General features: G+C 34.6%; 45 protein-coding genes (2 of these 45 cut by a window edge). 4 read left to right on the top strand and 41 right to left on the bottom strand.

Going from position 1 to position 57,671, the window contains the following annotated elements; all coding sequences use genetic code 11:
- Both CW357_RS03515 and CW357_RS03510 read left to right on the top strand, forming a co-directional pair.
- Positions 1-52: the end of a Cof-type HAD-IIB family hydrolase gene (locus tag CW357_RS03515; RefSeq protein ID WP_124217354.1), read on the top strand. It extends 758 nt beyond the left edge of the window; only the last 52 of its 810 coding nucleotides appear in the window; its start codon lies beyond the left edge, outside the window; its stop codon occupies positions 50-52.
- A gap of 20 nt (positions 53-72) precedes the next feature.
- Positions 73-930 carry a DegV family protein gene (locus tag CW357_RS03510; protein WP_124217353.1) on the top strand — a complete coding sequence of 286 codons (858 nt, stop codon included), beginning with the start codon at positions 73-75 and terminating at the stop codon, positions 928-930.
- 337 nt (positions 931-1,267) lie between these two features.
- Here CW357_RS03510 and CW357_RS03505 read toward each other — a convergent pair whose 3' ends face one another.
- From CW357_RS03505 to uvrB, 19 genes are all read right to left on the bottom strand, one after another.
- A complete protein-coding gene (locus tag CW357_RS03505; RefSeq protein ID WP_119416499.1) occupies positions 1,268-2,734 on the bottom strand; it encodes an alpha-amylase family glycosyl hydrolase in 1,467 nt (488 codons plus the stop codon).
- A gap of 388 nt (positions 2,735-3,122) precedes the next feature.
- Positions 3,123-3,485 (bottom strand): YisL family protein, encoded by a 363-nt coding sequence (locus CW357_RS03500; protein ID WP_124217352.1) that lies wholly within the window; start codon positions 3,483-3,485, stop codon positions 3,123-3,125.
- A gap of 140 nt (positions 3,486-3,625) precedes the next feature.
- The gene (locus CW357_RS03495; RefSeq protein ID WP_124217351.1) at positions 3,626-4,528 is read right to left on the bottom strand and encodes a fumarylacetoacetate hydrolase family protein; all 903 of its coding nucleotides are present in this window, start codon (positions 4,526-4,528) and stop codon (positions 3,626-3,628) included.
- 41 nt (positions 4,529-4,569) lie between these two features.
- A complete protein-coding gene (locus CW357_RS03490) occupies positions 4,570-5,763 on the bottom strand; it encodes a DUF418 domain-containing protein (RefSeq protein WP_241155038.1) in 1,194 nt (397 codons plus the stop codon).
- Positions 5,764-5,775: 12 nt separating this feature from the next.
- Positions 5,776-9,438 (bottom strand): helicase-exonuclease AddAB subunit AddA, encoded by a 3,663-nt coding sequence (gene addA, locus CW357_RS03485; protein ID WP_124217350.1) that lies wholly within the window; start codon positions 9,436-9,438, stop codon positions 5,776-5,778.
- Positions 9,422-12,928: a helicase-exonuclease AddAB subunit AddB gene (gene addB, locus CW357_RS03480; RefSeq protein WP_124217349.1), complete on the bottom strand. Its 3,507-nt coding sequence runs from the start codon at positions 12,926-12,928 to the stop codon at positions 9,422-9,424. Before addB ends, addA begins: the two co-directional genes overlap by 17 nt.
- Positions 12,929-12,982: 54 nt before the next feature.
- A complete protein-coding gene (locus tag CW357_RS03475; RefSeq protein ID WP_164489534.1) occupies positions 12,983-13,612 on the bottom strand; it encodes a TVP38/TMEM64 family protein in 630 nt (209 codons plus the stop codon).
- 360 nt (positions 13,613-13,972) lie between these two features.
- Entirely contained in the window at positions 13,973-14,203 is a 231-nt protein-coding gene (locus tag CW357_RS03470; protein ID WP_119416493.1) for a CsbA family protein, read from the bottom strand.
- An 11-nt stretch (positions 14,204-14,214) separates the two neighbouring features.
- A complete protein-coding gene (locus CW357_RS03465; protein WP_124217347.1) occupies positions 14,215-15,384 on the bottom strand; it encodes a PDZ domain-containing protein in 1,170 nt (389 codons plus the stop codon).
- Between the two features lie 108 nt (positions 15,385-15,492).
- Positions 15,493-16,926, bottom strand: a complete 1,434-nt coding sequence (locus tag CW357_RS03460; protein WP_119416491.1) for a S41 family peptidase — start codon at positions 16,924-16,926, stop codon at positions 15,493-15,495.
- Positions 16,927-17,006: 80 nt separating this feature from the next.
- Positions 17,007-17,582, bottom strand: coding sequence for a TlpA disulfide reductase family protein (locus tag CW357_RS03455; RefSeq protein WP_241155037.1), 576 nt, complete (start codon positions 17,580-17,582; stop codon positions 17,007-17,009).
- On the bottom strand, positions 17,579-18,211 hold the full coding sequence (locus CW357_RS03450) for a hypothetical protein (RefSeq protein ID WP_119416490.1): 633 nt from the start codon (positions 18,209-18,211) through the stop codon (positions 17,579-17,581). The genes CW357_RS03455 and CW357_RS03450 overlap by 4 nt, the downstream gene beginning before the upstream one ends.
- 197 nt (positions 18,212-18,408) lie before the next feature.
- Entirely contained in the window at positions 18,409-19,701 is a 1,293-nt protein-coding gene (locus tag CW357_RS03445; protein WP_124217346.1) for a murein hydrolase activator EnvC family protein, read from the bottom strand.
- 97 nt (positions 19,702-19,798) lie between these two features.
- Positions 19,799-20,683, bottom strand: coding sequence for a permease-like cell division protein FtsX (ftsX, locus tag CW357_RS03440; protein WP_119416488.1), 885 nt, complete (start codon positions 20,681-20,683; stop codon positions 19,799-19,801).
- The gene (gene ftsE, locus CW357_RS03435) at positions 20,673-21,359 is read right to left on the bottom strand and encodes a cell division ATP-binding protein FtsE (protein WP_119416487.1); all 687 of its coding nucleotides are present in this window, start codon (positions 21,357-21,359) and stop codon (positions 20,673-20,675) included. The genes ftsX and ftsE overlap by 11 nt, the downstream gene beginning before the upstream one ends.
- 223 nt (positions 21,360-21,582) lie before the next feature.
- Positions 21,583-22,773, bottom strand: coding sequence for a DUF4097 family beta strand repeat-containing protein (locus tag CW357_RS03430; protein WP_124217345.1), 1,191 nt, complete (start codon positions 22,771-22,773; stop codon positions 21,583-21,585).
- Between the two features lie 39 nt (positions 22,774-22,812).
- Entirely contained in the window at positions 22,813-23,400 is a 588-nt protein-coding gene (locus CW357_RS03425; protein WP_124217344.1) for a P-loop nucleotide/nucleoside kinase family protein, read from the bottom strand.
- A 73-nt stretch (positions 23,401-23,473) separates the two neighbouring features.
- Positions 23,474-26,338 carry an excinuclease ABC subunit UvrA gene (uvrA, locus tag CW357_RS03420; RefSeq protein WP_119415637.1) on the bottom strand — a complete coding sequence of 955 codons (2,865 nt, stop codon included), beginning with the start codon at positions 26,336-26,338 and terminating at the stop codon, positions 23,474-23,476.
- Positions 26,339-26,343: 5 nt separating this feature from the next.
- Positions 26,344-28,326, bottom strand: coding sequence for an excinuclease ABC subunit UvrB (uvrB, locus tag CW357_RS03415; protein WP_119415636.1), 1,983 nt, complete (start codon positions 28,324-28,326; stop codon positions 26,344-26,346).
- Positions 28,327-28,749: 423 nt separating this feature from the next.
- Between uvrB and CW357_RS03410 the strand changes: the two genes are divergently transcribed.
- On the top strand, positions 28,750-29,322 hold the full coding sequence (locus tag CW357_RS03410; protein ID WP_124217343.1) for a competence protein ComK: 573 nt from the start codon (positions 28,750-28,752) through the stop codon (positions 29,320-29,322).
- Here CW357_RS03410 and CW357_RS03405 read toward each other — a convergent pair.
- The 3 genes from CW357_RS03405 to secA all read right to left on the bottom strand — a co-directional run bounded on the left by CW357_RS03405 (position 29,288) and on the right by secA (position 34,079).
- The gene (locus tag CW357_RS03405) at positions 29,288-29,665 is read right to left on the bottom strand and encodes a YhjD family protein (protein ID WP_124217342.1); all 378 of its coding nucleotides are present in this window, start codon (positions 29,663-29,665) and stop codon (positions 29,288-29,290) included. The genes CW357_RS03410 and CW357_RS03405 overlap by 35 nt on opposite strands.
- Before the next feature lie 219 nt (positions 29,666-29,884).
- A protein-coding gene (gene prfB / locus CW357_RS03400; RefSeq protein ID WP_124217368.1) for a peptide chain release factor 2 occupies positions 29,885-30,983 on the bottom strand; the annotation gives its coding sequence in 2 pieces (ribosomal slippage) (positions 29,885-30,910 and positions 30,912-30,983; 1,098 coding nt in all).
- Positions 30,984-31,565: 582 nt separating this feature from the next.
- Positions 31,566-34,079: a preprotein translocase subunit SecA gene (gene secA, locus CW357_RS03395; RefSeq protein ID WP_124217341.1), complete on the bottom strand. Its 2,514-nt coding sequence runs from the start codon at positions 34,077-34,079 to the stop codon at positions 31,566-31,568.
- 327 nt (positions 34,080-34,406) lie between these two features.
- On the opposite strand from secA, the gene CW357_RS03390 reads away from it, so the two are divergent.
- Positions 34,407-35,324, top strand: coding sequence for an LCP family glycopolymer transferase (locus tag CW357_RS03390; protein ID WP_119415632.1), 918 nt, complete (start codon positions 34,407-34,409; stop codon positions 35,322-35,324).
- 70 nt (positions 35,325-35,394) lie between these two features.
- Here CW357_RS03390 and hpf read toward each other — a convergent pair whose 3' ends face one another.
- From hpf to CW357_RS03295, 19 genes are all read right to left on the bottom strand, one after another.
- The gene (gene hpf, locus CW357_RS03385; RefSeq protein WP_119415631.1) at positions 35,395-35,958 is read right to left on the bottom strand and encodes a ribosome hibernation-promoting factor, HPF/YfiA family; all 564 of its coding nucleotides are present in this window, start codon (positions 35,956-35,958) and stop codon (positions 35,395-35,397) included.
- Positions 35,959-36,068: 110 nt separating this feature from the next.
- Complete coding sequence (locus CW357_RS03380) at positions 36,069-36,452, bottom strand: PilZ domain-containing protein (RefSeq protein WP_119415630.1); 384 nt, start codon at positions 36,450-36,452, stop codon at positions 36,069-36,071.
- A 370-nt stretch (positions 36,453-36,822) separates the two neighbouring features.
- Positions 36,823-41,589 (bottom strand): hypothetical protein, encoded by a 4,767-nt coding sequence (locus CW357_RS03375; RefSeq protein ID WP_124217340.1) that lies wholly within the window; start codon positions 41,587-41,589, stop codon positions 36,823-36,825.
- A 214-nt stretch (positions 41,590-41,803) separates the two neighbouring features.
- Positions 41,804-42,181 carry a PilZ domain-containing protein gene (locus tag CW357_RS03370; protein WP_164489533.1) on the bottom strand — a complete coding sequence of 126 codons (378 nt, stop codon included), beginning with the start codon at positions 42,179-42,181 and terminating at the stop codon, positions 41,804-41,806.
- A gap of 238 nt (positions 42,182-42,419) precedes the next feature.
- Positions 42,420-44,135 (bottom strand): phospho-sugar mutase, encoded by a 1,716-nt coding sequence (locus tag CW357_RS03365; RefSeq protein WP_124217338.1) that lies wholly within the window; start codon positions 44,133-44,135, stop codon positions 42,420-42,422.
- 216 nt (positions 44,136-44,351) lie between these two features.
- Complete coding sequence (locus tag CW357_RS03360) at positions 44,352-46,037, bottom strand: methyl-accepting chemotaxis protein (protein WP_124217337.1); 1,686 nt, start codon at positions 46,035-46,037, stop codon at positions 44,352-44,354.
- A gap of 580 nt (positions 46,038-46,617) precedes the next feature.
- A complete protein-coding gene (locus tag CW357_RS03355; protein WP_124217336.1) occupies positions 46,618-46,977 on the bottom strand; it encodes a flagellar protein FliT in 360 nt (119 codons plus the stop codon).
- On the bottom strand, positions 46,977-47,375 hold the full coding sequence (gene fliS, locus CW357_RS03350) for a flagellar export chaperone FliS (protein ID WP_119415624.1): 399 nt from the start codon (positions 47,373-47,375) through the stop codon (positions 46,977-46,979). Before fliS ends, CW357_RS03355 begins: the two co-directional genes overlap by 1 nt.
- Before the next feature lie 44 nt (positions 47,376-47,419).
- Positions 47,420-49,054 (bottom strand): flagellar filament capping protein FliD, encoded by a 1,635-nt coding sequence (gene fliD, locus CW357_RS03345; protein WP_124217335.1) that lies wholly within the window; start codon positions 49,052-49,054, stop codon positions 47,420-47,422.
- 12 nt (positions 49,055-49,066) lie between these two features.
- On the bottom strand, positions 49,067-49,444 hold the full coding sequence (locus CW357_RS03340; RefSeq protein ID WP_124217334.1) for a flagellar protein FlaG: 378 nt from the start codon (positions 49,442-49,444) through the stop codon (positions 49,067-49,069).
- Positions 49,445-49,747: 303 nt separating this feature from the next.
- Positions 49,748-50,572, bottom strand: a complete 825-nt coding sequence (locus CW357_RS03335; protein ID WP_124217333.1) for an SDR family oxidoreductase — start codon at positions 50,570-50,572, stop codon at positions 49,748-49,750.
- A complete protein-coding gene (locus tag CW357_RS03330) occupies positions 50,569-51,276 on the bottom strand; it encodes an acylneuraminate cytidylyltransferase family protein (protein ID WP_124217332.1) in 708 nt (235 codons plus the stop codon). The genes CW357_RS03335 and CW357_RS03330 overlap by 4 nt, the downstream gene beginning before the upstream one ends.
- The gene (locus CW357_RS03325; RefSeq protein WP_124217331.1) at positions 51,248-52,189 is read right to left on the bottom strand and encodes a Gfo/Idh/MocA family oxidoreductase; all 942 of its coding nucleotides are present in this window, start codon (positions 52,187-52,189) and stop codon (positions 51,248-51,250) included. Before CW357_RS03325 ends, CW357_RS03330 begins: the two co-directional genes overlap by 29 nt.
- Positions 52,186-53,250, bottom strand: coding sequence for a nucleotidyltransferase family protein (locus tag CW357_RS03320; protein WP_124217330.1), 1,065 nt, complete (start codon positions 53,248-53,250; stop codon positions 52,186-52,188). Before CW357_RS03320 ends, CW357_RS03325 begins: the two co-directional genes overlap by 4 nt.
- Positions 53,251-53,252: 2 nt before the next feature.
- Positions 53,253-53,876 (bottom strand): acetyltransferase, encoded by a 624-nt coding sequence (locus tag CW357_RS03315; protein ID WP_124217329.1) that lies wholly within the window; start codon positions 53,874-53,876, stop codon positions 53,253-53,255.
- Positions 53,869-54,945 carry an N-acetylneuraminate synthase gene (neuB, locus tag CW357_RS03310; protein ID WP_124217328.1) on the bottom strand — a complete coding sequence of 359 codons (1,077 nt, stop codon included), beginning with the start codon at positions 54,943-54,945 and terminating at the stop codon, positions 53,869-53,871. The genes CW357_RS03315 and neuB overlap by 8 nt, the downstream gene beginning before the upstream one ends.
- Complete coding sequence (neuC, locus tag CW357_RS03305) at positions 54,942-56,066, bottom strand: UDP-N-acetylglucosamine 2-epimerase (protein ID WP_124217327.1); 1,125 nt, start codon at positions 56,064-56,066, stop codon at positions 54,942-54,944. Before neuC ends, neuB begins: the two co-directional genes overlap by 4 nt.
- A 10-nt stretch (positions 56,067-56,076) precedes the next feature.
- A complete protein-coding gene (locus tag CW357_RS03300; RefSeq protein ID WP_124217326.1) occupies positions 56,077-57,225 on the bottom strand; it encodes a LegC family aminotransferase in 1,149 nt (382 codons plus the stop codon).
- A protein-coding gene (locus CW357_RS03295) for an NAD-dependent 4,6-dehydratase LegB (RefSeq protein WP_124217325.1) crosses the window boundary here: on the bottom strand, positions 57,225-57,671 show its final stretch. Its footprint extends 552 nt past the window's final position; 447 of the gene's 999 nt are visible here — the last part of the coding sequence; the start codon falls outside the window, past its right edge — the gene reads right to left on this strand; the stop codon is at positions 57,225-57,227. The genes CW357_RS03300 and CW357_RS03295 overlap by 1 nt, the downstream gene beginning before the upstream one ends.

Raw genomic sequence — 57,671 nt, 5'->3', positions numbered from 1 at the left:
AAATAATGAAGATGGAATTGCCGAAATATTAATCGATCGTCTTCGTTTATAAGAAATATAGGGGGTTGAAAAATGAAGATCTATGCAGATAGCGCTTCTGATTTACCGAAATCGTTTTACGAACAAAACAATGTCATCATATTACCACTACGAGTTCAAATGAAAGGACAAGAATATGATGACGTAATTGGTGTTGACATGCAAGATGTGTACGATACGATCCGTGCAGGGGAAATGTTAAAAACATCACAAGTCTCACCAGAACTATTCTTAAAAGAGTTCACTGCACTTGCACAATCCGGTGAAGAAGGACTTTATATTGCTTTTTCATCTCAACTTTCAGGAACATATAATACAGCAGTTATGATGGCGGAACAAGTAAAAGAAAAATATCCTGACCTTAAATTAGTTATCATAGATTCTAAATGCGCTTCAATGGGATGTGGCTTACTTGTTAAAGAAGCAGTACGCCTCCGCGAAGAAGGAGTATCCTTCGAACAAATCGTTGAAAAAATCCGTTTCAATGCTGAACATATGGAACACTTATTTACAGTAGGAGATCTAAACCACCTAGCAAAAGGCGGCCGTTTATCAAAAGCTAGTGCCTTTATCGGTAGCATATTAAGCATTAAACCCGTTCTTGATGTTGAAGACGGTAAATTAGTTCCTATTGAGAAATATCGTGGACGTAAGAAAGTTATAAACAGACTTATCGAGTTAATGGCTGAACGCGGTGATTCCCTTTCAGAACAAGTTATTGCTATTTCACATAGTGATGATTTAGAAGATGCCGAAGAGGTCAAATCACTAATCATTGAAAACTTCCATCCAAAAGCAGTTGAAATTCATTTAATAGGTTCAGTTATTGCTGCACATACTGGAACTGGAACATTCGGTATCTATTTCTTAAATAAACTACCAAAAGAATAATAGTTGTCTCAATTTAAACCCCCGATTTCAATTTTAATCGGGGGTTTTAGATTATATACTGCAATTTGTGGACAAACTTGGATAAATCTACCCTCTAAATATGACTTAAATTGCTGAGAGGGCGAATACAATTCCTTATGGAGCGAATAAAATCCATGTGGGAGCGAATATTCTCGGGTAAAGAGCGAATTATTCCTCACAGAGAGCGAATAAACCGTCCAAAATTTTATACCGCACAGCAAATTCTGATTCCAAAATATACACATCTCAAGTATTGCTATTTAAAAAAGGATATAAAAATCCCTTGATCTCTTCGATGAAATCAAGGGATTTTTCGTTATGCATTTTTACGGTTACGGCCTCTTCTTAATATAGCTACTATAAAAGCGATGAATAGGACGTAAACTAATCCTAACGCAATCATATATGGAATATTGATACCTTTTTTATCTGTTACTTGATAAAGTTCTACGAGTTCACGTTCTAATACTAAATTATATTTACCATTGTCACTTTGATGTACAATATCACTTTCGAAAAGACCACGGAGCTCTTTGTTTTGCCCAACAACAGATGAATCTAATTGATATCTTTTCGTTTTATCTGTATTGTTGACCATCACTATCCATTTTTCATCATTAGAATAACGTTCATAAACCATGAGGCCATTTTTATTTTCTAATAATTTAAATTTACCAGTACGAAGCGTTTGTGATTTATTTCGAACTGATTGGAGATCCTCAAGGTAATCCATGATGTCTTCTTTCGTTCTGAAATCCATTGCTGCATGAGTTTCTGTAGGTTTAACACCATTTTGAGCAATTTCCGTACCGTAAGTGACGATTGGTACACCAGGCATTGTCATTAAAGCCCCTAATGCTACTTTGATGCGTGTTGGTGGAAACATATTTTCTTCAGCAGCTGCATGTGTAAAACGCGCACTATTTAAATCATCTATCATTAATGCTGTCGGTTTGTTTGTTTCACCGTTTACAAATGACTTGTACGGTTCTTCTACTTTAGATGAGTCTTCATCGACATTTTTAAAAATTGATTGATACGTGCCAATCGTTTGTGGATTGTAATCTATATCAAAATCTGCATCACTTGGTTCGTTTGAAATTACATAAAGTTCTTTATCTTGTTGTTTTAAAGCTTTAATCATTTTATTGATAAATGCTGTATCTACATTTTCTAACTGTGTTAATCTGATCCCATCTACTTTATATTTTGCTATAAAGTTAGTCGCAGCATCTATTAATGCTTGTTGCACATCTGGGTTATTTGTATTCCAATTAATGCGATGATTATTAGCCACCGTATACCAATCATTATGATTTTCTTCTAGTGCCCAGGCATGGTCTTTACTTACATTATTAATCGGGAAATCGACCATTGATTTAATATCATTTTTGTGTAAATTTTTAATTAGTGATTTTAATTCTTTGCTTGTACCAAAATGTCTTTCTACTTTGCTATAATCTACTACTGCACTTCCATCATATGTAGTGGATGAAAAAACAGATCCTAAAGAAATCATGGTAAAGCCCATACTTTTAATATGTTCTATTTTTGTATCAATACCAGCAAAATCACCGCCATGAAAGGCTTTTGAATCTTTTGCATTAATATTATAATCGTTTTCCACGCTTTTATTGAAAAAACGATCGACTAGTACATCATAGATACTTTCGTTCTCAATTTGATGTGTGCTTTCTTCGGCATGTGCAATTGTCGTTGTTCCAATTGTAGACGCTAACAATGCTGATGCCACAGCCGTACTTATCCATTTTGCTACGTTCACTCTGAAGTCCTCCTCTGCAGAACTGTCCAAAGTAATTTTAACAAACCAATTCGAAACTCTCCATGCTTTCACTCAAAAAACACATAAAACAAAAACAAATTCGACAAAACTGTGAAAATCATCACCTTTTACCAAAAGTATAACCAGCCACCACTTTGTTTCAATCATATTTTGCAAATGGAAATTTCCTCAAAATAGAAAGCTCTAAAGGAAATAAAACATCCTAAAATAGAAATAAACTCATCAAAATTAGAAATAAAGAATCTTAAAAAAGTAATAAAACCTCCCAAAATAGAAATAAAGCTAGCCATTCCCCGCAAATCTTTCTTTGACTATAAAAAAACATCCCAACATAGTTAGGATGCGAAGTCTTTCTGCTATTTAATTCTTAAAAACCTGCGTGTAGAAATCCTAGTGGTAGGCGATAGCCCATGTAAACAGTGAATGCAAGAACAAGAATAAATATAATCCAAAGAACACCAGTAGATTTTTCTTTTTCTTTACGCATTAAAACAATTTCCATCATACTAATTACTAGAAGTCCACCCACTAGTTTTAAGCCATATTCCATAGCTAGATTACCAGCCATTTGTAAACTAAATACATATCCACCTGAAATAAGGATCAAAATGTAGAATACGCGTAAAATCATATGAGTAACTTTTTGACCTTTAGATCCTGCATGCATCATGGCAGATACAAGGAAAAGGATGATTGCGATTACAATCGAAGTTAAATGCAAGTGTATCATTTTTCTAAATCCTCCATATACTTTTTAATTGTCACATTTATCCTATCAAATCAGTAGTAACTATACAAATATAAGAGACCGATGGAAAGATACTTTCCATCGGTCTGTGTCAAAGTGATGGCTATATTCTAGCAAATTACTTACTCAAAGCGATTTACTAAAGTACCAATTCCTTCGATAGATACTTTGACAACGTCGCCAGATTTAAGGTATTGAGGTGGATTCATACCTAGACCTACACCAGCTGGAGTTCCAGTAAGAATCACATCGCCTGGTTCTAACGTAACTAGTCTAGAAATATCAACTATTAAATCCTCTACGGAATGCATCATATCTCTCGTTGTTCCATTTTGACGAACTTCATCATTTACTTTTGTCACAACTGTTAAATTTTGAGGATTTGGAATTTCATCTTTTGTTACTAAGTATGGTCCCATTGGGCATGAACCATCTAAACTTTTACCTAAGAAGAATTGTTTATGTTTTGATTGTAAATCACGTGCAGTAATATCATTAGCAATTGTGTAACCAAATACATAGTCAAATGCTAAATTTTTAGGAATGTTCTTGCCTTTTTTCGCAATGACAACAGCAAGTTCTCCTTCATAATCTAATTGTGAAGTCACATCAGCATGAACAGATAATGTTTGCTCATCCGCAGCGATGGCTGTTGGAGCTTTAGTGAAGACCATAATATCTTCAGGTGCGTGCTCTGAACCCATTTCTTTTGCATGCTCATCATAGTTTTTACCGATACAAATAATATTTTTAGTTGTACGTGGTATTGGTGCTAACCATTCAATTTCTTTGAAGTCGCGTTTGAATTGTGATGGATCCTCTAACTCTTGTGCTGCTCTTACTAGTTTTCGAGTTTGCTCAACAAACTCATAGCCATTTGTCATACCTTCTACAATGGTTTTTGCATAAGAAGGGAGCACTTGAAGCGATTCTTGAATTGCTAATACATCCCAAACAGCTTCTTCTTTTTTGACCTTTGGACCAAAACTTAAAATGTCGTTATAACGAAATGATAAAATTTTCATGAATATTCTGCACTCCTTCTTTTTTTACCATAATACAACATTTACACACTTTTTTCCTCTTTTTTCGGCATATATTTTCCATAAGTTATTCTTTTCCATACTGCTTCAATCGGTCCTTGCTTAAAAAATAGAAACCAAAGTGATGCAAAGACAAGTTGTATCGCATATATACCAACAGCCAAAAATGTTGCTGTATCTACTCCTACTTTACCGTAAAGGCCAAATCCAAAATGATAAAAAATTAATGTGCAAATAATAGATTGCGTTAGATACACCGTCATCGACATTCGCCCGGCTTTTGCTATAGGAGTTAATATCTTTGTTGCAAAAGGAATGCAACAGATTAAGACAATCACACTTGCATAACCAATAGCTAATATTGGGCCGCCAAAATAAGTTTGTACATAATCTAAAAAATAATTACGATTCAGTGTAAATGGTAGAGACTTCAAATAGATGCCAAGTGGTATCATTATGACTGCTAATATGCCCCATAAAATATATTTGTCTTTTGCTTTTTCAATCAATTGCCATTTGGAAGCGGCTGCTCCAATAAGCATATAAGGCAAAATAGTAAAGAGTGCCATCAACCACATAAATGGAGAAAATTGAACAGATAAATCCGATAAACGTTGGATAAATGCATCTGTCCAAGAACCTGCACCATATGCTTTTAAAGCACTTTCCATCGATTGAATATCGATAAATTGAGACGATTCCGTACTTGAAGGATCCGCGATTGACGCTAATCCTGTTAATAATGCTAAAACACCGTTAATCCCCATATAAAAGATTAAACCAATAGCCAATAAGAATCCCGGCTTTAAGCGAATGAGCGTAAGTAGTACTAATCCACAAAAAGCATAAGTCATCAGAATATCTCCCCACCAGATTAAAAAGGCATGCAATATCCCTATAACAAATAAAACAACGAGTCTCTTTATACCAAATTTATAAAACGAATCCCCTAATCGAGTAGCTTTTGCGTATTGCATCGCAAGCCCATAGCCAAAAAGCATGGAAAACAAAGGATAAAAGCTTCCTTGTACAAAAATATCCAGACCCTTTTGAAATTCCTTATCGATTGGAACTGAAAAAAATGTTTTCAAATCGATATAAGGAGCTGGTGTACTAAATGCAAACATATTCACTAGTAAAATCCCTAGTAAGCTAACACCTCTTAAAATATCTAACGTATCAATTCTTTGCTTACTAGTTGTTGGTGTACTATTCAATCCTATTTCCCCCTACAAAACAACCGACCTTTTTGCATCGAAAGCATAAATTACTTTTTCATGTATATCGATTTGTAATATTTCTTCTAACGCTTCTTTATATAATGAAAGTTGAACGTCATATCGTTTCATCATTTCTTTCCGTAAGCCGTCAATTGTTTTCATATTTGGCTGAATTCTATCTGTTTTATAATCAAGCAATATCCAATTTCCATTGTGTTCTTGAAGTAAACAGTCAACAACACCTTGCACAATTTGCGTATCACCATCACGGTCATCTAAGCTAATCGTAAATGGCATTTCTCGATATATTTTTTGAGCATCCATAAAACGACGACCAATCTCCGTTTCAAAAAAGGCAATGATTTTCGTTGCTTGTACAGCAGTTGCTTCTTCTTTCGTCAATAGTTGGCGTTCTACTAATGTAGATACAAATTGTTGAACTGCTTCTATGTTATGCAAACCAACCTGTGGTATATGTTGCATCACAGTATGCATCGCTGTTCCAATTTCTGCTGCTGTTAATGATCGCTGTTGTAAAAAAGCAGGTCTTGTCGCAACTCTTTGCTGATTCGATGCAGCTTTAGTGAACAGTTCAGGTTCTTCTTGTGCTTCTAAATGTTGAATCCTTTTTAACTCACTGACAGATGTTTTTGAACGCTTAGTAATTGCATTTTCAAAAGTATACGGAGTATCAAATCGTTTACGAATTTCAGTTAGAATTGCATCATCTACAGATTGTTCCTCTTGTAATTCCTCTTCTTCCGTTACTTCTTCAACACTTCCAGATTGAAGTTCATCGGTATCCATGACGGTTAATTTCCAATGAGATAATTCTGAATGATTTTCATCATGCCCTTCAAAATCAGGATGTCTTGCAAAAGCTGGTCCAATCCAGTCTAAATAATTCTTTGCTTTTGCTCGAAGATAGTCAGGTAGTTTCTCACCAGAGATTCGTTGTGATTCCATCCAATTCTTTTTCGTCTTTTCCCAATCTTTTACCGAACCTACTAAAAATAATTTTTCTTTCGCTCTTGTCATTGCAACATACAAGATACGCATTTCTTCTGACTTCATCTCTAATGTTTTCTTTTCAACCATTGCTAAAAACGGTAAAGATTTATATTGAAGACGTTTTTCAGGATCAATCATTTTTACTGCTAAACCAAATTCTTGGTCAAATAAATATGGTAAATGGAAATCCATTTTGTTAAATTCTCTACCAAGCCCTGCAACAAAAACATATGGGAATTCCAAACCTTTTGATGAGTGAATTGTCATAAGTCGAACGACATTTTCCTTTTCACTAATCGCACGTGCTGCTCCTAAATCATCACCACGTAATCGCATTCTCTCTACAAATCGTAAGAAACGGAACAATCCACGGAAGGATGTCTTTTCATAGGCAATTGCTCGGTCATATAATGCTCGTAGGTTAGCTTGACGTTGTTTCCCATTAGGCATTGCACCGACCATTTCATAATAATTCGTATCCATGTAAACACGCCATATTAAATCCGCTAACGAACCACGTCTAGCTAAATCACGCCAATCCTCCAATTGTAGTAAGAATCGTTGTAGCTTCTCCGCAGTGGCTGATTTTAGCCCTGCTCCCTCGTTACGAACAAATTGCTTTAACGCATCATAGAAAGCTGCTTTTGGCTCTGCTAATCGAATGCTAGCTAACTCATTTTCAGTTAACCCAACAAATGGTGCTCGTAAAACAGATGCAAAAGGAATATCTTGATATGGATTATCGATAATTTTTAATGTGTTTAACATGATCATTACTTCAAGCGCTTCAAAATACCCTGTTGAAATTTCCGCATAGAGTGGAATTCCCGCAATTTTAAACTCTTCTACCATATCAACAGACCATGTCATAGACCGCATTAAGATGACAAAATCTCTATATTCAACGGGTCTTTCTTTTTTCTCCCACGGATCATAGACAACCATATTAGAATCCATAATACGTTTTATTTCTTTTATGATAAAACGTGCTTCTTGCTGAGATTTTTTTAATTCTTCTTCCACTTGCTCTAAATCTTTTTCATCGTCTTCTTTTGATGTGTGTAAAATCACCAATTCAAGAGGCATTTTCTTTTCATCATAAGGAGCTTTTGGTTTTAAAGAAGCTGCATCATCATATTCTACTTCGCCAACTTCTTTTCCCATCACTTGTGAGAATACATAGTTTGTTCCATGAAGTACCTCTGGTCGACTGCGGAAGTTCGCGTTTAGATCAATACGTAATCCTGTATTCGTAGGATTCTCATTATAAGTTAAATATTTTTGCAAAAATAGCGTTGGTTCAGCTAAACGAAAACGATAAATAGATTGCTTTACATCTCCAACCATAAACATATTCCCATTCGATGCATCGCCACTTTTGACTAATTGCAAAATGGTTTCTTGTATACGGTTTGTATCTTGATATTCATCAACTAAAACTTCTTTAAAACGCTCACGATAGTCTATCGCTACGGAGGATGGTACTAGTTTTCCATCTACTTCATCAGCTAAAATTGATAGCGCATAATGTTCTAAATCAGAAAAATCAACTAATCCTTTTTCATTTTTTGCCTTACCATATTGCTCACTAAATTGACTCGCAAGTTCTACCAATGTTTCGATTATTGGTTTCATCAATCGAATTTCTTCTAATAGTTTTTCTGGTGAACGTTTGAAAAAGGTATTGATGGGTTCTTCAAACATTTCTTTAGCTTGTTTTCGTTTTGACTTAGCAAGTTCTAATAATTCCTCATCGCAACTTCCCTTTTTTTGAGCTTTTGCACGATCTAGTTTAACAGATTGGAAAAATTGATAAGCTTCGTTCCAACTACGCTCTACTATAAAACCTCTTGCTTCTTGAAACAGGATTAAATCCTTTTGTGCAGTTTCTCCATAAGCAAATGGGCCATCTGGTTGTAGAGAAAGTTGATGGACTTCTTCTATTAAGCCAATTGCGCCTTCAATATTGTGTAGAATTGCTTTTTTTATATGAGGTGTAATATCTAAATCATCAATCGTCGCATCATCAGCAATTGCGTATTTTTGAGGTAGTGAATGCAACCATTTAATCGGTTCTGGATTAACTCTAGACATCTCATAAAGCTTTTGAAGCAATACTTCAATGGCTTGGTCATCCCGATCAGATGTAAAACTATCTACTAGACGATAAATAGCTTCTGCATTTTCTCCGTCATACGCAGCCTCCAACACCTCTGCTAGAGTATCATCTCTTAACAAAGCTGCTTCTGTATCATCAGCAATTCTAAAGCCAGGGTCAATATCTAACATATAGGCATACTGACGAACGATATTTAAGCAAAATGAGTGCAAGGTTGAAATCTGTGCTTTATTAATCAGACTCAATTGTCTACGTAAGTGCTTGGATTGTGGGTTTTTACTTATTTCCTTTTCCAAAGCATTTGCCATTCTATGACGCATTTCAGCAGCTGATGCATTTGTAAATGTTACGACTAATAATTGGTCTACATCTATTGGATTTGTAGTTGATATTACTTTTTCAATCATACGATTGATCAAAACAGCTGTTTTACCTGATCCCGCTGCTGCTGAAACGAGTATATCTTGTCCAGATGCCCAAATAGCTTTCCATTGGGCATCTGTCCAAGTTGCATCATCTGGTTTCTTAGGAATTTGATTCATCTTGTCCACCTTCCTTACGTATTTTTTGAATAATTTCATCTGGTTTCTCTACGGAAAGTTGACGATAATGTTGTTCTGGGTCCGTTGTATCAAATTGACAGACACTCTTATATGAACAAAACTCACATGCTGTGCGCTGTTTCATTCTAAATGGGCTAATATCTGTATGTCCCTCTAAAATTTCTTCTCCAGCTTTTCGGTGTTTGTTTCGAACAAAGTGTTGCAATGTTTTCATATCATTGGGAGCAATAATAGATGATTGACTTGGTGAAGTGCTACCATCCTTTTTCATGTAAACAGGCACTACTTGAGAATGACCACTCTTCGTTGTTAATTGATCATCCATCGCTATAATAGAATCATAGTCATCCAATAATAATCCTCGCATTTTAAAATCTTTTAGTCGTTCACTTTCTGCCTCGTCTGCTGTCAAGCTTATATCTGGGCTTAACATAGGGTTATGAACATGAATATACAAAACCCCTCCAGCTTCTGCATGAATCGGGAGCCATTCGTCCGAATTCGTAATCGCAACATCTAAATACGTCAACATTTGTAGTGATAAACCATAATAGACATCATTTAAATCTAACTTATGCGGAGAAGATTTATAGTCAACTACACGGATATAAGGCTTACCATTGACTGTTGTCGCATCCACTCTATCTATTCGCCCACGCATTTGCATTTTCTTATGATTATTCAATTCAATAATAAGTGGTGGAAGCGGCTCATTTGGTCCGAATGCAGCTTCAAGTGCAATCGGCTTAAACCCTGAAACTCTTGCGTGTTGGCTAAGTGATTGTAATGTTCTTTGTACAATAAATGTTAATTTACGAGCAATATAACGATAACGGGCGGTACTTAGTAAAATTTGATGGTAAAGCAGTGGCGATATTTCCTCAACTGCTTTTTTAGCCAATATTGCACATTGTTCGGTCGATAGTTGTGCCCATGTTAATTTCATACGATCTGTTTCTTCTGCAATCCATTTCAATGCAGCATGAAATAAATCCCCAATCGTTGGCGTTTCTAAGCGATATACCGCTCTTTCTTCTAAATGTAAACCATATGTAGAAAAATGGGCGAACGGACATCGATAGAATTTTTCTATTCGTGATACACTGGAATTTAGTGTGGATCCATACAATGCTTCTGTATTTTCTGGTGTTAACTTTTCTGCCGTATTTGGTGTTGTTAAAGGTCGCATTAATCGTTCTAAAACAGTCTTCCAATATGGATCTTCTTCATAATAGCGTTTCAACGCAAGCCATTCAGGGGCTATTTCCCCGTCTTCTTGATGTAAACGAAGTTGCTTCATCAAATAAGCTAAAGAAGTACTTGGATGCATTATATAAGTAAGTGCACTTTGCTCTTCTGTAGATTCACTTGGATCGACTAATGCGATTGTCTTCTTAATATCGACTAACTGTTCTTCTAAACGATTAATATAAAGAGACGGTAATAGTGCTTTACTTTCCTCATCTGCTATTGCATAGGAGACAATAAGTCGATCTGATTGCATTGTAAAAACATGATAAGCAATAAATTCTTCTTCTAACAATCTTGCTTTTGAAGTCGGTGCAATTTCGTAACCCGTTTGTAAGAACCATTCACGTTCGTTATCTGCTAGCAGACCTTCGTAGTCTATTCGTTTCGGATAAACGCCTTCATTGACGCCTATAACAAATACCGCCTTCATCTTTGATAAACGAGCAATATCCGCATTAGCGACAGTGACTTGATCTAGAGATGGTGGAATACGAGAAAACTCTAACGTATCAAATCCTTCATCTAATATTTCATATACTTCTTCCAGCGTCATTGGTTGATCTCCGAATAACATCACAAACTGATCTAAAATCTCGACCCAATGATTCCAAGCTTGTTCATGTTCACTCGCTTCTAATAAAAGACCTTTCTCTATTTCATGGTCTTTTAGTGCTTGTAGCTTATCATAGACCTCAAGGCCTTCGATAAAGTTATATAAAGCTGCAATAATTTCTCGACCTGTTGTTGCTTCTTTTAGTTGTTCTTCAAAAGCTTTTAAAGGTTCACGGATTTTCCCACGAACGGCTTCAATTTCTTGTTGATAAGCACGTTCTTCATCTGTTTGGTTTTTCGTGAATAATTCTAAACCGCGGTATTTTTTATATAACCATCGTTTCTCTTCAAACCAACGATTACCATAAATTCCTTGTGCAAGTACAAAGTTTTCCAATATATCTGCTCTTTCTCTCCACACTTGAATATCGGATGTGCGAGGGAAAAACAAATCTGTTTTAATTGCCCGGAAAATAGGTTCATACTTCCAATCAGACTGAATTACTTCTAATGCAGAGCGACTTAACTCTATTAGTGGATGATGAAGCATCGGTTTTTTCTGACTGACAAAGACAGGAATATCGTATTGTGGGAAAGTTGTAGCGATTAAAGGATCGTAGACATCAGCTTGACGATAGATAATTGCAATATCGCGATACCGCATATGCTCATTTTGTGTTAGTTCTTTAATCTTTCGAGCAACAGCATGGATCTCTGCTCGTCGATTAGCAGCCTCAATGATTTCTACACTACCGTCACTTTCTTTTGAAACTGGCGGGAACACTTCAAATTGTCTCTCAATATGTCGTAAATCAGCTGTATGAAATCTTCGTTGTTCTTTACAATGGTAGATAGGTTCAACTTCTATCCCATTTTCAAAAGCTAAATCTTTTAGTCTTGAACATGTACGAGCCGATTGGTAAAACAAAGCTTGTTCGTCATCAGCATCAGCTTCTGATTCCATTGGTAAAACGACTGTTACGCGATGAGCTATTTTCAATAATTCTTGAACCAATTCAAATTCTCTTGTTGTAAAAGCTGTAAAACCATCGATATATATATCCGCTTCGCGAATCATTTTTGAATCGACTAATTGAGACGTTAAAAGTGGGTAATACCCTTCACTATCAATATATGTAGTCCCTAAAGCATCTTCAATCGCCTGAACGAGTAAATGTAAATCATGGATTTTATCTCTTAATGTTTTTGGTGCATCTACTTGTTCGAAACTTTTCTCTAATTGATCTAGCGCGGCACTATCTAAACTATATCGACTAAATTCTTTTAATAAGGATTCCATTTCAGCGGTAAATCCACGCTTATCTGCAGCCTTGCGAAACAAAGCGAATTCTTCTTTATGGTTTTCTAATAATTTTCGAATAAGCATTCGGTATCCAAAACCATTGACTTCTTTTCGGCTTATACCACCGGTTTCTTGCAAAACACGCCAGGCTAAACGTTTAAAAGTGGTAACCTGTGCTCTTATTAACCCCTTCACATCATAATCATGTGTCATATCATACTCGGCTGAAAATGACATTTGGTCTGGGACTATCAAAAAAATTGGTGAACCAAGTGGATTTTTTTTCACCTCATTCACAATCTCTTGTTGAATATATGTCGTTTTACCAGTGCCTGAACGCCCTGTTACAACACGCAGCGACATTTAAAAACCCCCTTTAACTTACCTCTAATATACCACAAAATAAGAACATTCGTTCTATTTTGTGTTGTGTTTTTTCGAATATTCGCGCATATTTTTTTCTACTTTTTCATTCATCTTTGCTTCTACCTGTTTTCCTCCCCACCATAATAAGAGGATAATAACAACAATTAGGCATGTCCGAATTGGATTTGTTATTAATGCGCTCAAGTCTGAACCAATCCAGCTAATGATGAAAATCATTACTAATTTTGCAAGCATAACCGTAACTAAATAAGTCTTCTTCTTTAAATTCGATAAACCTGCCACAATATTTACTAGAGCAGATGGGGTAAACGGAAAACAAAGTAATATAAATAACGGCGTAAAACCTTGATATTCTACCCAGTGTATTAACTTTTGTACTCCTTGTCTTTCTGTAAAAAAACGAAAAGCTTTCATTTTACCAAATTTACGGATGACTAAAAACACACAATATGCACCTAAAACTGCACCACTCCACGAAAACAAGAAACCCCACCACAAGCCATATGCGCTAGCATTTGCAACTACAAAGGCTGCCAATGGCAAAAATGGTAAAAACGCTTCTAAAAAGGGTAAAGCAATAGCTAATAGAGTACCCATTATGCGATATTGTTGTGCTAATGCCTGAAAATTTTCAATGGATAACCAATCTGGCACTCCCATTGCCTCCTTCAAATCTTACATTTAAGATTTTCTACCTATTTTATTCTTCTATTAGGAGCGCTTTGCACTCTTATAAGTTGCGATTAGCAGACCTTTTTTGAAGAACTTACATGGAAAAATATTAAGGATAGTTCTTTTAATTCATTATACAATAGATGCATAATTTCTAGATGTTTTAAACTTTTAATTTCCGTCAATTTTTCATTCTAACCTTTGGTGAGTAAATAATTAGCGAAACCAGCATTAGTGTTTGAACAGTAATATTACGACATGGATTTAATTTTAATTTGGACATGAGAAAAAGAAAGAAAGGGTCGCCCCATAAGTTTTCTACTTATGGGACAACCCCTTCTTTCTTATTTAGTTTTTATGCTGATTCATCATTCTGTTTGAATACCAAAAACCAATCGTTAAAGAAATCGCATCGATTACATATAAAACAGGTGGATGCGTATATCCTGCATAGATTGAAGCGGCGATTAGTGCAACTGAAAGAGCTAGACCAACATATTGTTTGAACGTTATTCGCGTGAATAATACAACTAATAGTCCTGGTAATATCAATGCCATTAAAAATTTTGTTACCGACATTTCTTCACTCCCTATCGTACAACGAGCAAGCCAATTCTAAAATGATCATGACGATAAATGACGTGCTGTCTTAAGCGAACCTCTCCATCTTGATCAAGTACTTCTAATCGACAATGCGCGGCATTCACTTGCAACGCTTCATAAAGTTCTTCTTCCGTTTTTACAGGAATACCATTTACTTTGCGAATACATTCACCCACTTGAATGCCCATTGCCTCTGCAGGAGAATCTGGTAACACACCAGCTACCATGACACCAGAATCTTGTGGCATCACAGCATAACCACCATGACGTTCACTTAGTGAATAGATAATAGATACTAATGCTCTTCCGACTACTGCAACACTTACAGCTGCAATCCCCATAATAGGGAAGAAATTAGCAATAATAGCTTCGATTAAAACAAGCACACCTAAAATTTGAACTGTTTTTCCTAATTGCGGATAAAAATGTACCGGAAGTAATTTACGAGAACGTTGTTGGAACCCAACTACCAATGGTACAAGAATGAATGAAAATGATTCACTACCTAATGTAACTTGAGGCCAATATGGAATATATTCTTGAATTGTCCCACCTGGTAACACAAAAAATACCGGAAGAATCCATAAACGCTTAGCCAAATAAATAGCTGAGGGTAATCCTCTCTCCGTTTTTAATATTTTCGGAGATGCAATTTTGGACGCATTTTTTGCGATTAAATATCCTTCTGCAATAAGTAAAAGACCAATGATACTTGGAATCGACACTAGCATACCAACATGCATTGATGTACTCATAATATCCCAATTGAAAAAATGCCATGAGTGATCCGAAATATATGTATACCACATTATGATAAATGCAATCCCTAAAGGATATGCTGCAGATGCTAAGTGGTAATAAAACGTAATTAAACACAACACACCTACAGCAGCACTTAAAACGATAAATTGAATCGGTACTACTAATCCAATAGCAACACTAATGACCGAGATAATCAGCCCTAGTAGCCAGCCTTCTTTGAACATTAAAATTGTTTCAGACCAGCCCCAAAAGATCCGTATATTAAATGATTTTCTTTCCTCTTTTACACGACGATATCCTATTAATATCGAAAATATAATAGCAACATACAATAATGGGTTTAAAAAGAAACGGCCGATGCCTTTTACTAATTCTATGACAATATCTAAAAACATAACTTCGCATCACCTTTCTAACTTTTGCTACATATGATTGTCTTTTCATTGTACCAAACGACCGTTTGAAAACGAAACATTTTCGGAACTAACTTTCAAATAGTTTCATTAATTACTAATTTTGTGGCTCAAATAGCTAATAGCCATCTGTAATTGTAAATCATTTTCTAATTTCTCCCTATATTTTACCACTTCTTGACGTAAAGCAAATAGGAATTCCTCATCCATTATTTTATTATTATTTAAATTATGTTTCTTACTATATTCTTTAACTGCCTCAGCAGTGGTTCTATCAAAATAACCATCTACTCTATTGATTGAATATCCTTGTGCTTTTAGTACTTGTTGTACGTATTGGATACTTTCAGCGAAATCTCCTTCTTTAAAGTTACCTGTAATTGGTGGTAGATTTATATGATATAGGGCATCTTGTTCTACTTCTATTGTCGGCTTAATCCCTTTACCGTGAATCCATTCACGCTTCGGCGTTAACCATTTATGTGTAGAAAGCTTTAGTTCTCCACCATTTGATAAAGGCCACGTTCCTTGAACTGTACCTTTACCAAAGCTTTTATCACCAATTATCGTTGCACGGCTTAACTCTTTTAACGCTCCACTTAAGACTTCACTTGCAGATGCACTTCCTTCATCCTGAAGTAACACAGTCGGTAATTTCTGCAACTGCTCATCATACTCAAATGCTAAATCCTTTTTTCCCAATTGTAGTGGTTCCTGATTTCCAACAGCATCTTCCATATAAGCAAATGTCGTTTTTGGTTTTGTTAAACTACCAATAATTTGTGCTACACTCTTCAAATATCCTCCAGGATTACTTCTAACGTCAATGATTAATGCGGTAATATTTTGTTTGACAAGTTCATCTGTATTCTTATACCATTCTTCTGCTGTTTTTTCTCCAAACATCGCAATAGAAATATAACCAATATTCTTACCTTCAGAAACTAAGACTTTACTTGAAACAGATTTTTGAGTTATTGCTGCCCTTGTAATATTTAGTTCTACATGGCGCTCCTCAGATGGTCTGTATACCGTTATTTTCACAACGGTGCCTTCTTTACCTCGTATGAGTGCTAGTAATTCAGTTAATGACTTTCCATCTGTACGTTCTTTATCAACTTGAACTATTTCATCGTACGATTTTAATCCAGCCTTTTCAGCTGGAGAATCCTTCATAGGAGATATGATGATAAAGCGTCCTTGGCTTTCTGTAATTTCTGCGCCAATTCCTACTCGTTCATCTGACAACTGCTCCCTATGTAGTTTCGCCTCTTCTTTCGTATAGTAAGTACTATACGGATCTTTCAGCGATCCCGCCATTCCATTAATAGCACCTTCAATCAGTTGCTTTTCTGATGTTTCATGAACAGACTGTTTACGGATTAAATCATACGCTTCCTCTACAGATTGAAAAACATCTTGGTCCGCTTGTACAGCCTTGTCCGTTTTCTGATACTTCCAATACCCTAAAACACCAATACCGACTAAAATAATCATGCATAAAAATAGCCACCGTTTTCTCATTAATCTCGTCCCTCCCATATCTATTCAATGTATGAGGAGGAGACAAAATTTAAAACTTGAAAATGGTGGCCTGCTTTTTATTATTTTATGTTAGCTATTATGTCCGACATCTTTTTTTGATCCATCGGTCCAGTAATCGTTGTTTGTATTTTTCCTTTTGTATCGATGAAGTAAGTTGTTGGAATTGTTACAATTTGATACTGTTCTTGTTGTTCACCATCCGTATCCAATAATACTGGATATGTCATATCATATGATTTAACAAAATCTTTAATATAATGCTCATCTTTATCTGACTTTTTTAAATTCACTGCAAGGATTTCTACATTATCATCTTTTGCTGATTTTTTATAATACTTTTCCATATGGGGTATTTCCGCTTTACATGGTGGACACCAAGTTGCCCAGAAATTTAAAATCACTTTTTTCCCCCGATAATCAGAAAGCTTCGCTTCTTTCCCATCAAGTGTCTTTAGCGTAAAGTCGGGTGCAGTTTGACCAACTTTTAACCCACTTTCATTTTCTACAGTAGATGAAACTTGTGTAGATGAAGTATCTATTTTTTCATCATCAGCTATTTTAGATTTCATAAAATTCGTTAACGCAATCGCGATTAATACAACGACTACTAACAACGCAAAGATTTTCTTTTTCAACTTTTGTTCCTCCTAGGCTGCACTAATATCCTAAATATGATGAATAGTAATGTCACCAATACTGATAATTGCCAAATACCTAATGGCTGTAATGACGCGATCAACATATGTGAAAAGAAGAATAAAATCAGCAATTGTCTATGCCAAATAATGCCTTCATTTCTTTTCCAAAATGCTATCACAATCCAACATGAAAAGCTAATGATTGTTAACCCTTTCTGCCACAAAAATGCATCATTTAAAATAGCCATCATTATTTGATAAAAGCTTTGGCAAAGTATACTACTCAAAAACAAAGCTTGTAAATCTTCCTCCAATATGCCCCTACTTCTTAATTTTTTCCAAAGTGTGGCTAACATAAACAACATACCTATTACAAACCCAATCATACCACCATTAAAGTAAAGTATTGTGAGTGGATGCTTAATAACTATCGAAAAATCTGTGACAATGACACTGAATTTCCAAACGAGGATTAGCGTAAGAACAGCATCTGCATAAATGGATGCAACTTCTTTTCTATATACTTTCCATAATAGAAGCCCTACAATCAGCATACTACTCAAAAATGCAATCCATGAAGATGGTAGTGAAAGTGCTTTGATGGTATACCACTCGGTAATTTCCACTTTTAATCCCTCCCAGTAAAAAGTGTGTGTCTATAAAGTCATTTGAGACACACGTAGTATGTTGATTTATTGTCATTCGACTAACTAAGTAGCAATACTTCATATATAAGCTAATTTTTGTTCTAGAAAGAAGGGCTGCCCCGTAAGTTTTCTACTTATGGAACAGCCCCTTTTAATTTGTTTTATCGCTCAGCGTTTTATAAAGAGATATAACGTAACGGATTTACAGCACCAACACTTTGCCCTTGCCATGCTGTAGTGTGAATTTCAAAGTGTAAATGGCTTCCAAATGATCGTCCTGTATTGCCCATATAGCCGATGACTTGTCCTTTTTTAACGGATTGTCCTACTGTTGAATTGTAACCACTTAAATGTGCATACACAGTTGTAAATGTATGACCGTTAATCGAATGTGTGATCATAATAACATTTCCATATGTAGACAAAGGACTAGCTTTAAAGACGACACCATCTGCAGCAGCAACAACCGGTGTTCCTATTTTATTGGCTAAATCCACGCCATAGTGAAACTCGGGACCCGCACCGATATTACGCCATCCAAAACCAGATGTTAGTGTACCATTTGTCGGCTTCGTCCATGTGCCACTTGCTACTTCAGGAATATTGCCCGTTTCACCTGAATTCGAAACAGCTGTAGTACTTGAACTTTTGCTCGCAGCTTCCGCTTGTTTACGAGCAACTTCTGCTAATCTCGCTTGTTCTTTTTCTATCTCTTTTTGAACTTTTTTACTTATATTTAGCGCTTCCGAATATTCTTTTTCTAATAACTTTTTCTCAGATTTTAAATGATCTTGCTCAGCCTCTAGTTGATCAATTAGATGGTCTTTATCCTTTTTCTTCTCATCTAAACTTTGACGTAATGAATTCAGTTCATCTCGATACAGTTCTTGTTTTTGTAATTTTTCTTCTAGAGTTGCTTTTTGCTCTTCAAGTTTGTTTTTATCATCACGTTGCTCTTGTAAAATCATTCGATCTGCTTCTAACAAAGTGTTAACCGCAGATACACGATCGATAAAATCGCCAATACTTTTAGCCTTCAACACTACATCGAGATAACTTACTTCCCCACCATGTTCCTGAATTGCCCTTGCACGTTGTAGAAGAAGCTGATCACGTTCCTCTATTTTTTGCTCTAAGTCATCTATAGAGTCTTTTAAAATATCAATCTCAGAATTGGTCTTATCAATTTTCTCTAATGCTTTTTTAATCTTATGATCTGTTTTGAGGATTTTTTTATCGAGTTTTGAGATTTGCTCCATAATATGATCCATTTTTGATTCATTCTTAGTAATCTTTTTTGATTTCTCTTGAATAGTAGATTGTAATTTCGATTCTTTTTTATTTAATTCCTGTTGTTGGCTTTTTAAATCCTCGATAGATTCTGCATTTGCTGTAACCGATGGAATTATCAATGTTATTGCTAATGCTGTGGCAATTGCGCTCGTTAAACTTCTCGACTTTTTGTTCAACTGGTGAACCCCCTATCACTATCAAATTTTTATCTCACATCTACGATTGATTACTAAATGTGAAAAGCTTTCATTAACTGTTTCTGTAAATCTCACTTTAAATTTTTAAGAATTTTCGTACGGACATGAAACTACCCCATATACCAATCAAAACGCCCATTAATAAGATCAATAAATCTACTTCAAAGATGAATGGTTTCGAATTAAGTAATTGGAAAATTTCACCTTGTAATTTTGGTGCAAGTGCATTGTAAATTTGAGTGTATAAAATGGATACAATTAAAATAGGAATAATTGATCCTAATAGACCTAACCACATACCTTCTAAAATAAATGGAATACGTACAAACCAGTTTGTTGCACCTACTAATTTCATAATCTCAATTTCTTTTCTTCTCGCTGTAATAGTAATCTTAATCGTGTTAGAGATTAAGAACATTGCAGTTAAAAGTAAAGCAATTATTAATACGATTCCTACGTTTCTACTAATATTTAAGAAGTTAAATAGTTTTTCAATTTTGCCTTTCCCATAAAGCACTTCATACGTGTTATCTAATGTATCAATTTGTTTTGCAACTTTTGCCGTTTGTTGAGGATTTTTGGCTTTTACATACAGTACATTTCGCAATGGATTACTTTGTTTGAAGAGACTTAAATCTTCACCAAAATCTTTGACCAATCCATTTAATTCATGTTCTTTAGATGAATATTTCATCGATTCGACACCAGGCATGTCTTTTATTTGCTGTTGTAAAGTTGCTTCAGCTTTTTCATCTGCTTTAAGGTCGATAAGGACTTTAATTTCGACATCATTTTCTAAATCATTGGCTACCTTATTTAAATTCATCATAATCACCATAAATACGCCAACCAATAATAATGTGACTGTTACTGCACTTACTGAAGCAAACGTCATCCATCCGTTTCTTCCAACCGACTTTATACTTTCTCTGAAGTGACGACCTAAAGTTCTAGCCTTCATAGCCGTAGTCACCTCCACGTTCATCGCGAACAATGAGTCCGCCTTCAATAGCAATTACTCGACGACGCATATTATTAACAATTTCTCTATTATGCGTTGCCATAATAATCGTAGTTCCGCGTGCATTAATTTCTTCAAACAGGTTCATAATATCCCAAGAAGTTTCTGGATCTAAGTTACCTGTCGGTTCATCCGCAATAACTACTTTTGGTACATTCACAATTGAACGAGCAATAGATACACGTTGCTGCTCCCCACCTGACAACTCATCAGGGAACATTCTAACTTTTTTCTTTAAACCAACTAAATCTAGTACATCCATTACGCGTTTACGAATTTTTGAAGGGTCTTCTTCAATTACTTCTAACGCAAATGCAACGTTTTCATATACATTCAATCTCGGTAATAGTTTAAAATCTTGAAAGACAACACCTATCTGCCTTCTTAAATGAGGAACTTCTTTGTTTTTTAATTTCGAAAGATTCATTCCATTGACAATAATCTCCCCAGAAGTGGCTTTTTCTTCACGATACATCATTTTAATAAATGTCGATTTACCTGCGCCACTAGGTCCAACGATATAGACAAACTCACCTTGTTTAATTTTTATATTAATACCATTGACCGCAACTACGCCATTGGGGTACTTCTTATAGACATTCTTCATTTCTATCATTTTTTGACCACCCATTTTATAGTAAAACTTAACCAATTCTATGTAAGCTTATTATAACATTGAATAATTTGTCTACCATTACAGTAATATTTCAAATCATTAAATATATTATTTTGTCATTACTTAGGTAATATTACGGTAATTGAGCGAAAAAAGTCTGCAAAAAAGAGCGATTTAAAAGTGAAAAACCACTTTTAAGTCGCTCTTTTATACGTATTAAGATTTATAGATTGTATCGAACAATCACTGAACCTGTTTTCGTTTCTCCTTCAATGGCTAATGCTGATTGACTATCAATATTTTTGGAGAATTGAACGGTTTTTTGTAAAAATTGACTTTGTTCATTTATTCGTTGAACATCCGGTAAGCGAACATCCATTTTACCCAAATTAGATGAAACTTCACCATGTAAAGAAATTGTACTTGGAATATATATTTCTACAGTACCTGCAACAGTTTGAGCTTTAATACTTCTAGCATCGTCAGAACGTGTTGTCACAACAACGTGTCCATTCACAGAGTTTGCTTCAATTTCAGTTATTTCTCCATCAATGTAAATTCGTCCATTGACAGTTTCTGCCTCAACTTCGTCGCCCTTAACCTCTCTTAACTCTATAGCACCATTAGCAGTTTCTAGATCGAGTCTTCTAAAGTTTAGAGACTTACAGCTAATACCGCCATTCATCGTTTTGACTTTTAGTTTATCAAGATTAATGTTGTGAATACTAAAACCACCATTAAATTGGTGAATTGATATCAGGCTATATTTAGTTTCTGGAATATATAATGTTACGTCAACGCGAATTTTCTTCGTCGTACTTATCACACGCAGTGTTCCATTATCATTTTTACATACAAATTGTCCTTCGAATTCTTTTTCAATATTGTCATTTAACTTTACAAAGGAGGGTTTTACTTGATATACAGCTTTTGCTTTTCCATCAAATGATGGTTTAATCTCTATATTACCATTTGGAATATCGATACTAATATTTTTGAAATCCGAAACTTCAATAATTTCTTCTTTTTCAAATGTAGTAGTATCCATAAACGTCTTCTCAAAATCAAATTCTTTTACCTTTGAAAGAGTTGTATTCATCAGATCAACAAATTTTGTGCTGAATTGCGTAAAATCTTTTTTCAAATCTTCAAAGAATGTATCATCTACTCTAGAAGATTGATTTTGTTTAAATTTTTCGTCCTGTTGCTTTGTAAAGTCTTCTTCGTTTGTATATGAGTCTGATTGAGATTGACTATTTGCGAATTGAGATTGTTCAGTTGTTGTATTTTGCTTTTGAGTATTCACAGATTGTGCTGCTGGTTGTTCCAGTTTCTCTAATAATACTAATGCTTCTTGAGCAGTGATGGTGCCTTTTTCAACTAAATTTAAAATGCGTTTACGTTCGTCTTGCATTTTACTGGCCTCCTTATTCGTATTACTTATAGTTACGAATCACTTGGAAAAAAGTTTCATATTATCCTGCGAAACCTGTTTTACTAACTCTGCTAGAGCGCCTTCCGTTAATGGTTTTGAGTTATCAAAAGTAATTACTACATTTTGTTCAAACAGATCTGCATCAGTATACACGGGTAGACGATTCGCTACATATTGGTCCCATTCCTTTTCATATGTTCGAAATGCTTCAGGTTGATGAAGTTGAAATCTTCGTTTCTCTTCTTCAACTTCTGGAATCATGATTTCTACATGATGAATACTCGATACGTTTAAGTCATCTTTTTCTACGAAATGGGCATCGCTATAATATGTTGATACTTCTAAAACAACATCTAATCCTAGTTCAAGTTGATCTTGAATCAATCGACGTAATACTTGAACTTGTAATTCTGTCATTTGACGTACTTTCATAACTGTCGCAAAATCTGTCCCTGAAACTTCATGCGCATTAATGATTTCTTCCATGAGGATATCTGTCGTTTTAGGACTATCAATAAAAACAGCCCCTAATTCTTTTGCTAGAGCTTTACCAACTGTTGTTTTACCAACACTGTTGTAACCAGAAACAATAATTAGTCTTGCCATAAAGCTTCTATCTCCTTCTACACTACCTACACGTGGTTATTATTCTTAGTTGTAAGATTATCCATGGAATTACCTACTTTTTAGCACTCAACAAGGCTTCTTCCATGCGATTGCGATCGCGTTCTAAAATCTTTTTTAAATAGATACCTGTATAGGATCCTTCTGTCTCAGCTACTTGTTCTGGTGTTCCTTTTGCAATGACAGTACCGCCTTTATCTCCGCCTTCTGGACCCATATCAATAATATAATCTACGGTTTTAATGACATCTAAATTATGCTCAATAACCAATACAGTGTCTCCATTTTCAACTAATCGTTGTAAAACTTTTAATAGGCGGGCTATATCTTCTGTATGAAGACCTGTTGTAGGTTCATCTAATATATAAATAGACTTACCATTTGAACGTTTATGCAATTCCGATGCTAATTTAACTCGTTGTGCTTCCCCACCCGATAATGTAGTAGCCGGTTGTCCTAAATGGATATATCCTAAACCAACATCTACAATCGTTTGTAATTTACGAGCTATTTTCGGGATATTTTTGAAGAATTCCAATGCATCTTCAGCGGTCATTTCTAAAACATCTGCAATGCTTTTATCTTTATACTTTACTTCTAATGTTTCACGGTTATATCGTTTTCCATGGCACACTTCACAAGGTACATAGACATCTGGTAAGAAATGCATTTCAATTTTAATAATGCCGTCCCCACGACACGCTTCGCATCGGCCGCCCTTAACATTAAAACTAAAACGACCCTTTTTATATCCACGTACTTTCGCTTCATTTGTCACAGCAAAGACATCTCGGATATCATCGAATACACCTGTATATGTGGCAGGGTTAGAACGCGGTGTTCTTCCGATTGGCGACTGATCAATGTCGATTACTTTTTCTAATTGATCGATTCCTTCAATCTCTTTCACATCACCAGGCTTTATTTTTGAACGATTTAGTTTTTGCGCTAACGTTTTATATAATATTTCGTTAACTAATGTACTTTTCCCAGACCCTGAAACACCGGTAACAGCGATAAATACTCCTAAAGGAATATCAACTTTCACATTCTTTAAGTTGTTTTCTCTTGCCCCTTTAATCTTAAGATAACGGCCATCTGGTTTTCTCCGTTCAGATGGTATAGGAATATATCTTCTACCACTTAAATATTGTCCTGTAAGGGATTTTTTACTTTTCATCACTTGCTCTGGTGTACCCGCTGCGACGATTTCTCCCCCGTGTGCACCTGCTCCAGGACCTACATCGATTAAATAATCTGCTGCAAGCATTGTATCTTCATCATGTTCAACAACGATTAAAGTATTGCCTAAATCACGCATACTCTGTAATGTTGCGATCAATCGATCATTATCTCTTTGATGTAAACCAATTGATGGTTCATCTAAAATATATAGGACCCCTGTTAAACGAGAGCCGATTTGTGTTGCTAGACGAATTCGTTGGGCTTCTCCACCAGATAAAGTCCCTGCTTCACGATTTAAAGTTAAATAATCCAATCCAACATTGAGCAAGAAGCTAAGTCTCTCTTGAATTTCTCTTAAAATTAGACGTGCAATTTGCATATCCTTTTCGGATAGCTTTATATCTTGGATAAAGGCATAAGCCTCTTTAATCGAGTATTCTGTTACCTCGCCAATATGTTTATCTGCTATTTTGACTGCTAATGTCTCTGGTTTTAAGCGATGACCATGACAAGATGGACAAGGCTGTTTAGCCATATACTTTTCCATTTGTTCACGTATATAATCAGATGATGTTTCTTTGAATCGGCGTTCTATATTTCTTAAAACACCTTCAAATTGAATATCTTGGTCGCGTATATTACCAAATTCATTTTCATAATGGAAATGAATATAATCCTTTCCTGACCCATTTAAAATTTTATCCATTTGATCTTTTGGAATATTTTTCACAGGTGTATCCATATCGATTCCATAATGGTCGCATACACATTTTAATAATTGTGGATAGTATTGTGAACTAGTAGGAATCCATGGTACAATTGCACCTTCGTTTAAGGTTACATCCCAGTCTGGAATAACAAGTGATTCATCAACTTCGAGCTTCGTACCAAGTCCATCACATTTGGGACATGCACCGAATGGGCTGTTAAACGAAAACATACGAGGTTCTAATTCTTCAATTGAGAATCCACAAATGGGACATGCGTGATGTTCACTAAATAACAACTCTTCTATGCCCATTACATCAACCATAACTCGGCCATCTGCTAGGCGTAATGCAGTTTCTAACGAATCACTTAAACGTGACTCTACTCCTTCTTTTAAAACAATACGGTCAATAACCACTTCAATATTATGTTTTTTATTTTTTTCTAATTCAATATTATCGTCTAAATCACGAAGTTCTCCATCAACGCGTGCCCGTACATAGCCTTGCTTTTGTAAGTCTTCCAGTAGTTTTACATGCGTTCCTTTTCGACCTGATACCATCGGTGCTAATAATTGCAGCTTTGTACGTTCCGGATATTGCATGATTCGGTCAACCATTTGTTCAACTGTTTGTGATGTTATCTCAATGCCATGATTCGGGCAAATTGGCTTTCCAACACGTGCAAAGAGCAAACGTAAATAATCATAGATTTCCGTTACAGTTCCCACGGTTGAGCGTGGGTTTTTGCTTGTCGTCTTTTGATCAATTGAAATCGCTGGTGATAAACCTTCAATTGCATCAACATCAGGTTTATCCATTTGGCCTAAAAATTGTCTTGCATAGGCGGAAAGAGATTCAACATATCGTCTTTGTCCTTCCGCATATATCGTATCAAATGCAAGTGATGATTTACCTGAACCTGAAAGTCCTGTTATGACAACTAATTGGTCCCGCGGAATTGTGATATCGACATTTTTTAAATTATTTGCTCGTGCTCCTTGTACAACGATTTCTTGATTTTTCAAAATCCTCATCCTTCCGCTTTCAATTCTAAAATCGTATCTCGTAGTTCAGCTGCTCGCTCAAAGTCAAGCGCTCTTGCTGCCTCTTTCATTTCTGTTTCGAGTGATTCTAATAATGTTGTCTTTTCGGCTTTCGTCAACTTCTTACCATCAGTAACTTTTGTTAAGTACGATTCTGGCTCTTCTGCAGCTTGTGTTGCCCGAATGACATCACGAATTTCTTTCTGAATTGTTTTCGGTGTAATGCCATGTTTTTTGTTATATTCTATTTGAATGGTACGTCTACGATTTGTTTCATCAATTGCCTTTTGCATTGAATCTGTTATATGATCCGCGTACATAATTACATGACCATTTGCATTACGCGCAGCTCGACCAATTGTTTGAATAAGTGATCGTTCTGAACGTAAGAAACCTTCTTTGTCCGCATCTAAAATCGTTACTAAAGAAACCTCTGGAATATCCAACCCTTCACGTAACAAGTTAATCCCAATTAGAACATCATAAGTTCCTAATCTTAGTTCTCGAATAATTTCAATACGTTCTAAAGTTTTAACTTCTGAATGTAAATATTGAACTTTGATTCCCATTTCTTTTAAGTAATCTGTTAAATCTTCGGACATTTTTTTCGTTAATGTCGTAACAAGTACACGTTCGTTCCGTTCAATTCGTTGTTGAATTTCATCGATTAAATTATCAATTTGTCCTTCAATTGGGCGAACTTCAATTTCTGGATCTAATAAGCCTGTCGGACGAATAATTTGTTCAATTGGTTGAGGTGTATTTTCCAATTCATATGGTCCTGGTGTTGCAGATACATAAATAGCGTTATGAATATGCTTCTCAAATTCCTCAAATTTTAACGGTCTATTATCAAGTGCAGATGGTAAACGGAAGCCGTGTTCTACTAAAACACCTTTTCGTGCTTGGTCACCGTTATACATTCCACGAATTTGTGGTAAGGTGACGTGACTTTCATCAATAACTAATAGAAAATCTTCAGGGAAATAGTCTAATAATGTGTAAGGAGTAGCCCCTGCTTCACGTAATGTTAAATGTCGTGAATAGTTTTCAATTCCTGAACAAAAGCCCATTTCGCGCATCATTTCTAAATCATAATTAGTCCTTTGTTCCAATCGCTGTGCTTCTAACAATTTGTCTTCTGCACGTAGTTTCGCCAATCTTTCTTTTAGTTCTTCTTCTATATTTTCAATCGCTTTTAGTAATTTTTCTTCACGTGTAACGAAGTGGGAAGCCGGGAAGATAGCAATATGTTCACGTTCACCTAGCACTTCTCCTGTGAGTGCATCAATTTCTCGAATTCGATCTACTTCATCTCCAAAGAATTCAATTCGAATACAGCGTTCATCTTTAGAAGCCGGGAAGATTTCAACGACATCTCCTCGTACCCTGAACTTGCCACGTGTAAAATTAATATCATTTCGTTCATACTGGATATCTACAAGTTTTCTTAATAATTGATTTCGTTCAATTTCCATACCAGTTCGAATGGAAACAACCATTTCGCGATATTCTTCTGGGTTACCTAAGCCATATATACAAGAAACTGATGCAATAATAATGACATCATCTCTTTCGAACAAGGACGATGTTGCGGAGTGTCGAAGCTTATCAATCTCATCATTTATGCTAGCATCCTTTTCTATATATGTATCCGTTTGTGGTACATACGCCTCTGGTTGATAGTAGTCGTAATAACTGACAAAATATTCAACTGCGTTATTTGGAAAGAATTCTTTAAATTCGCTGTAAAGTTGACCTGCCAGTGTTTTGTTATGCGCAATGATGAGAGTTGGCTTTTTTACTTCTTTAATAACATTTGAAATTGTGAAGGTTTTCCCAGTTCCCGTTGCTCCTAACAATGTTTGTTCCTTTATACCTTGCCGTACACCTTCTACGAGTTCTCTAATCGCTGTTGGCTGATCCCCACTTGGTTCATAGTTCGAATGTAGTTCAAATTCTTGCTCCATTTATCTTCCTCCTTACACGTGCCATCTAGTAGCTATATTTTAACATAGCTGTTAAGAAATTTCGATAAATTTGCGAACGTACGTTTTATATCATTATCTCTTCTCTGTTAAGTTAAGCGGAGCATAATAATAGATTTTTAAGTTGAACAATTTTGCGAAAAAGTAAAATAAAAAAAGGTTTATTTAGAACGTTTTTCCCAAGCAAACGACTCATTCTGTCCAAGCAATTGGTTCATGCTCCCAACAAAATGAGCATTTTCACCATTTTGTTTTACCAAATACTGTATGTTAGTATAGGGAAAACAGCAAGACTTTGCAAACCTTTTTCCTTTAACATTTTGTAAAGGTTGGTGATCTCTCGCGTAACTTATCCTTATTACATATCACTTAGTCAAATCAACGTATCTTAAAGGAGGAAAAATAATGAATTACAAAATTGTTAAACTTTATGATTTTTGCTTGAATCCTAATATCTGCATGCTTAAACCAATAGTTTTAGAAGGACGTAATTATTCCCTCGTTTTTGAAACAAAAAGAATGTACGTAGTGCCTTGCACAGTAACTCGTTTAATAAATCGTATTTGTGCATCTTTAGGGACAACATTAGATGCCGCTTTAGATTACTCGAATAGTATTTTCAAAGATGCTCATATTAAAACAAATAAAGATGAAATTATGATTAAATTACCAATAGTATTATCTGTTATTAATCAATCATATATTCTCTTTCCTACTGCTTCACCAAGAAAAAAACACGCTGCATGGATTCTTTGGCAAAATTTCAGAGGCCATTCCATTATTGGTCAGCATGAAATTAGGCTTCATTTTAAAAATGATGTCTTTATAGATGAGCAGATTAGTTTTACAACGCTCTCTAGGCAACAATACTATTCCTCTATTTTATATTTTCGTCATATGGATGATATGTTAACGAATTATCAAAACCCATTACAAATGCTTTTTAATGCTCGCAGTGACTTATTTCTTGTGCCTTAGCTAAATAATAAGACAATAAATCTTCTACATGATTGCGCAGACGGATATTAGAATAACGCCGTGAATCTTGGGTACGTTTACGTATAAAAATATATTCTGAAAACAGATCATCCCGTTCACCACGGAATACCTGCAATTGATTTTGTCGTAAATATTTTTTTGCATCTGTCAGTTCTTTTTGAACGTATTTAATCGTCTGATCGATTAACTTCAGATAAGGTTGTTTAAGTTTAAATGCTCCTTGTTCAAACGCTCGACAGTCATTTTGTAGAATTTGTAAAACCATAGGTAAGTAAATAACCTGTTCTAGCATTTGGATTGCTTCTTTTGATAAATTTAACATCATTCCACCTCCAAATAAAGAACAAATGTTCTATTTTAATTTTACAACCAATGTGGATTTTTAGCAAGTAATTTAGCGAATGAATGTTCTGGTTTTAGATAAGTTGTAGGTGTTGAGGTTTATTTCCTTTTTGATAAGATTTATTTCTTTTTCAAGGTTGTTGATTGCTTCTTTTGTGGAAAATGAAAAAGCCAACGAATTGTTGGCTTTTTCCTTTAATTATAGTTGTGAGCGTAAGTAGGCGTTGATAAATTGGTCGATGTCACCGTCCATAACGGCTTGGATGTTACCTGTTTCAGTATTGGTGCGGTGATCTTTCACCATTGAGTATGGGTGGAATACGTAAGAGCGAATTTGGCTACTCCAACCAATCTCTTTTTGTTCGCCACGAATATCATCTAAATGAGCTTGTTGTTCTTCTACTTTTAGTTGATACAATTTTGCTTGCAGCATGCTCATTGCTTTTTCACGGTTTTTAATTTGAGAACGTTCCGCTTGGCATGCTACGACAACTCCGGTTGGTAAATGGTGAATACGGACAGCAGATTCCGTTTTGTTGATATGTTGACCGCCTGCACCAGTTGAACGATACGTATCAACCTTTAAATCTTCAGGACGAATTTCAACAGCAATTTCATCTGTGAATTCTGGCATTACATCACAAGAAACGAAGGATGTATGACGACGACCAGCTGCATCGAATGGAGAAATACGAACTAGACGGTGAACACCTTTTTCCGCTTTTAAATAGCCATAGGCATTATGACCTCTAATTGCAAGCGTTACGGATTTAAGACCTGCTTCATCCCCTGGTAAATAATCCAATGTTTCCACTTTAAAATCATGTTTTTCAGCCCAGCGTGTATACATACGTAAAAGCATTGTACCCCAGTCCTGCGATTCTGTACCACCAGCACCTGGATGTAATTCTAAAATGGCGTTATTTTGATCATATGGATCGCTCAAAAGTAACTGTAATTCAAATTCGGCTGTACGATTAGTGAAATCTTTCATTTCTTCGCCAAGTTCTTGTTGCAATTCTTCATCAGGTTCTTCTTTTAATAACTCTAATGTCATTTCAAGATTTTCCTGTGTTTCTACTAATGCGTAAAATTCATTGACGATGTCTTTTAAACCTTTCGACTCATTAATAATTTTTTGAGCATTATTTTGATCATCCCAGAAGGAAGGTTCAAGCATTAGTTCATCTAGTTCTTGTATACGAGCCTCTTTGTTTTCTAAGTCAAAGAGACCCCCTAAAGTCTGCTAATTTTTTAGCGGTATTATCTAACTCATTTCGAACATCTGATAATTCGATCATTTTTTATTCCTCCAAAATTATTTCATATTTATGTGTATACTCCATGTTCGCGGGAAAGGTTAAATGTTTAACTTTTTATTTGTCGCGGACGATTAAGAGCATTATTAGTAATTATTTATCTAAGTTTATAGCTTATTTTGTAGTGATAAGCTGGATTAAGTTAGTGTGCGTTTTATAACTTGAGAATTGTTTTTTGCGCAACTCGGAGACTGTTTGTCACAATTCGGACTCCTTTTTGCACAACTCACTCCCTTTTGCACAACTCAGGCTCCCTTTTGCATAACTCGGACTCCTTTTTGCACAACTCACTCCCTTTTGCACAACTCGGACTCCCTTTTGCACAACTCACGCTTCTTTTTGCACAACTCGGGCTCCCTTTTGCACAACTCAGGCTCCCTTTTGCACAACTCACGCTTCTTTTTGCACAACTCAATTCCATCCATCTCCATGAAGCAGCTATGCATTTATAGAAAGGCATAAAGGAGTTGTCCGAAAATGAGTTTTCGGACAGCCCCTTTGTAAGTGACACTCTGAAGTTACGAGAACTTAGGGAGTGTACGATATGAATCTTTTAAGATGCTATTGAATAGCACCATGACAGTTTTTGTATTTTTTACCGCTACCACATGGACATAGGTCATTACGGCCAACTTCTTGTTTTTTACGGATTGGTTTACGTTTAGCAGGACCATTTTCTTCAGTTTTTGGATTAACAGCTTCACCTTTTGCCACTTCTTCACGTTCTAAGTTGCTACGGATTTCAGCTTTCATCGCATATTTTGCAACATCTTCACGGATGGCATCAACCATTGCTTCGAACATTGCAAAACCTTCAGATTGATATTCGCGAAGTGGATCTGTTTGTGCATACGCACGTAAGTGGATACCTTGACGCAATTGGTCCATAGCATCAATGTGGTCAATCCATTTAGAATCAATTCCACGAAGTAAGATAACTTTTTCGAACTCACGCATACGTTCTGGAGAAAGTTCTTCTTCTTTGCGGTCATATTCTTTTTTCACTTCAGCACGAAGATATTCGATGATATCTTCTGGAGATTTACCCGCAAGACTATCAGCAGTTACGACACCTTCAGGAAGTAAGTTAGCTGCTACAAAGTTTGCTAGGCCAGTTAAGTTCCAGTCATGTGCATTTTCTTCTGCAGTATAAGAATGAACAGCATTTACTAAAACTTCATCGATCATGGATTCAACTAATGCACGCATATTTTCAGTTTCTAGCACTTCATAACGTTCTTTGTAGATAATTTCACGTTGTTGACGTAAAACATCATCGTATTGCAATAAACGTTTACGAGCATCGAAGTTATTACCTTCAACACGTTTTTGTGCAGATTCTACAGCTCTAGAGACCATTTTAGATTGGATTGGTTGAGAATCATCCATACCTAATTTTGTCATCATATTTTTCATGCTTTCAGAACCGAAACGTTTCATCAATTCATCTTCAAGTGAAAGATAGAATTGTGTTACACCAGGATCCCCTTGACGTCCGGCACGACCACGTAATTGGTTATCGATACGACGTGATTCATGACGTTCTGTACCAATGACAGCTAAACCGCCAAGTTCTAGAACACCTTCACCAAGTTTAATATCGGTACCACGACCGGCCATGTTTGTTGCGATGGTAACCGCACCTTTTTGACCTGCTTCTGCTACGATTTCAGCTTCACGTTCATGGTTTTTAGCGTTCAAAACGTTATGAGGAATACCACGTTTTGACAATAAGTGTGAGATTAACTCAGAAGTTTCAATAGCAACAGTACCTACAAGAACTGGTTGACCTTTTTTATGACGCTCTGCAATATCATTAGCTACAGCTTCGAATTTTCCTTGCATTGTAGCATAGATTAAATCAGGGCGGTCATCACGAGCAATCGGTCTGTTCGTAGGAATAACAACAACGTACATATTGTATATATTACGGAATTCTTCTTCTTCCGTTTTAGCTGTACCTGTCATACCAGATAATTTTTCATACATACGGAAGTAGTTTTGGAATGTGATTGTCGCCATTGTCATAGATTCGTTTTGAATTTCTACGCCTTCTTTTGCTTCAATCGCTTGGTGAAGTCCTTCTGAATAACGACGACCTTGCATAATACGTCCAGTAAATGAATCGACGATTAAAATTTCACCATCTTGTACTACGTAATCAACATCCAAATGCATACTTGCGTGTGCTTTTAAAGATTGGTTGATGGCATGGTTTAAACCAACATGAGTCAAATCAAACAAATTATCAATATTAAAAGCTCTTTCAGCCTTTTCAATACCTTGTTCGGTTAATGTAACACCTTTTGTTTCAACATCATAATTGTAATCTTCATCTTTTTTCAATGTACGAACAAAAGCATTGGATTGTTTATAAAGAGCAGCTGACTTATTAGCTTGACCAGAAATGATTAATGGCGTACGTGCTTCATCGATTAAAATAGAGTCAACTTCATCGATTACAGCATAGTAAAGAGGACGTTGAACACGTTCTTCTTTGTAAAGAACCATATTATCACGTAAGTAGTCAAAACCAAGTTCATTGTTTGTACTATAAGTAATGTCGCAAGCATAAGCTTCACGTTTTTCATCTTTTGACATGCTATTTAAGTTAATGCCAACTGTTAAACCTAAAAATTCATATAATGGACGCATTGTTTCAGCATCACGAGTAGCTAAGTATTCATTGACAGTAACAACATGTACACCTTTATGAGTAAGTGCATTTAAATATACAGGTAAAGTTGATGTTAATGTTTTACCTTCACCAGTTTTCATCTCTGCAATGTTACCTTCATGTAAAGTTGCGCCCCCCATAATTTGTACAGGGTACGGATACATGCCAAGTACACGTCTAGAGGCTTCACGAACAACGGCAAAAGCTTCTGGTCGAATACTGTCTAAATCTTCACCGTTTGAATAACGTTGATAAAATTCTTCTGTTTTTGCTTTTAATTGTTCATCAGAAAGTTTTTCCATATCTTTAGCAAATGCTTCTACTGCATGTGCAACTTTTTCTAAGTGTTTAAGTTCTTTTTTATTTGGATCAAAAATTTTATTCAATATGCCAGGCATCGATTTTCACATCCTATATAGTCTCAACCCTTATTTTAACACTGTTTGATATTTTAGTGCAAACGAACGATAACTATTAATCTTTCTTATTTGCTGTATGAAAGGACTTCCCACTTAAAACACAGAAAAAAAGCCTATTTTCTCTGTAAATTGTTCACTGTTTTCTCGCAGAAACTAGCAATTCTATATTTTATAATCACCACATATTTTAATAAGCGGTAAATAGATTAAATAAGATTTTAGTCGCATAAACTAAAAAGGAGAATACTAGAAGAAGATTAGGTTCTACATACTTTCATAGGAAAATAAAAGAAAGGAAGAGATACAATGCGAAGATTATTGAGATGGTGTTTAGGTATTATTACAATTATTCTAATCATAACTGGCATCATTGCTTATTCCGTTTATGATCAGGCTATGTCAACTTTTGATGAAATTCATACACCTGTAGAACGAAATTCCAGTATATCAAGAACAGAACCCGTTGAATTAGAAGAACGACAACCGTTTTCCATCCTACTACTTGGGGTAGACGAGCGACAAAGAGATAGTGGACGCTCTGATACAATGATTGTCTTATCTGTCAATCCTCAAACTAATAATACGTTAATGGTGAGCATTCCTCGTGACACGTATACACAAATAGTAGGAAAAAATATAAAAGATAAGATTAACCATGCCTATGCATTCGGCGGAATCGAGATGTCGATGAACTCTGTTGAAAAATTATTAAATATTCCAATTGACTACGTAGCAAAAGTAAATATGGAAGGCTTTGAACAAGTGATTAATACAGTTGGTGGCATACAGGTTGAAAATGCACTGGCTTTTCAAGAAGGTAATTACACTTTTAAAAAAGGTGACATCACTTTAGATGGAGAAGCTGCTTTAGCCTATGTACGAATGAGAAAAGAAGATCCTCAAGGTGATTTTGGAAGACAAAATCGGCAGAAACAAGTCATTCAAGCCGTTATTGAAGAAGGTACATCTTTGAAGACATTATTAAAATATCAAAATATATTTGACATTCTTGGCAATAACATTTCAACAAATCTTACATTTGATCAAATAAAAGAATTGCAGCAAAGTTACAGAGAATCGTTAAGTAATATCCAACAAATTCATTTTGAAAAAGGAAAAGGCAAAACAATTCATGGTGTTTGGTATTATATGATGGACTCAAATGAGTTAACAGAAGTTTCTAATACGTTAAAAAAACATTTACAGATAGATTCCAAATCATAAAAGGAAACCCAGCTGTCTATTTTAAACAGCTGGGTTGTATATTAGTAACCGATAAGGGGTTACACATGAACTAATTTGTTTCGATAAGACCGTATTTTCCGTCTTTTCGTTTATATACAATATTGGTTGCATCAGAGTCGGCATCAGTGTAAATGTAGAAATCATGGCCAAGAAGATTCATTTGAAGAATAGCTTCCTCCTGATCCATTGGTTTTAAAGAGAATTGCTTTGTACGGACTACTGAGAAATCTTCTTCTGTATCCGTAGCAACTGCTGTAGGTGCCTTTTCAGCTTGAACATTTGCAAAGTACACACCCACACCTTCACGATCACGGAATCTGCGGTTTACTTTTGTTTTATGTTTACGAATTTGGCGTTCCAGTTTACCAGTGATTAAATCAACGGCTGCATACATATCAGCATTACGTTCTTCAGCTCGTAAAGTTAAATTTTTCATCGGAATTGTTACTTCTACTTTTGTACTTTTGTCATTGTAGACTTTCAAATTCACATTAGCTGTAGCTGTTAGATCATTATTGAAATAACGTTCTAATTTTTGAATTTTTGACTCAACATACTCTCGAATTGCTGGAGTTACCTCAATGTTTTCACCACGAATGTTAAATGTTAGCATGTAAACTCCTCCTTTATTCAACCATACTTACATATTCTACATTACCCTAAAAAACCCTTCTTGAAACATAAAAAAACATTTTATTTTTTACATATTTTTGAACAGAAATATTATAGATTTTGTCTTTTTTCCTCAAAAACCTCTTTCTTTCGTCGCAATTTTAACTCCGAAATAATCAATTCTTGATGTTGTTCGACATTATTCATATCAATGCCATAATAATATCCATCACCAAATGCCTTTTTCCAGCGAATATCCCCTTTGACATTGATAGACTTCGAAAATAAAATAAATGACAAATCTAAATCATACATTTCACTATTAGAAGATAAGTCAACTTCTGTAAACATCTTCAAACCACTTGGGCTAATATCGATGATCTGTCCTTTTCGAAAGATCATCATTCCATCCCTTTTAAAACTATAAGTAACCGGTACTTCATGAATTAAAACATGCCGAAAATATTCCTTGCGTCGATATTCCAACCAATCCACCGTCCTACCTTATATGTATGAACATACTGTCGTGTCTAATACCTTTATTTTTAATATCGAATAATTAAAGTAAATATTTAGAAGCTTTTATAAATTAGTGGAATATATTTTGATGCTTAAGTAAGGAATGCATATACATTTGTGGAGAAAAATCAGCTTTTGAAGCATTTTAAATGACGTAAATTGATGAGAGAGCGGATACACTTTGAAATGGAGCGGATAACTCCATCATGGGAGCGGATAAAAATCTTAAACTAGCGGATAAATCTGGGGAAAGAGCGGATAAAATTGATTAATCTAGTATCAGGGAACGTCTGTAACACTAAAAAGCCTCTTTCATATCGAAAGAGGCTTAACTAAGAACACATTCCTAATTTTTTTTGATTAAATTCATGATGTCATATACTGCTATAAAATATTGATAACGTGCTAATTTTTTCCGATCAATTAATGTAGATAATTTGGTTTCAGCACCATCTATTAATCTCGGTGTATTTAATTTGTTATATAAATCTACAAGAGCTACTAATTTCTCAATAATACTTTGTTTATTATTTTGTGCATCAGATGATAACTCTTCAACATTATCAACACCTGTTTCAAAGTCACTTAAATCAGTAATAGCTTGTTCTATTTGTTTAGTAGTGGCGTACCCGTTAAGAGTATCTGAGTTTAGAAGGTATACCTTTTGCTCGCCAGGCATTACCTTAAGGGTTTTATTGGCATCTATAACGGCTTTTACATAGCCTGAAGATCCTTTTTTAATGGATGCTATTTTCTTATCTAGATCTTGAGCAGCTTTAATATTTGATGCTTCTTTTAATAGAGCTAATTGATTAGCATTCAGAGGATCAGGAATTGTCGTATCATTAATAACATTTTTTTGATCCACCCCTAGCTTACCGTATAACTTAATAGCATCTGAAATTTCACTACCTACATCCCTTTTTGGATATATAGTTTTATAATACCCATCTTTCTCGTTGCTTGGATCGCTACTAGGCTCTATATTTTTCAACGTTTCCACTATCGTTACAATCGGTTCGTATTTGTTGTAGGTCTTTAATATATTACTATCTACTAATGATTTTGCTTTAGATTTTAAATCTCTATATTTATCTACAACTTCTTTTACATCTTTATAGTACATTGGGTACTTATCAAGTAAAGCAGTAACTAATTTTTCAAAATCCTCTGCATCCTGTTTTGGTGTTTTATATACTAAAGATTCTTTTGCACCATTAATATCTGATATCACATATTTTTTAGCGTCGTCAGATAAATTATCAAAGTCATTAATCACTTTTTTAAGATTTGATACGTATTTGTCATCACTCTTATCCAAAGCCTTAAAGCTTTTATCAATTTTTTGGGCAGCTTTAATCTCTTTTTCGTGGTTTAAAAAGGCATAATTTGGAACAACTTCTCTAGTTGCGATTGCTTTAGGATCTTTACCGAGCTTTTTGTAAATTGAGATGGCTTGTAGCATTATATTTATGTCAGCTTCCGTGTATTTTCCATTCACAGGGTTATTTACTTTGCCTGCTAACGTATTCAATTTAACAATTGGTGCATAGCTATTGTATTTTGTCAAAGTTGGTTTATCTAATAAAGCTAATTGAGCTTCGTTTAAGTTGTTGTACTTATCGACAACAGCTTTTACATCACTATACGAACTATCATTATCTAACGCATTAACTGCTACAACAAATTCCTCTAATCCTTTTATTATTTTTCCTGTTTTATAATTATTTTCAAAATCTTTTATTTCCTTTTCATGTATTACATAGATTTGAACATTCTTTCCAGCCTTATTAAATTGATAATACAATTTAACGGCTTCTAGTGGGTAAGATGAACTTGATGGATTTAAAGCTTCGAATGCTTTATCGATTTCTTGTGCTTTTAAGAAATTCTTAATTTCATCGTCACTCAATGGAATCGATGGACGAACAACTTCCTCTTCCTTATGATCTCCAGAGTAAGAGATATTATATTTCTTTTCATATTCATGGTCTCCAAGGTATTTTGGTGCTTTATCAAGTATTGCGCGTTGTGGAGACTCTAATTTATTATAAAGCTCAATCGCTTTATAAATACTATTAATATCATTTGGATTTGTAATTTTGATAGGTGTACCACCTACCTTACCTGTATCCGTATAGCCAATTGGATTCTTATTATTATTGTCATAATTTAATAATTTTCCGTATTGTACATATATACTCTTGGCTATATCTTGAATTTGTAAAATTGGCAAATACTTTTCATACTCCGCCATAATTTCGGGGTCAATTAAGGTCTTAAGTGCTACATTATATTTTGCATTTATAATGTTGTATTTAATGTTGTCTTCGTAATATTTTTCAAGTTTTCTAACGTCTAAGACACCTGGTGTATTCCCTTTTTGGCTTACATGTGACATATCTGTTACCATCGTTTCAAACTCTCTTGCTTTATCTAACTGTGGTTTATAGCGCTCTCCGACTTCTTCTAATGTTGCCTTGTTGGCAACATATTTTTTTACAATAGGCAATGCTCTATCATAAAGATTGTAAAATACATCAAGAACTTCAATTTCATATTTATCATCCGTTGGTTTAATCTTTTCAAAAGCTTTATCAATGACTTCAGCTGCTGTAATTTCCTCAGCATCTTCTAGAAATGGATATTTAGTTCGGTTCTCATTATCCATAATCATTTGTTGATCTGGTCCTAAAGCATTGTACGCTTTAATCACTTTTTGAATATATTTTGCATCAGTTGGTGTAACTGTTGGTGAATTAACAGTTGATTCATTAATAAGGCTAAACATTTTGGCCACATCTGAAATTGGTGCGTATTGGTTGTATTTTTTCATAATTGCTTTATCTACTAAACTAATTGTCCTAGGATCCTGGCTAATATGATAAGTATAGTAATCAACTGCATCTTCTACATCTTTTACGCTACTTTTCTTGCTTAAAAGTTTTACTAAATCTTCAAAGTGAGAAACACGTTGTTGCTCAGTTGTAATTGTGTCTAATAGTTTAGAAATCTTATTTCCGTTTGCCACATATTTCTTCACATCATCCGTAGCATCATCGTAAGAAGTAAATACTTTTTTAGCATCACTAGGGTAGGTTTTGCTTGATTTTTTCAGTTTTAAGTAGGAATCGTCAATTTTTTTCGCTTCTTTAATATTTGCCTCATCTTCAACAAGATTACTGAATGATGGATATAGATTATCCACAATTTGCCTTTGCGGTTCGCCTAATTTTTTATAATCTTTAATAGCAGATAACACATCATTTGGTTTGTAATGTGTAGTAGCTAATATTTTGGAAACTGATTTTAAAACAGCCGGAACTTTTGCATACTCGTTATACGTCTTCAATACAGTTTTATCTACAAGCGCTAACCATGCTGGATTTGCGGCAACCGTATTATAGGCAGCTGTAGCGGTAGCGATAGCATTTTCAGGATTCGTAGCGTTTGGTATTACATTTACTTTATCTTTAAAATCCTTTACTTTATCCAATGCATCTTTATAATCATCCCTAGTTGGAATACCTTTAATGGCAGCCGCATTCACAACAAAACGTTGTACTTCTAATAAAGCATTATCATAAGCATTGAAAGCTTTTATAAGGTCATTGTAATAAGATGGTTTATTCTTATTTTTTAATGCTGAATCATAGCTTTTATCAATGGCTTGTGCAGTTGAGATATTTTTATCTTCTGACAGATAGTCACTTTTAGTTGGGATTAAGTCTTGAACAATCGTTTTTTGATTAGCGCCTAATTTTTTATATTGTGCCAGTAAATCTGCCATGTTAGAAACTTCAGAAGATAATAGACTTCCTGCAGTTACATCTATTAGTAAAGGCAGTTGACTAAATCGAGCTACAATTTCTGGTATTGGCTTATATTTGTTATACGCCGCAACAACTTTCGTATCAGCTAAATCGACTGGCGCTACTGTTGGATTGTTAGAGTTAGAATCAGATATACCCTTTACTGTATATGGTGCAAGATTTTTAATCGTATCAATAACAGTATTTGTAGGAATAGCTCCAGCATCTAATTTGTCGATTATATCTGTGAATGTTTTTGCATCATCAATTTGCTGTTTATATACATTTCCAATATTAGCAATTTCATTATTATGAGGCATATATCTTTTTGGTTCAGCAGCAGTAGCATTATATTCTTTATATAAAGCTACTAAATCCTTAGCATATTTAGTAGTATTAGCTGGTTTTAAAGCCGCATATTTTTTTTCAATACCAACTGCAGTTTTCACTACATCTTCTAAAGCTAAATATCTATCAAGTCTTTTTTCTTCGTTTTCATGATTGTCATCCAACAAATCTCTTAACAATGTTTGTTGTGCACCAGTTAACTTTTTGTAAGCATTGATAATTTTTAAAATAACTGAGCCATCTGTGGAATCAGCTGTAGGTGTAGCAGGAGTCGAACCTGCCTCTAAAGTCCTAAACACCAATTTTTTTGTTTCAACGACATCTGAATAATAACTTAGTTTTTTCAGTGTTGTGCTTGGGACTGCTGCTTTGGTGATGCTGTCTAGGTTGTCGTATTGCTTTTCTAGGGCTACTGATTTGGTTGTGAAATTTGTTTTGTTTAAGGTTGCGACACTTTTGTTGAATGCGTCGACTTTTTTTAGGTATGGTTGGATTTTTTTCCAGTGTTTTTTGAGTGTTGAATAGTTTGTGACTTTCTTTTTGTCGGTTTTAGATAGTTTATTGTAGGCACTCAAGGCAGATTTTGTTTTTAGGACATAATCTGATTTTTTTGAATTAATCGCTTTGATTTTTGTAATTACTTGCTTTGCTTTTCTATTTTGTACAGTAGTCCAATGTTTTTTTAGTGTTCCATAGTTGTAGACCATCTTTTTATCTTTACTAGATAGCTTTTTATATGCGTTGACTGCTGATTTTGTTTTTGTTACATAGTTAGATTTTTTAGGATCGATGGCTTTGATTTTTGCAATTACTGACTTTGCTTTTGCACTAATTTTTTTTGAAGTACTTGAAGATGTTTTTGCATATGCTAACTCTGGATTTGCTGCTGTTATAAGCGTCGGTACGATTAACACAGCCGCTACACCCATTGAAACGAATGATTTGAAACGCACATGAATCCTCCCTTTTCTAAATCTATTATTATAGTAATTTTACACTTAGCTTTTTTAAACAAAAATCTTTACAATCTTTATAATCTTAATATCGGCTTTAGCATTTACATTTTTAGAGGAGAAGTAATTTCATTACATACCGATAAAAACTTAATAATTTACATAAAAAATTCTCACAAAGAATATTTCTTTTGTGAGAACTACCGTAATCATTCTATATATTCTCTTTCACTTCTTGGCGTCTTCGTAATTTTAATTCTGAAATAATTAATTCCATTAACGCTTCATCTGCTTCTAGGTCAATACCATATAAATAATCATCCATTTGTAACTTTTTCCACTTAATCATACCTTCTACAGAAATTGGTTTTGCATAGAGCATAAAGTTTAACTCCACTTTTAATGGATGTTCGTCCATCGGTAAACTGTCAGGTATTGCAATCCTTACACCACTAGGACTCAGGTCTACCAAACGGCAAAGTTTAGTTTCTACTAATACTTTCTCCTCTTTGTTTACAGAAGAAATTTTACACTTTGCCATTACATCTCGTTCAAGTACATGTCGAAATGATTCTTTACGTTTATATTGCACTTTTTCTTCACCTGCATTCATAAAAATTTACATTTTTGTATGCGACTTTTTATTTTTTACTCTACATAGCTTTAAACTGCGACTCATTAATCTCTAAATTTATTTCCTCTGAAAGTATATACTATTTAGAAGAAACTGTTAACCGAATATTATAAAGATACTATGGTTAATCTCATTTTTTGTAAATAAAAACCCCAAATCTATACAGACAGGGGGGATTTATCAGCTTAGTAATTTTTCAACAACTTTCATCGTTCAGCTTTTCAAAGGCCTCTTGAATCGCTAATAACTTTTTATCGGCAATTTCCGCAGTTTCTCCTACTACACCGAAATAGTATTTACACTTTGGTTCTGTACCGGATGGACGGATAGCGATCCAAGATTCATCTTCTAATTTAAACTTTAAGACATTTTCTTTTGGTAAGGTTAAGTCTTCGCTATGACCCTCTGCAAAATTTGCTTTGCCTGTTAAGTAATCTTCTACACAATTTACGTTTATACCAGCAATATTTTTGGGAGATTGGTGACGTAAGTATTCCATGATGGTGGTTATGTGTTGTTGGCCACTTTGCCCTTTGAATACTTTTGACACGAGTGCTTCTCGGTGATAGCCGTATATTTGGTACAACTCCTCTAGGGCATCTAATAGTGTCTGTCCTTTCGTTGCAACATATCCTGCAATCTCTGCGATCAATACTGCCATTTGGACCGCATCTTTGTCTCGTACATAACTTTTCACAAGATAACCATAGCTTTCTTCATACCCAAACAAATAGCTGTAGTTGTTGGTTGTCTCAAATTCATGGATTTTCTCTGCAATATATTTAAAGCCTGTTAAAGTATTAATAGTGCCGATATTGTAACGGCTTGCAATTTTTGCGCCTAGTTCAGAAGTGACGATTGTTTTGATCAAAATTGCATTAAACGGTAATGTATTCTTTTCTAGTTTTGCTTGAATTAAATAATCAGTCACTAAAGCCCCCACCTGATTGCCTGTTAACAACTCATAGCCATCTTTTGTTCGAACCGCAACACCTAAGCGATCGGAATCTGGATCTGTTGCTAATAGTAAATCCGCTGAAACTTCTTTCCCTAATGCAATGGCCATTTCGAAAGCAGCTGGACTTTCTGGATTTGGATATGTAACCGTTGGAAAATCACCGTCTTGAATAATTTGCTGTTCTACTACATGAACGTTTGTAAAACCTGCGTTTGTTAGCCCTTGCATGACTGGGATATACCCAATTCCATGAAGGGGTGTGTAAACGATGGATAAATCCTTTTTTACATTAGAGCGTTCCGAAATCGTTTGTAAATTTTGCTGAAAAGCTTTATCAATATCCTCTAAAATTTCCGAATGAAGTTCAGCTTGCTTCAATTCTTCGAGATCAGCTACTTGAATCGCAAATATATCATCGACATTGTCCATCATATGAACAATCATCCCGACATGATCTGGCGTTAGTTGTGCCCCATCTTCTCCATAAACTTTAAATCCGTTATACTCTTTCGGATTATGGCTAGCCGTAATCATCACCCCCGCATACGCTTGTAAGTGACGGATGGCAAAAGATAGCTCAGGTGTTGGTCGCGTCTCGGAAAACATAAAAGTCCTTACCCCATATTCACCCAACACTTTCACCGTTTCTATCGCAAATTCCTTGGAAAAATGGCGATTATCATAGGAGATGACAACCCCACGTTGCTTGGCTTCTTCACCGTGGAAAGCAATTGTTTGTGCTAGACCAAACGCTACACGTCTAATGGTGAAAATATTAAGGCGATTAGTCCCAGCCCCCAATAAACCACGCATTCCCGCAGTACCAAATTGGAGATATTGATAGAAGCAATCGTTTATCTCAGCCGGATTATTTTTCATAGAAGAAAGCGCCTGTTTTAAATAGCGCGGGAGATTTGCTGCTTGCCATTTTTCATAAAGAATAGTTGGTTGCATTTATATATTCCCCTTTAATCTTTTGTATATTGAACGAATAAACCTTATCAATTCTTATATAGTTCAAGTTATGGAGAAAGTAGCACTTTTATACCTATTGAAAATGCTTTTCTAAATAAACTTAATAGAATGGAACTTGATCGCAGCAAATCTATTTTTAAATAAAAAAATAAGAGAGGATAAAATTATCCCCTCCATTTTGAAACATTCAACTTATTAAACTTTAAATTGTTGTACTTGCTCTTGTAGTTGAATAGCATTAGATGTCAGTGCTTTTGCCACTGAATTGATTTCACCAATAGTCGCAGCTTGTTCTTCCGTTGCTGCTGCAACTAATTCAGTACTACTTGCTGCCATATCTGCTGATTGTGACATTTCTTGAACGGATGCAGCAACTTCTTCGGAAGCAGCTGATACTTCTTGTGTAGCAGCTGATACTTGTTCCACTTTTTGAGCCATTGTATCAACAGAAGTTAAGATTGCATTGAATGATTGTTGTGCTTCATGTATTAAATCAACGCCATCATTCACATTCGATACTGTCAATTCAACCGCTTGTTCTACATCTACTGTGTCTTTTTGAATGATATCTGTTAAACGAACAATTTGTTCTGCAGATTTTTTAGATTCCTCTGCAAGTTTTCGAACTTCATCTGCTACCACTGCAAATCCTTTACCATGTTCACCCGCACGTGCCGCCTCAATAGCTGCATTGAGAGCTAGTAAATTTGTTTGGTCTGTAATTGCTGTGATTACCTTTGTGATATTACCAATTTTTTCGGATTGTTGACTTAACTTGCGAATTTTTTCTTTTGTGTCTGTTGATGATTCTTGGATAACTTTTAATTGTTTAAATGTAGTACGTAATGTTTGATGGCCTTGTTTAGCAACTGTTTGTGCTTCTATAGCGCCACCGTGAACTTCTTGTGTAGAACTTGCAATCATTTGTACACTACTTGCAGTTTCTTCTACTGCTATTGCACTTTCTTTCCCAGTTTCAGCTGCTGATTTTGCCCCATCATTAATCATACTCAATTGCTTCGCTACATCTTGTGAAGCTGTAGCCACTTCATCTGTACTAGCTGTAAGTTCTTCCGCAGCAGCTGTCGTTTGTTCAACGTTTGCCATTACGTTAGAGATTACTGTTTGTAAACTTTTCTTCATTTTATTGAATGATTCCGCTAAAGAGTGAATCTCATCTTTAGAATTTACAATGATATCTGGTTCTGTTAAATCACCTTTTGCAATTGTTGAAGCAGCTTTTTCCAATGCATTTACCGGTTTAGAGATATTTTTTGTGATATACAATGCACACGCAATTGCGACTAACAATGCGATTAGAGCTATAGTTATCATAAACGTAATCCCTTTATGTATCTTTGCTTCCGCATCTTGTTGACCTATTTTTATTTGTTCCGTTTGGTAATCGACAACTTTGTCTACACTCGTTTGAATGGCTTCATTTGCTGGTCGAATTCCACTATCAATTATTTCAAGTGCTTTATCGTGTTTATCATTTTTCACCATATCAATAATGCTTTGTGAGCTTGCCAAAAATTTCTCTTGATTTTGCTCAATAATTTGAAGTTCTTGCTTCATATTCTCTGTATAAAATTTGTTTGAAAGATCGTCTGCTTTCGTAGAAATAATTTCCTGTTGTTTTTTTAGATTATCTAGTGTTCCTTGTTCCGGATCTAATACATAAGATCGCATATATACCCCTTGCATCGCTGAAGCATATTGTACATCCTTTACCTCTGTAATCTTCGCTACTCGGTCATTTAAAATGTTAGAATAAGTATTTTTGACATTCATTAATTGTATATATCCTGTAACTGCAACAATTGCTATAAACGCTATTAATATAAAAAAGACAGAATATAGTTTTTTACTAATACTCATTACTTTTATCCCCTATCAAATATTTATTTATAATCAACTATACCCAACAAAATAACTCTATTCAACATAAAAATAGATATAAACTACCATTATGATTAATTGAAGGAGTTATGAGCATTTTCGAGAAATGTATGTTAAAAATTTGAGATTTTAACTCATATACAAATCTATATTTTATTATATTTTATTTGAAATATTCATATTCATTTATACTCTATAACTTTCTATAGAACTTCATATCCGCTTAATTTTAACGGTTACATCCATAAATATGTTTAAAATACAAATAAGATTAGCTATTATTAAAAGTTCGTGTATTTAATAAAAATTTTTCTTTTTAAGATTCACTGTTTTTGATAAAAATAGAATATGAAATATTATTTGATTAAAAATAGGGTGGTACTTATTCCAATTTACAAAGATAATAGACACTAAGAAAAAAGAACTATCCATGTTAATGAAGTGAAATTTATACAAACTATTAGTAGCATTCTTCTTGTAATCCTCTTTCCTTATACACTCAAAAAGAAAAGCCCTAGCAAAAACATATCGTTTTTACTAGAACTTTTCTGAGTTTCTATTATTTCCGCCCATCAAAATACGTACCATCCATCACTCGTACACTCGAATATGGATCTACATAACGCTGTTCGGATTTTTTTGTTTTTTGTAGGTTCTTCATATCTTGCGCAATTTCAGCTTTAGCTTTTTTCAATCGTTCACGAATACCCTTGTCAAGTTCACGCAATTGTTTTTCAAAAGGATGACCTGGTAAAGGATTTACTTCCAGCTTTTGGATTTGTTTGATAATTGAACCACGCTTGTCCAAATACTCATCGATTTTCTGGATATACTCATCGCGCTCCTTATCAGGAGGAAGCTTCGTCAAATGTTTATATAACTGAGCAGAAACTTGTAGAAATTCTTGAACAAGCTCCATTACACATGATCTCCAGAGAATTGCTTTTGACGATTGATCTGAATGACTTGTTTCCAAGTATCGCGGAATTCAATAACAAGACCTTCCACCTCATCCAAAATAGCAGTATCACTTTGGATATTCGCTTCTGTTAAACGACGGTGCATATATTCATATAAATTGAACATCTCTTTTGAAATGGCAATATCCATATTCAATGTAGCCATCAACTCTGAAATAATCGCTTGTGCTTTTTGAATATATTTGTTTCGATTTTGAATATCTTTGGCTTCAATCGCCTTTTTCCCTTGATGGATAAATTTGATGCAGCCATTGTAAAGCATTAATGTCAGTTCACCTGGGGACGCGGTCGTAACACTATTTTGTTTGTATGCATTGTATGCATTTTGTACTGACAATCCTAACAACTCCTTTTAGCTAAAGCCCTAAAATTCTTAATTAATTATCCTTGTGAAAAAATAGAAGACTGGCTATTTGCTTTTTGAATAGCACTTTCCATAGCACTGAATTGGTTCCAGTAACGTTCTTCGATGTCTTTTAGACGATCTTTCCAATCAGTGATTTTATCGTCGAGAGATGTGATTGTTTTACCTAATGAGTAGGTTAAATCAGAAGAAGAATTTTCACTACCTGCTGTATTTTTAATAGTCGATACCGCATTTTGAGCAGTAGTACGTAATTTTGATATAACCCCTTCAGCACCAGTAGAACTATCGCCAGTGAAAATACGTGATACGATGTCTGGATCATCACTTAGTGCTTTGCGTAATTTATCTTCATCAATTTCTAGTTTACCATTATCAGTGTATGTTTTAGAGGTTGTAATACCAATTTTGAACAACATATCTTCAGAACCATTTCCATATGTCGATAATGTCGTACGCATATTAGACAAGACAGTATTTAATGTAGAGTCACCTTTTAATAATCCTTCTTTTGCAGCTTTCTCCCATTTTTCAATTTCAGGATCTTTCATTTCTGCTTTTTGTGCATCAGTTAATGGATCATAACCTACTTTTTTCTTCTCTGAAACACGAGTATTTAAATCTTTAATAAGACCATTATATGTCTCAACAAATTCCTTTACTTTATCAACAATTTTATCTGTATCTGTTGTGGAAGAGATTTTAGCTGCTGGATCGGCTGCTACTGCCGCTTTTATTAGATCATTATTTTCATCACGTACTTCTGGTTGTGCTGCTTTAATGTCTTGATTGATTGTAAACTGATACCCAGAAACTGTATATTTATTTGATGTACCATCAATTTTGACTCCGTTTGCAACGATATAACCATTTGTTCCTGGAATCGTTTTCTTCACATTAGGTCCCTTATTTGTTAAAATATCTCCTTCTCCGCCTGCTTTTAAAACACCTAGTTTTGCAAACAGTCCTTCAGTATCTTTTGTTATTTGTATAGAGCCAACATCTTGCCCATCCACAATTACTGTTCCTTCTACGTTCGCTGTTAAAGATAAACTTCCTTTGGAAGCTAGTGCTGTTACTCCAACTCCTGAAGCATTGATTTTAGACATTACATCACTAATTTTATCCGTTGCTTTATAAGAAATTTTCTTTTCTATTAAACTTCCAGATTCGTCTACTGCACTAATTAAAAAACTTCCTTCTGATGAAGTTAAGCCTAAGCTAGCAATTGTTGAGTCAGCTGTAAATCCTAATGTTGAAAAATCAGTAATAGATTGAGCAGCAGTTGACATCTTCGCTTCTGTAATATTGAGTGTACCATTTGCTGAAGATGTTGCGGTTGCACTAACTGCACTAGAAGACGCTGATACTGTTTTCGCATTCCATGAGCTTTTTAAACCATAATTATCAAAAATACCCTTTTGGAAACTATCTAATGCAGTATTCACTTCACGATAAGCATCACGTTTCCATTCGTATTTTTGCTTTTGTTGCTGAAGTTTCTCCATTTGAGCACTTTCAGCCTTCATCAATTTTTCCATGATGGAGTCAATATCCATCCCAGATACTAATCCACCAATTTTATTCTTATATTGCAAATAAGAATATGATGATGTCGTTGATGTATTTGTTGTATTATTTACTGAAGCCATACTTTCTCCTCCTTACGCTTTTGTATCAAACATTTTACCAATTAGTTTTTGCATTTCGTAATACGCATCTAACAGCTCTTTCGGTGGGATTTCTTTAACCACCTTATCTGTTTTTGAATCGACTATCTCCACATAATACTTTTCCAATCCATCATGAAAAACAAATTTAGAATCCTTACGAGAATACTCCATAAATTCATTCATTTTATTGACCGCGGTTTGATAGGCTTGTTTTGTTGGATTGCCATTTTCATCGGTTATTTCTGAAATACTTTCATTTTGCTTTAAGGATGACATATTTTGAAAAACTTGATTTATTGATGTATTATTTTTTTGAATGATCTCTGCCGAAATTGCTGCATCAACTGTCCCATTTGTAGAAACACGCATTATGTACTTCCTCCCCTCAAAGTTTTATATACTTTGTATTTAATATCGGAGAGATTTAAGAAAAATGTAGTAATATGTAAAAGTTGATCAAGAGACTATGAAATCCAATAAATTGAATTTGTAGTTTTTAAATGAATTTTTTGTAAACTGATTTTTATACGGGTATGGGGTCTCAGTATCAGTTGAATGGTCCCAGTTTATCTAAACTCCTCCTTCACTTCTAGTATAAAAAATAGTAGTACAAACCACGACCATGATTTGTACTACTAATGTTAGTATATTTGCCTTCGCTAACAGTTCCTACTACCAAGCACTCAATCCGCCATCAATTCGAATGTTATGTCCAGTTACATAGCTAGATGCATCTGATGCTAAGTAAATTAAAGCTCCGACCATTTCATCTGCTTTTGCCATACGCCCTAAAGGAATGCGATTTCCATAGTTTCTTTTAAACGTTTCATTTTGACCACTCTCTACTCCACCTGGCGTAATTGCGTTTACTCTAATGCCATCTTTAGCCCAATAAGTGGCTAAATATTTAGTTAAGCCTACTACCCCCGCTTTAGATGCTGAATAAATTGCTGGTGTATTAATTTGTCTATCCAAATAGTAAGAACCTTCATAAATACGATTGTCAGGACCCAATACACCATAAATAGAGGAAGTTTGAATAATACTACCACCTTTAGCCTGCTTTTTCATTTGCTTTCCTACATATTTCGCAACTAAAAACATTCCGTCTAAATTAGTACTCATAATTTCTTTCCATTGTTCTAAAGAATATTCTTCAAATTTTTCAAAAAACGCATTTAAGTCGCTTGATTTTCCAGCAGCATTGTTATGTAAAATATTTATTTCGCCAAATTCTTCTATAACATCTTTCACCATTTGTTCCACTGATTTTTCATCTGTTAAGTCACAATAGAAAGCTTTAACTTTATTATTAGTTTCTTCAGCTAATACTTCTGCAATCTTTTTTGCTTCTTCGATATTAATATCGACAACTGCAACATCAGCTCCTGCATCTGCAAGACCTTTACAGAAATGTCTTCCTAGAATACCTGCTCCGCCCGTAACAATTGCTTTTTTACCTTTTAAACTAAACTTTTCAAAATAATTTTCACTCACAATAAACTTCCTCTTTTCTCTGCTAAAAATGATACAAATTCAAAATCCAATGGTGAATCAATATCAATAGATCGTTCTTCTGGCATCTCATACATTAAAGTTGCATCTGTAAATATTTTAGGACCTTCAAAAAACGCCTCCCGCTTCCAAACATAAATTGAAGCATTCATGTCATAAGCTTTAGGAACATCTTGTCTTCTAATAAATGATTGACCTAATTTCTTTGATAAATCTACATATCCATTCGGAGATTCCTCTACTAAATTAAAGTAGGGACTTCTTCTTGCATTCATTCCTGTAATTAAATTTTTTGCATCTGTATTACTTTCTAATTTTTCAACAGCATTTATAAGATCTTCTACAGTTCGCAAAGGTGCAGTTGCATCAATATCAACAATCGTATCATACTGAATTTTTGTGATTTTTTCCGATTCAACAACGCAGTGTTTCATAACTGGTGGCTTAGCTGCTGTATCAGAAGCTAATTCATCAGGGCGTTGAATAACAATATTTACTCCATACTCTTTAGCAATTTTTAAAATCTCACCGCTATCACTACTAACAGCAATCGTATCAAATAAATTACTATTTTGAGCTTGTAAAATACTATGTGCAATTAAAGGTTTTCCTAAGATAGTCTTTAAATTTTTATTTTTCACTCCTTTTGAGCCGCCTCTAGCACATATCGTACAAATTCTTTTCATTATATATCCACTTACTTTCTTTTAATGATTGTTCTATTGCTTGAATCAATACATCACAATTATACCCTTCATTTAAAGTACATGGTTTTCCTATAGATTCATCCTCTAAAATCGCTAAATGTTGTTGTGAATATGTATAATTTCTCTCAACATCAAAAAATTTAATATCATTATTTATTTGAAGAGTATTTTTAATTAAATCTGCTCTAATTGTTTTAGTGTTAGTATTGATAATAATAAACCTCTGAATAATATGATCTAAATAATTTAGTTCTAAGTTAATACTAGATACTCTATTCGTAGTAAATAAAACAGAAATTTCATCATTTGAATCAATTTCTAGATCACTTATTTTCCCACCTAAGGATACTAATTTTTCCCAGTCGCCAAACAAATAGGATAAATAATCCAGTTCATGACTTAAATCTTTTAAAACCCCCCCACCCATTCTAGATGATGCTGAATAACATTTCCGATAATCTGTATTAAGTCGCCAAGTAGGCAAATATTGACCCACATAACAATTTACAGATAGCACTTTTTCTTCTCGTAAAATAGCCTTCAACTCTTTAATAATTGGATGAAACCTTAAGTTATAACCAACAAAAATATTATTTTTATTTGATAATTTTATATTTTCATTGACCGTCAAAGGTTTTTCAATTAAGATAACCCCTTTATATCCTAATTTATTTAGCTCATCTAATGTAAATTGATGTTGAGATGTTTCATTAGCAATTACAATATATTTAACATTATTACTCTGCAATGCTTCTGCTGTAGTCTTATAAAAGTTCTTTTCTTCAAAGTTTCTCCTTGATACTATCAACACATCATAATTTAAGCTTTTCAAAACTTCTGTATGACGTTTTCCTATAGAGCCATATCCTATTACTAGTACTGTATCTTTCAAACTAGTTCCTCTTTCTTGAATAGTGAATCGTATTCTTTATTGGCTTTCTCAAAATCTAACATTCGCCCAATATCCATCCAATATTCACGTATTGGAAATACTGAAGCTGTTTGTTCTGTACTGATGATTTTATTAAATAATTCTGGCATATCATAATATTCATAAGACGGAATCATTCTTAGCGCTTCTGGACTCAATACATAAATACCCGCATTTACATATTCCTTTTTCACTGGCTTTTCTAGAATAGAGACTAATTGATGTTCATTTGTTTCAATAACACCAAAAGGAATTTGATATTCATATTCTCGAACACACATTGTACCAACAGAATTTGTTTTCACATGAAACTTTAACAATTGAGAGAAATTCACTTGTGTTAATAAATCTCCATTCATCACAAAAATAGGTTCTGTTACTTCTTCTTGTAGTAATGACAATGCACCTGCAGTGCCCATTGGTTGCTTTTCTTCAATGTATTCTATATTTACACCAAACGCTTCACCATTTTTAAAATAGTTTTGAATTACTTCTTTTTTATAATTTACACATAACACAAAGTTAATGAATCCATGATTATGAAAGCCTTCAATAATCGTTTCTAATATTGGTTTGTTGCCAACTTTCAACATAGGTTTTGGAACATGCTCTGTGAGTGGCCTCAATCGTGTACCTAAACCTCCCACCATTAACACTACTTTATTTTTTTTGATATTCTCATCATTAAAATATCCAGAAAATATAATATCAATAATTTCATGGTTTTTATTTACAACAGGCAGTTGATTTAATTTATGAAATTGCATGAATTTTTTATAGGAAGTTGAAGTTTCTGTTTCCATAAAAAAAGTTGGCTGTTTATTCATAATGACAGAAATAGGTTCATCTAATGATATCCCCTTTAAAATCCCTCTACGCACATCTCCATCTGTAACTGTTCCAACTAATTGCTTCTTATCATTCACAATTGCTGCAAATTGCATCGCACTATCATCAATAATTTTCATTGTTTCTATAATGGACGTTTGCTCAGGTAAAATAATATTTTTAAAATTTTTCATAATCACACTTCCTTAGCTGGTATTCCCATTACCTTGCTGTTTTCAGGAATGTCTTTTACAACCACCGCTCCTGCAGCAATCATTGTATTTCCTCCAATTGTAACTCCTTGAATAATTTTCACACCTGTTCCTACATGACTATTACTCCCAATTTGTACATTGCCAGATAAAATAGTCCCTGGTGCTAAATGAACATTTTTGTTAATGATACATTCATGATCTATTTGAGCCCCTGTATTCACAATACTATTATCTTTAATTTCGGCAAAAGACTGAATAATTGCACCGGCCATGATTTGTACACCTTCACCAATTTTCGCTGTAGAAGTAATTATTGCTTTTGGATGAATACATGTTGCAAAATGATAGCCTTTTAATTTGAACTCATTAAAAATTTTTGAACGTATGCTATTTGGTTGAACACTTCCAATGCCTAGCACTAATTCAATCTCCTCTGGATCATAATTGAATATAATTGAGTCATTACCCAAATATGCCAAATCAAATTTATTCGTTTCATTAGACGGTGATGTAAAACCTAAAATCTGCTTCTTGTTTAGCATTAATAATTCTGTTAAAACTAACGCATGACCACCATTACCTATTATGATTATCGGCTTATTCATCAATCAATTCATCCTGACTATATGATTTTTTCGCTGTTTTATTTAAATATGTCCAATATAATTTAGGGTGAATTCCATTACCTGGGCGTTTTACGCCTAAATTAGAGGTTGTAAATACTTCACCTTCCTCTATAGGCTTCAAAGCTACTAAACTTTTACGAGCTACTACTTTATTTTTCAGTTCAACTTCAGCTGGATTTTTTTCTCCATCTCCTAAAGCTTGTTCAACCTGACGAATAGCTTCTGTCATTTTTTTTAATTCATTTGGTTCTAAAGATGCAATATGATCAGGTCCAGGTAAATTTTTATCTAATGTAAAATGTTTTTCAATTACCATAGCCCCTTGTGCCACAGCTGCTATTGGTACAGAAATCCCTTTTGAATGATCTGAAAATCCAGTTTTCAACTGTGTTTGTTGTCTTATATCCTGCATAGCCAATAAATTAATAGAATCAAATGGTGCTGGATATTCCGTAGTACAATGTAGTATTGTCACATATTTTTGTAATAATTGTTTAGTACCTTCCTGTAAATAGAATTGTGTTGCTTCATCATAATTAACCTTTTGACCAGGAAATGCTAATCCATAAGCTATAATAGCTAGAGCTTCATGAATTTCTTGCATTGTGGCCATTCCAGTAGAAATAATCATTTGCTTTTGTTTTGTTGCTATATAGTGTAAAAATGGTAAGTTTGTTAGTTCTCCTGAAGAAATTTTAACAATATCCATTTGTAATTGATCAACTAAAAAGTCTACACTTTCAAAGTCGAAGGGAGTTGAAAGAAAATGAATGTGTTTTTGATCACAGTATCTTTTTAATTTCTTGAATTCTTCAAAGGTTAATTCTAATTCTTTTAACATTTGATATTGTGATGATGCTTCCCCTATATTCTCCACTTGATAGTTTGCTTGCTCTGCTGTTTTCGTCACTAAATTTTTTGCTTTAAACGTTTGAAATTTAACAGCATCAACACCTGCGTCTTTTGCAGCATCTACTAATTGTTTCGCTAAAAAAAGGGAGCCATTATGATTGACTCCCGCTTCGGCGATAATAAATGTATGTGTCATAAATCATAAAACTCCTTTTGAATTTTAAATGTATCCAAACATTTTAAAATCTCCATCACTTTTTTCGTTGCATGACCATCACCAAATATTTGTTCATACGGGCCCTTAAACTCTAATGCTTTTTTAATTCCTTTATCGATTTCATCTTTTGTAATCCCTGTAGTAACTACCGAATTAGGACAAGAACGTCCTTTTTGACGGTCTCCTATATTTACTGAAGGGGTTTTCAAATAAGGAACTTCTATTAATCCACTAGATGAATTTCCAATAACTAGTTGTGCGTGTTTTACTGCGCTTAGATATTTTAATTGACCTAACGAATCAAATAGTTTTGCTCTATTATTTATTTCGGTAAAATATTTGATTTTTTTATTAATTTCACGACCACCATTATCCGCATTTGCTTTTGTAAATACTAAATTCACATCATGTTCATCTAATACGTTTAACAAATCTTCAATGGCGGTAACATCCCCATTTGTTTCAGAATGCTGCGTAATTAAAAAGAAAGGCTTTGTTAGATCTAATTGTAATTCTTCATATAATTTCTGTTTAGATAATAATTCTAAATTAAAAATATATTCAATCCCCATTGCTCCTACATTAAACACTCTACTAGGATGCTCACCTAATTGAATGACACGCTTTCTATGTTCTTCTGTACTTACAAAATGCCATGTTGCCATTTTCGTAATAGAATGGCGAATTGCATCATCATATGCCCCAAAAGTATTTTCGCCACCATGAATATGTGCAATAGGGATTTGTAAAATTAATGCCGTTTGTGCTACAGCTAACATTTCAAATCGATCCCCTAAAATAATAATCAAATCTGGATTTAAACGCTGAAAAGCTGTAGAAAAATCAATGGTAGCAAGTCCCATTGATTTAACTACAGCTGTAGGGGTATCCGAAGAAAGCAGCATTTCAATTTTTTCATCAATGATAAAACCATCTTGCTCAATTTGTTTATAAGTTAATCCAAACTCATGAGACAAATGCGTACCCGTTGCGATTAATTGTAATTCAAATGCAACATCTTGATTTATTTGTGTAATTAAGCTTTTTAACAGCCCATACTCAGCACGTGTGCCGGTCACAATGCAGATTTTTTTATTCATATGTAACTCCTCATTTCACCGGTGTACTTGGTACATTAATAATTCTCCTATTTAAATCTTCAATAACAGATAAATCACTACGAGGGCAATCTTTGTACATCTCTAAATAATGCATCGGTTGCCATATAGGACGACTCATAACCCCATTATCATTTAAATAAGCTAATACTTCATCACGATTCATAGATGAATCTAGTAATAACGTTTGTAGCCAATAGTTACTGTTGCTGTAAGATGGTTCTTCAAACAACTGTACACTCTCAATATCTTTTACTAAGTCTTTATAAAAACGAGTAAGGTCACGTTTCATATCAATGAATTTTGGTACCTTTTCTAGTTGTGCACAACCAAGTGCTGCATTAATATTAGGCATACGATAATTATAACCAATCTCATCATGAACATATTCCCAATGATGAGGGACTTTTGCAGTTGTTGTTAAATGTTTTGCATAGTCTGCTAAAGCTTCGTCATCAGTTAGAATGGCACCACCACCACCTGTTGTAGCGATTTTATTTCCATTGAAACTCATGGCATTGATTTTACCAAAGCTTCCAGTATGTTTACCTTTATAATATGAACCTAATGACTCTGCTGCATCTTCCACCAATGTTAGATTGTATTTATCGCATACAGCTATTAATTCATCTAATTCAACTGGATGACCGAACGTATGCATCGGCACGACCGCACGAATGACACGATTTGTTTCTTTATTTAAAAGCTCATTACCTTGTTTCACTGCAATTTTCTCTAAGTATTTATCTAACTTATACGGATCTAATCCTAAAGATCTTTCTGTAACATCCACAAAATGTGGCACTGCTCCTGCATAAGAGACCGCATTAGCAGTCGCAATAAACGTCAGCGCTGGCATTAATACTTCTTCATTTGGTTTAACACCTGCTACTTTTAGCGCAATATGTAACGCAGCTGTACCATTTACAACTGCAACGGCACGTTTTACCCCAACCATTTTTGCTAAATCTTCTTCGAATCGTGTAACATATGCACCTACAGATGAAACCCATCCAGTTTTCACACAATCGGTTACATATTCAAGTTCTTTGTTATTAAAAGTAGGCTCATGTAATGGTACAAAATCTTGTTTGTAATAAGATTTTACTGATTGTACAAAGCCGTTCCATTGTTCGTTCATCATATGTTATAAACATCTGCCTTATATTGAGCTAAATTTTGAGGATTTGTAAACCATTCAATTGTTTCCTTTAATCCTTTACGGAAACCTTCTTTGCCACCATAAGTTGGTTGCCAACCTAAAAGCTCTTTTGCTTTTTTATTTTCTGCCCATAGGCGATTAACTTCACTTTTTTCTGGACGTAAACGTTGTTCATCTGTTTCGATTGTTAATTTTACATTCATAATATCTGCAATCAGTTCAGCAGTTTCGCCAATCGAAACTTCATAGTTTGAACCGATATTAATCACTTCACCAATTGATTTATCCGAATTCATTACCGAAATAAAGCCTGATACTGTATCCATCACATAATTGAAATCACGTGTTGGACTAATTGTGCCTAGCTTGATTGTATCTTTCCCACTCGCTAATTGACTAATAATTGTAGGAATAACAGCGCGTGC

Origin of the sequence: Rummeliibacillus sp. TYF005, assembly GCF_003844195.1 — a bacterium.
Taxonomy (GTDB): Bacteria; Bacillota; Bacilli; order Bacillales_A; family Planococcaceae; genus Rummeliibacillus.
The sequence above is the reverse complement of the archived record's forward strand: the minus strand, read 5'-3'. Positions and strand labels throughout refer to the sequence as shown.

Coding starts and splice junctions, on each gene's coding strand:
- CW357_RS03510 (WP_124217353.1), top strand. CDS start 73: ATGAAGATCTATGCAGATAGCGCTTCTGATTTACCGAAATCGTTTTAC.
- CW357_RS03500 (WP_124217352.1), bottom strand. CDS start 3,485: ATGATACACTTGCATTTAACTTCGATTGTAATCGCAATCATCCTTTTC.
- CW357_RS03495 (WP_124217351.1), bottom strand. CDS start 4,528: ATGAAAATTTTATCATTTCGTTATAACGACATTTTAAGTTTTGGTCCA.
- addA (WP_124217350.1), bottom strand. CDS start 9,438: ATGAATCAAATTCCTAAGAAACCAGATGATGCAACTTGGACAGATGCC.
- addB (WP_124217349.1), bottom strand. CDS start 12,928: ATGTCGCTGCGTGTTGTAACAGGGCGTTCAGGCACTGGTAAAACGACA.
- CW357_RS03475 (WP_164489534.1), bottom strand. CDS start 13,612: ATGGGAGTGCCAGATTGGTTATCCATTGAAAATTTTCAGGCATTAGCA.
- CW357_RS03470 (WP_119416493.1), bottom strand. CDS start 14,203: ATGTCGGTAACAAAATTTTTAATGGCATTGATATTACCAGGACTATTA.
- CW357_RS03465 (WP_124217347.1), bottom strand. CDS start 15,384: ATGTTTTTAGATATTGTCATAGAATTAGTAAAAGGCATCGGCCGTTTC.
- CW357_RS03460 (WP_119416491.1), bottom strand. CDS start 16,926: ATGAGAAAACGGTGGCTATTTTTATGCATGATTATTTTAGTCGGTATT.
- ftsX (WP_119416488.1), bottom strand. CDS start 20,683: ATGAAGGCTAGAACTTTAGGTCGTCACTTCAGAGAAAGTATAAAGTCG.
- ftsE (WP_119416487.1), bottom strand. CDS start 21,359: ATGATAGAAATGAAGAATGTCTATAAGAAGTACCCCAATGGCGTAGTT.
- CW357_RS03430 (WP_124217345.1), bottom strand. CDS start 22,773: ATGCAAGACGAACGTAAACGCATTTTAAATTTAGTTGAAAAAGGCACC.
- CW357_RS03425 (WP_124217344.1), bottom strand. CDS start 23,400: ATGGCAAGACTAATTATTGTTTCTGGTTACAACAGTGTTGGTAAAACA.
- uvrB (WP_119415636.1), bottom strand. CDS start 28,326: ATGGAGCAAGAATTTGAACTACATTCGAACTATGAACCAAGTGGGGAT.
- CW357_RS03410 (WP_124217343.1), top strand. CDS start 28,750: ATGAATTACAAAATTGTTAAACTTTATGATTTTTGCTTGAATCCTAAT.
- CW357_RS03405 (WP_124217342.1), bottom strand. CDS start 29,665: ATGTTAAATTTATCAAAAGAAGCAATCCAAATGCTAGAACAGGTTATT.
- secA (WP_124217341.1), bottom strand. CDS start 34,079: ATGCCTGGCATATTGAATAAAATTTTTGATCCAAATAAAAAAGAACTT.
- CW357_RS03390 (WP_119415632.1), top strand. CDS start 34,407: ATGCGAAGATTATTGAGATGGTGTTTAGGTATTATTACAATTATTCTA.
- hpf (WP_119415631.1), bottom strand. CDS start 35,958: ATGCTAACATTTAACATTCGTGGTGAAAACATTGAGGTAACTCCAGCA.
- CW357_RS03365 (WP_124217338.1), bottom strand. CDS start 44,135: ATGCAACCAACTATTCTTTATGAAAAATGGCAAGCAGCAAATCTCCCG.
- CW357_RS03360 (WP_124217337.1), bottom strand. CDS start 46,037: ATGAGTATTAGTAAAAAACTATATTCTGTCTTTTTTATATTAATAGCG.
- CW357_RS03355 (WP_124217336.1), bottom strand. CDS start 46,977: ATGGAGCTTGTTCAAGAATTTCTACAAGTTTCTGCTCAGTTATATAAA.
- fliD (WP_124217335.1), bottom strand. CDS start 49,054: ATGGCTTCAGTAAATAATACAACAAATACATCAACGACATCATCATAT.
- CW357_RS03340 (WP_124217334.1), bottom strand. CDS start 49,444: ATGCGTGTTTCTACAAATGGGACAGTTGATGCAGCAATTTCGGCAGAG.
- CW357_RS03330 (WP_124217332.1), bottom strand. CDS start 51,276: ATGAAAAGAATTTGTACGATATGTGCTAGAGGCGGCTCAAAAGGAGTG.
- CW357_RS03320 (WP_124217330.1), bottom strand. CDS start 53,250: ATGAAAAATTTTAAAAATATTATTTTACCTGAGCAAACGTCCATTATA.
- CW357_RS03315 (WP_124217329.1), bottom strand. CDS start 53,876: ATGAATAAGCCGATAATCATAATAGGTAATGGTGGTCATGCGTTAGTT.
- neuB (WP_124217328.1), bottom strand. CDS start 54,945: ATGACACATACATTTATTATCGCCGAAGCGGGAGTCAATCATAATGGC.
- neuC (WP_124217327.1), bottom strand. CDS start 56,066: ATGAATAAAAAAATCTGCATTGTGACCGGCACACGTGCTGAGTATGGG.
- CW357_RS03300 (WP_124217326.1), bottom strand. CDS start 57,225: ATGAACGAACAATGGAACGGCTTTGTACAATCAGTAAAATCTTATTAC.